This window comes from Spirabiliibacterium pneumoniae (assembly GCF_014884995.1).
In the GTDB taxonomy this organism is placed as follows: Bacteria; Pseudomonadota; Gammaproteobacteria; order Enterobacterales; family Pasteurellaceae; genus Spirabiliibacterium; species Spirabiliibacterium pneumoniae.
Window position 1 is genome coordinate 1 of record NZ_JABMII010000015.1, and the last position, 55,787, is coordinate 55,787.

The window sequence follows — 55,787 nt, forward strand, 5'->3', positions numbered from 1 at the left end:
ATCCCTAGAGATTGATTATCTTATTTATAAGAATTGAGTCTATCGAGCATATCCTCAAACCCAATTTCCTGCACATTTTATATTCAGATTGTTATTTGTCAAATAAAATAACATAAAAAATCACTAAATTTACATTTAACAATAAAAAAGCCCACAAAAACGTGGGCTTTATAACTCATTCGGGGTAATTAACCAATAATTTCAACGTGTTGTTGTAAGAATTGGGTGAGGTCATCTGCAATGGCTCCTGACACGGTAATAGTGCTCTTATATTGATGAGTACCGCCGTTATCAAAGCTTAAAGTATGAGATTGATTATCCCATTCCATATTGTGGTCTTTAACAGCTTGCGCAACAGCTTTGCTATCCTTAACATCAATATCAAAGCCTGAGAGCACAATCTTGTCTTCGCCTGCTTTAAAGTCTGTAATGGTATCTTTTCCGCTATTGCTATTGACTAAGAACACGAATTTATCCGCGCCTTCGCCACCGCTTAGGGTGTCATTGCCAGCACCGCCGAACAAGATGTCATCGCCCGCGCCACCATTTAAGGTGTCATTGCCACCCGTTGCTCGACCATCAAGCAGTTCCTCCCTGTAGAGTTGATAAATTATCTTTCTTGTAAAGCCTGTTTCATTCTCGTGATAGGTTTTATCAAATATTGGAAAACACTTTTCTCCCCTGTTTTGATATCCACTGTCGCAACCATGCCAGGCAACACTGGCAACACTTTACCATTTTTATCAGTCAACGTGCTACCTTTGGTTTCCACCAATACACGATAGAATGAATTGTTTGGGTTAAGCTTAAGTTCATCGGCCTGACGCTTATCTTGCAATGTACCTGGACTAAGCAAAATGACTTTACCCTCCAGTCCACCATAAATAGCATAGTCATACGCGCTGAGTTTCACCACTGCCGACATTCCTGGATGAATATAAGCCACATCTTTCGGATTAATATACGCTTCCACTAATAGGCTTTCTTCAATCGGAACGATTTCCATAATATCTTGCCCAGCTGAGATTACCCCACCGATAGTATTCACCTTGATATTTTTAATGATCCCTTTCAGGGGCGCACGAATCAAAGAACGCTCAACGGGGTCGGCTCGCATGGCTAGATTTTCACGCGCTTGGTCAAGCTCGCCTTGCATCTTAGCCAGCTCTGCGTTTGCATCGGTGATGTATTTATGTTCACGCTCAGAGATTTGCAACTGCATTTCATTTGACGAGCGTTTCATACGCAACAATTCTACCTGTGAAACAGCACCCTTTTTCACCATAGGTGCAGTGATGTTGATTTCAGAATCCAGTAAGCGCTTGCTTTCTCGCAAACTTTTAATCGACTCACGAAGCGCATCTTTTTTAGCTTGATAAACGCCCATTTCACGCTTTTTAATCTCATCAGGGATGTTGTCAGGAAAAGTCAATTTATCCCCTGAAATCTCGGCTTTAAGGCGCAACGTAATTGCCTCAAGGTTATCCACTTTTGCTTGCGTTTCACGCAACACCGCTGAACTCCGCGTGTCGTCCATTTTCAACAACACTTGCCCTTTTTCCACTTGATCCCCTTCTTTGACGAGCATTTCACTTAAAATACCAGGATCTAAGCTTTGAATAATTTGCTCGCGACTGCTTGGAATAATGCTGCCCTGCCCGCGAGTAACTTCTTCCAATTTGCTAAAATACGACCATGTGATAAACACCACCAAAAAAGCTGCTAACAACCACAGCATAGCAAAAATTTTGGTGTGCTTTTCATGCTGCATTGCCGCGTGTAAGTCCGTCAGCAGGTGCAAATCATGACTGTTGATATTCTCTTGTTGTTGCTTTTTCTCTTTCATATTGTTTGCAACCGTGCTTTTATTACGCACGGTTGTCATCCTCTATATCCGTTGGCACTTTTTCACTCACTGCTTTCGCAGTCGGCTTGCTATTTTGTTCATTTAGACGCTGTAACACGGCATCGCGTGGCCCGTCCATCGTCACTTGACCATTTTCCATCACAATCACACGGTCGACAATGCGCAGCACTTGTGGGCGGTGGGTGACCACAATTAACGTTTTATTACGCGCCCATTGGGCTATTGCACCTAGTGCGACAGTTTCATTGTATTGATCTAGTCCTGTAGTCGGCTCATCAAGCAATGCCACTTTCGGATTTTTTAACATCATCCGCGCTAATGCTACCGCCTGACGCTGTCCGCCTGAAAGCCCGAGACCATTTTCACCCAACGGCATATCTAAACCACGCGGATGACTTTGAATTAAATCCAATAATCCAAAACGTTGCAAAGCATATAGCAACGTTTGATCACTGGCAAAGTTATCTGTGCGAGCAATATCGAGGTTTTCACGCAATGTGCCTAAGAACAGACGCGGATTTTGCTCCAATAGCAACACTTGATTGCGTAAAAAGTAAGGATCGATTTGCTGGGTGTTGATATTATCCAGCGTAACAGTACCCTGGCTTGGCTGATATAAGTTCACCGCCAACTTAAGTGCGGTTGACTTACCACTGCCAATTTTCCCTAAAATCGCCACTTTTTCGCCTGCGCGCACATTAAGATTCAAACCACTCAAGGCTGGCGCATCATCTTGTTGATACTGAAAACTGACGTTTTTAAAGCTGATATTCCCTTGCACTTGGCGCAAGCTGATGTATTCACGCTCAGTCGATTTTTCAATCGGGCGTTGAACAATGCCATCTACCCCTTTAAGTGCGGTCCACGCCTGTTGAAAACGAATCGCTAAACTGGCAATTTGTCCCAATGGTGCCAGCGCACGCCCAGAGAGGATCACTGACGCAATCAACGCCCCCATAGTAATACGCGAGGCAGGGTCTTCACTGTGAATGAGATAGGTTCCAACTACCACCAAAATGACGGTATTAAGTTGTTGCAATCCTGTAATAGCATTGATCACTAAGTTACTGATGTCTTTCACTTTAATTGATGAAAATGAGCTCTTAGCCGTAAAATGATCCCAACGTTTTTGTGCCCATAGTGCTGCGTTGTTATTTTTTAAGGTTTCAATGCCTTCGATTGCTTCAACAGCTAAGCCTTGACGTTGTGAAGACTCTCGCATAGATTCGTTGATCGCTTTAGACAGAGGGAACTGCGCAAAAATACCAATACAGATCACAATCGGGATCAAAATTCCCGGCACTAAGGCTAACTTACCACCAATTAAGCCAATGACGGTGATAAACAACACCAAAAACGGCAAATCTACCAACGTGAGTAAACTGGCACTGGTCAAAAACTCGCGCACAGATTCAAAATCACGCAAATTGTTCGCATAAGATCCTGCGGAGACAGGGCGGTCTTGTAAGCGTAAAGACATTACGCGGCGGAAAAGCATCGCGGAGATAATTAAATCCGCCTTTTTGCCAGCAATATCGGTTAAATGCCCACGCAAGGTTTTCGCCAAAAACTCAAAGAAAATCGCTAAAAATACCCCAATGCTCAGAACCCATAAGGTTTCATACGCTTGGTTTGGAATCACGCGGTCATACACATTCATCACATAAAGTGAACTGACCAGCGCAAGAGTATTAATCAAAAACGTGGCAAGAATGACTTGATAGTAGTATTTTTTAAAACGCCAAATAATACGGAAGAACCACGATTTCGGCAACGTGTATTCTGGCAGTTCTGAGCGCAGATCTTGCGCCAATTTCGGCTTAATAAACCAACAGTAGCCGATATATTTTTCCTGCAGTTGGCGCTCACTTACTTCCACTTGCACATCACCTGGCTCGGCAATGCGATAAAGTCGCTCGCCTTCTTCATCGACCCGCACTTGAGTGACAACGGCCGCCTCCTCATTGCGCAAAATCAAAATGACAGGCATCGCCAATGAGGGAATGTCGCTAAGCGCACGCTCAGAAAGGCTGTTGTCGTAGCCTTCACTGCGTAAGAATTCACATAATGATGAAAAATCAAGGCTATTGCCTGTTTTTTTCACCGTATGCGCCGCCAGTGTCGCCACTGATAACGGCGCGCCTAACAGCTGCGTTGCTAACGCAAGGTTTTCAATAATCTGTTTCATAATACCTTTTATTTTTGACTAACACCCGCCCACTGGGTCAACGTGCCTTGAGAGGCTAAATAATCCAAGATCGAGTGGCGTAATTCATATTCCGAGTTCACTTTGCTCAACTGAGCTGACAACAGCTCATTTTCGGCGTTAAGTAGCTCAAGCAAGGTGCGTTTGGCAATGGAGAATTGCATTTTATAAAACTCAATCACCTCTTTTTGCGTGTTCACCTGACGGGTTAAGGTTGAGATGTGTGTTTTATATTGCTCAAGGTTGATCAGCGACAACTCTTTGCGCTCATCAAGATCTTGCACCAGTTGATCCAAACGTGTTTCAACCGCACTTAAGCGACTGGCATTTTCCTGCACCGCATAGCTATTTTGACGATTGTAAAGATCCACCGACACATTCAAATACACCAGTTGATCATCTTTAGTTGCCTGACCAACCAAATCCACTTTTGGAAAACGCGCTGCTTTTTGAGCTTCTAGCTCAGCAAGGGTGGAGTTAATCTCTTCCTTGCTCGCCAAATAGGACGGATGCAACGTTTTGTCTCGCGTGAAACGCGTTTTGAGCACCTGTGCGGTGAGTTTGTTAAATGGATCCGTGATTTTTGCCACGCTTAAATTGTGGCCTGTATAACGTTTGAGTTTACCAATGGCACTTTTTAATTCACGATCGACACTGTTCATCTGTTGTGCGATAGCATATTTACGCGCCTGCGCTTGCACATATTCAGAGCGACGCCCGACATCATTATCGGCGATAACATCAATTTCGTTTAAAGTGCTGTCAATACGTGCTGAACTTTGTTTCAGAACACTTAAAGTTTCCTTTGCTTTGAGTGCTTGCAAATAAATTTCAATCATAGAGAACGCTAGCTGTTCCTGCGCAACATCAAACTTATGCAGCGTAGCCTGCTCATTGGCCTTAGCCTGCTTCACACGTTTTTCAATCGCACCGAAGGAGTACAAATTCACCGAGGCTTCAACACCAGGATTAAACGTCGATGAACTGTTGCTTTCATAGCGATGATGCTGCTGCACGGTTTGGCGGCCAAACACAGATAATTTAGGATAATGCTCTGATACAGCTTGTTCTGTACGATTCTCTGCCGTTTTTACATCCGCTTTGGCCTCAAGAATGCGCGGATCTTTTTGGAGCGCTTTTTGCACAATGGTTTGTAATTCATTCGCATGCGCAAACGACGCCAAACACAACATGCACGTTGCCAATAGTGCACGACGCTTGGTAATAAAATGATTAGCCATGATTGTGATACTCATTTAGAAATGGGGTTAAAATATCATCATAAAAATTCGATCAATTATAGCATGAGATTATTTTTCGCCTACATAAATCGATATGAATTTACAATTTAGTATTAAGCCGACTGAGGATGATGTAAAAAAAGTTGTAATCTGTCACTAGATTTGCATAATGCAGGCAAATATTAAGGAAAAGCTATGACCAACGAGAAAACAACCCACTTTGCCCAAAGCAAACGTAAAGACGTAACCACCCCTGAATTTACCGCTGATGGGCGCTTTAAGCGCAAAATCCGCAGCTTTGTATTGCGCACAGGCCGCTTAAGTCAACATCAACAAAATGCCATGAACACGCACTGGAGCGACTTTGGAGTGGACTATCAAACCACACCGTATGATCTAACCGCACTTTTTGGCAATGGTAACCCTGTGGTGCTGGAAATCGGCTTTGGCATGGGGCATTCGCTAGTGCAGATGGCGAAACAAAATCCCGACATCAATTATCTCGGCATTGAGGTTCACACACCAGGGGTAGGCGCGTGCATTGCTAATGCAGTGGATCAAAAGGTGGACAATTTGCGCGTAATCTGTCACGATGCAGTAGAAGTATTAACCGATTGTATCCCAGATGCGAGCCTGCAGGGTTTGCAACTGTTCTTCCCAGACCCATGGCATAAAGCCAAGCACCACAAGCGTCGTATTGTTCAGCGTGAGTTTGTCGATTTAGTGGTGCAAAAACTCAAGTGCGGTGGCTTTATCCACATGGCAACAGACTGGGAGAATTACGCCGAACAAATGCTTGAGGTGCTCAGTGCCACGCCAGCGCTTGCCAACCGTGCCGCAGGCGGCGGGTATTTTGAACGCCCTGATTTTCGCCCGCTGACGAAATTTGAACAGCGCGGGCAAAAACTCGGGCATGGAGTTTGGGATCTCTATTTTATTAAAACAGACAAAAGGACATAATTATGGCTATCAAACGCAACCGCAGACAACGTAAAAAAATGCACTTAGGCGAGTTTAAAGAACTTGGCTTCGTGGTGCGCTGGCAATTCGCTGAAAACACCCCTGTTGAAGACATTGACGCCACACTTGATCGCTTCATCGCGGAAGTGATTCGCCCTAATGGCCTCGCCTACGAAGGCAGCGGCTATCTCAACTGGGAAGGTTTGGTGTGCTTAGAAAAACTCGGCCAATGTGACGATAGCCAGCGTGAACTGGTCAAAAAATGGCTAGAAGACAACAAACTGCAAAACATTGAAGTGACTGAATTGTTCGATATTTGGTGGGACTATCCAACCGCGTAACTTGAATTTTTGCCATTCACCCTGATATATAAAGTGCGGTTCGACCGCACTTTTTATTCAATGTAAGGAACATTATGAACACGCTCCCTTTTTTGTTACAAACCATAATTGGCCTTTATACCATCGTATTATTGCTGCGAGCATGGTTTCAGTTTTGCCGCGTGGATTTTTACAATCCTCTGTCACAAACCGTCGTAAAACTCACACAACCTGTGCTATCACCACTGCGGAAAGTGATCCCAACCCGACGAAATGTGGATATTGCAGCGATTGTGCTGGCATTTGCCTTGAACGTGGTGCTTTATGCCAGTTTAAATTCATTATCGGACACAACTCTGCCATGGAGTAGCCTGCTGATTATCGCCGCATTTTCATTGCTAAAAACCTTTGGCAAGATCATTTTCTGGGCGATTTTTATCCGCGCTGTGATGAGTTGGTTTTCGCGCGGGCAACACCCGTTGGATTACGTCCTTTATCAAATCAGTGAGCCACTGCTGTCGCCAATCCGCCGCATTTTACCGCGCACGGGCATGATTGATTTCGCCCCGATGGTGCTCGCCTTTGGGTTGATTTTAGCCAACAATTTACTGCTCGATATTTTTGGCGCACTGTGGTTTTATGCCTAATCTATTTACCCTGATCTGAAAAAACAAACCTCACCTTCGTGTGAGGTTTTTTATTGACCGCACTTTAAGAAGCACCAAAGTGCGGTCAAGTCAACCTCTTAAAGTTGAGAATTATTTTTATTTGATTTACATCAAAAATCATATATATTGTGTTTTAAATTAACATTAGCACAATATATAGTAATCCACACACATCCTACATAAGGAAGCGATATGAAAACACTGGCGGTAATCAAACGCGACGGTGCCATTGTTCCGTTCGCACAAGAACGCATTCTTTGCGCTATTGACAAAGCGGCACAGGCCGTAGGGCTTAATGATAATACCTTTGCAATTACGCAAAGTGCGGTGGTGGTTGATCATATCTATGCTCACCACGTTGATCACATCGACATCGCGCAAATTCAAACGCTGGTAGAAACCCAGCTTATGCGCAGCAATCCAGACGTGGCGCGCGCCTATATTGAATACCGCCATGACCGAGACATCGCGCGCGAAAAACGCAGCCAACTCACCCAAGAAATTGAAGGGCTGGTGGCGCAGAATAATCTTGATATTCTCAATGAAAATGCCAATAAAGACGCCAAAGTTATCCCCACCCAGCGCGATTTGCTCGCGGGTATTGTGGCGAAACATTACGCTAAGCACTACTTGCTGCCTGCCGATGTGGTGCAAGCACATGAGCGTGGCGAAATTCACTATCACGACTTAGACTATGCACCGTTTTTCCCAATGTTTAACTGTATGCTCGTTGACCTTAAAGGCATGCTTGAACACGGCTTTAAAATGGGCAATGCCGACATCGACACCCCCAAATCAATTGCCACCGCCACCGCAGTAACCGCACAAATTATTGCCCAAGTTGCCAGTCATATTTATGGCGGTACCACGATTAACCGCATTGACGAAGTGCTTGCACCCTATGTGCAAAAAAGTTATGACAAACATTTGGCGGTTGCCCAAGAATGGCAAATTGCTCGCGCGCAGGAATATGCCCGCGCACGCACCGAAAAAGAGTGCTTCGACGCGTTTCAGTCTTTGGAATATGAGGTCAACACCCTGCACACCGCCAACGGGCAAACGCCATTTGTCACCTTTGGCTTTGGCTTGGGGCTAAGTTGGCAGGCGAAGCTGATCCAACGTGCGATTTTAGAAAACCGTATCGTCGGCTTAGGCAAAAATCACAAAACGGCGGTGTTCCCGAAACTCGTGTTCACCTTGAAAAAAGGTGTCAATCTTGAGCGCAATGACCCCAATTACGACATCAAACAGCTAGCCCTCAAATGCAGCGCTGAGCGGATGTATCCCGATATTTTAAATTATGACAAAGTGGTGGAAGTGACAGGCTCGTTCAAAGCGCCAATGGGCTGTCGCAGCTTTTTAGGCAAATTTGAAGATGAGCACGGCGAGCAACATGACGGGCGCAACAATCTTGGCGTGGTCAGCCTCAACTTGCCGCGCATTGCCATTGAGGCACAAAAAGATGAAGTGCGGTTTTACCAACTGTTAGACGAGCGGCTTACCATCGCCAAAAAAGCGCTGCTCACGCGCATTGCACGGCTGGCCAACACCAAAGCGCGTGTGGCACCAATTTTGTATATGGAAGGTGCCTGTGGCGTACGTTTGGCTGCCGACGATAATGTGGCGGACATTTTCAAGCGCGGACGAGCCTCTATTTCACTGGGTTACATTGGTATTTTTGAAACTATCACCGCACTTTACGGTGGCCATATCTATGACGACACCACATTACGCGCCAAAGGCATTGCGATTGTTACCCATCTGCGCTGTGCAGTGGATGCTTGGAAGGCGGAAACAGGTTATGCCTTTAGTCTCTATTCTACCCCGAGCGAAAACCTCTGCCACCGCTTTTGCCGCCTGGATTCGCAACAATTTGGCACTATTGCAGGCGTCACCGATAAGGGCTACTACACCAATAGTTTCCATCTCGATGTAGAAAAAAAGGTCAATCCGTACGACAAGATCGACTTTGAAATGCCCTACCCTGCGCTAGCTAACGGTGGCTTTATTTGTTACGGCGAATACCCCAATATGCAGCACAACCTCAAAGCGCTGGAAGATGTGTGGGATTACAGCTACAGCCGTGTGCCGTATTACGGTACCAACACACCGATTGATGAGTGCTACAAATGCGGCTTTAAAGGTGAATTTAACTGCACCAGCAAAGGTTTTGTTTGCCCAAGCTGCGGTAATCACGACGCCAACAGCGTGTCGGTCACACGTCGCGTATGCGGCTATCTCGGCAGCCCCGACGCTCGACCATTCAATGCGGGCAAGCAAGAGGAAGTTAAACGTCGGGTGAAACATTTATAACGTGCTGCGATGAATTATTTACAATACTATCCCGTGGATGTGGTTAATGGCGAAGGCACCCGTTGCACTTTGTTTGTGGCAGGCTGCACCCACGCCTGCCGTGGCTGTTACAATCAAGCCAGCTGGCGCTTTGACGCAGGGTTGCCCTTTGATGAGGCGATGGAGCAGCGCATTATCGATGATCTCAATGACACCCGCATTCGCCGCCAAGGGCTGTCGCTCAGTGGTGGCGACCCGCTGCATCCGCGCAACGTGACCGCACTTTTGCCTTTTGTCCGCAAGGTCAAAGCACTTTGCCCTGAGAAAGACATTTGGCTGTGGACGGGCTATCGCTTTGCTGAATTCTCTCCTGAGCAGCGCGCCTTGGTGGATTATGTCGATGTGTTAATCGACGGCAAGTTTGAGCAGGCGCAAGCCGACCGCACTTTGCGCTGGCGCGGCTCCCGCAATCAGGTGATTTATTATTTGAAGGTGTGATTTTTGCTTACGGGTGGTGAATCACAAACCCGCCGAGAGGCGGGTTTGTCACATTAAAACAACACACGGGCTTTAATTGTGCCCTCAATGGTGCGCAACTGCTGCAAAATATCGCGGCTGTTGTCCGTTTCCACGTCAATCACCACATAACCAATTGCAGGATCAGTTTGCAAATATTGTGAGGCAATATTCACATTCGCCTGCGTGAAAATTTGGTTGATTTTGTTCAACACGCCTGGGCGATTGTGGTGAATGTGCATTAACCGTTTTGCTTGGTTGTGCGTTGGCAACGACACTTCAGGGAAATTCACGGCAGAAAGGGTTGAGCCATTATCGGAATATTTCACCAATTTATTGGCCACCTCAGCGCCGATATTCTCTTGTGCCTCCGAGGTGGAGCCACCAATGTGCGGCGTTAAAATTACATTATCAAACGCGCGCAACGACGATTCAAACACCTCATTAATGGAGGCTGGTTCCGTTGGGAATACATCAATTGCCGCGCCAAAAAGCTGCTGGCTTTCCAGCGCTTGGGTTAACGCCTCAATGTCCACTACAGTGCCGCGAGCGGCATTCACCAAAATGGCACCTGATTTCATTTCGCTTAGACGCTGTGCGTCAATCAAATTTTTGGTGCTATCGTTTTCAGGCACATGCAGTGAGATAACGTCACAATGATTTAAAAGTGCGGTCAGGCTGCCCATTTGCTGCGCATTCCCGAGCGGTAATTTATTTTCAATATCATAGAAGAATACTTGCATGCCGACCGATTCTGCCAACACGCTCAACTGCGAACCAATATGCCCATAACCAATGATGCCAAGCTTTTTACCGCGCACTTCATGACAACCTGCGGCAGACTTATTCCATACACCACGGTGAACTTCCGCATTCGCTTTCGGCACATTGCGCATCAGCAGCAAGATTTCACCGAGCACCAGCTCCGCCACCGAGCGAGTATTAGAAAACGGTGCATTGAACACAGGAATGCCACGCGCTTTTGCTGCTTTTAAATCCACTTGGTTGGTGCCAATACAAAAGCAGCCTATCGCAATCAATTTTTTCGCCTGTGCAAGCACCTCAGCAGTTAAATGAGTGCGCGAGCGAATGCCCACAAAATGCGCATCTTTAATCGCTTCTATCAAATCCGCATCATCAAGGGCTTTTTTGTGATATTCAATGTTGGTATAGCCCGCCGCATGCAAGCAGTCAACCGCACTTTGATGTACCCCCTCTAGCAACAAAAACTTAATTTTATCTTTCTCCAGAGAAACTTTCGCGCTCATGATTTTTCCTTAGTCTATAATGACTTTTGCTCCATTTGGGGTGCCAACAATCACTACATCTGCGCCACGCAGCGCAAAAATGCCATTGGTGACCACCCCTGCGAGGTTATTTAATGTTTTTTCCATCTCCATTGGCTGCATAATTTTAAAATTATGCACATCCAAAATCACGTTGCCGTTGTCCGTGACCACGCCTTCACGATATTCTGGTGCGCCTCCCAGTGCCACTAATTGGCGTGCCACATAAGAGCGCGCCATCGGGATGACCTCAACCGGCAGCGGGAAGGTTGAGCCAAGCACATCTACTTGCTTGCTTTGATCCACAATGCAGACAAAACGCTTGGCTAGTGCGGCGACAATTTTTTCACGGGTGAGTGCCGCACCACCGCCTTTAATCATCATTTTTTGCGGATTAATTTCATCCGCGCCGTCAATATACACATCCAAACCTGAAACTTGGTTAGCATCAAAAACCTCAATGCCTAAGGTGCGCAAACGTTCTTCTGACACCTTAGAGGCCGCCACCGCCCCTTGAATTTTGTGTGCGATTTTGCCCAGTTCATCAATAAAACAATTTACCGTCGAGCCACTGCCCACCCCCACAATGCCACCGTTGGGTACAAATTCAATCGCAGCCTTAGCTGCCTGTATTTTCATTTCCTGTTGGTTCATTTTGCGCTCCTTAATGGAATGAGATTATCTTACCTTGTTTGCGGGATTGTTCAATCAAATTAGATTAACATTTAAATGCTAAAATTTTCATCATTCTGGCAAAAACAGTTGCAATACTTCGTTTAAAAACAATGCTCCCTGCGTGCTGAGTTGCCAAGCGTGGGGGGTGATATTCACCCAGCCCTTGTCTGCCGCCTGCGCCAGCACGCCTGCCACTTGCGCGCAATCAAGCCCCGTAAATTGCTCAAATTCGTGTTTCGGGCACGGTTCTAACAGGCGAAAGCGATTCATAAAAAACTCAAACGCGCGCTCGCTTGCCTCGACCGCACTTTGCTGGTAGAGATAGTTGCCCTGTAAGTAGCCTTTCGGGTGCTTGGTTTTGCTGTAACGAATGATGTCGCCTGCGGGAAAGCTCACCTTGCCGTGCGCGCCACAACCAATTCCTAAATAATCACCAAAACGCCAATAATTGAGATTGTGCTGACATTGAAAGTGCGGTTTAGCATAGGCCGAGGTTTCGTATTGCTGATAGCCATACTTGGTGAGCAACTGGTTGCCTTGCTCAAAAATCGCCCATAAGTCGTCGTCATCGGGCAAAATTGGCGGACGAGAAGCAAACTGCGTGTTTGGCTCAATGGTGAGTTGATACCACGACAAGTGCGGTGGCGCAAGGGCGATCGCTTGGCGCAAGTCATCAAGTGCCTGCGCAGGTGTTTGGTTCGGCAAGCCGTGCATTAAATCCAAATTGAAACTGTGTACACCGCTTGCCTTCGCCATGTCAACGGCGGCTTTTGCCTCTTGGCTATTATGAATGCGCCCAAGGTGGCGCAGTTTGTCATCATCAAAACTTTGAATGCCCATCGAAAGGCGAGTAACACCTGCGTGCGCGTAGCCTTTAAAACGCTCTGACTCCGCGGTGCCTGGGTTGGCTTCAAGGGTGATTTCAATGTTCGGTGCAAAGGGGACTTTTTCTCGAATACGCGAAAGCAGCAACGCAATGCTATCAGCGGAAAACAAGCTCGGCGTGCCGCCGCCAATAAAAATAGAGTGCAAAGTGCGGTTTTGCACATAGCGCAAGTCGGCATCAAGATCACGCAACAAATGCGTGATGTATTCTTGCTCAGGGATGACGCCGCGCTGCGCGTGAGAATTAAAATCACAATATGGACATTTTTGCACACACCACGGGATATGCACATACAAACTCAGCGGTGGCAGCTGCACAAACGCCCCCTGTGTAAATGGTCACTCACAGTGTATGCTCCAGCTGCGCTTTTAAACTCGCTAACGCTTGCCCACGGTGCGATATGCGCTGTTTCTCGTCCAGTGATAATTGGGCAAAAGTGCGGTTTTTCGGCGGATAGAAAAACAGCGGATCATAGCCAAAGCCATTTTCACCTTGTGCAAGCTGTGCTATTTCGCCCACGCATTCGCCTTGAGCAATGATCGGGCTTGGGTCGTTGGCGTGGCGCAAAAACACGATCACGCTGACAAATTTAGCTTGCCGCTCAGCGTGAGGAATGGCGTTCATCTCGAGCAACAGTTTGGCGCAGTTGTCAGCATCACTGGCGTTCTCCCCTGCATAGCGCGCGGAATACAACCCTGGCGCGCCATTAAGGGCACGAACCACCAAGCCAGAGTCATCAGCAATAGCAGGCAAGCCACTTTGTGCGGCGGCATGGCGCGCTTTTTTTAAGGCATTCTCCACGAAGGTTAATCCGTCTTCAACCGCACTTTCGATCCCAAGTGCCCTTTGCGAGAGCACCTCAAAGCCCAGTTCCCCAATCACACTGGCCATTTCGCGCACCTTGCCCGCATTGCCTGTTGCGAGCACCACTTTTTGCTTGATCATGCGTTCTCCTTTTGGCTGCCTTGCAAATAGAGCATTTCCAGCGCCAGTGTCGCCCCCGCCAAGGCGGTGATTTGCGATTGATCAAAGGCTGGCGAAACCTCGACAATGTCCATGCCGACGATGTTCACCCCTTGCAATTGACGCAAAATTTTCAGGATTTTATCTGGCGTCATGCCACCAATCACTGGCGTGCCCGTGCCAGGAGCGTAGGCTGGGTCAAGGCAGTCGATATCAAACGTGAGATAAACGGGCATATCGCCCACGGTGTGTTTGATTTTTGCTACAATGTCAGCTGCGCTCATATCATTCGCCGTTGGCGCATCCAGCACGGTGAACGGCAAAGTGCGGTCGTACTCGGTACGAATGCCAATTTGAATCGAGCGTGCAGCATCAATCAACCCTTCTTTCGGTGCGTGGTAAAACATCGTGCCGTGGTCGTAATCACTGCCGTTGTCGTAGGTGTCGGTGTGCGCATCAAAATGCAACAGCGCCAATTTACCGAAATGCTTGGCATGCGCGCGCAGCAGTGGCAAGGTGATGAAATGATCGCCACCAAAGGTTAAGCATTTTTTACCGCACTTTAAGAGTTGGCTAGCGTGTTGTTCGAGCTTTTGCACAAAATCGGCATTATCGCCAAAGGCGTAAACTAAATCGCCGCAGTCTTCGATTTTCAAGCGTTCACGCACATCAAAATCCCACGGAAAACGACAATGTTCCCATGCCAGATTCACCGACGCACGGCGGATGGCCTCCGCACCTGAGCGCGTGCCTGCACGGCCTGATGTGGCTTGGTCAAACGGCACACCCGTGATGACCCAATCAGCATTGCCTTGATAAGGCGTAAAATTTAATGGCAGGCGCAAAAAGCCAAAATTGTTAGACACCAAGGAAATATCTTCAGCGTGGTTTAAGGTATTCATTACTCTTCCTCTAAGTAGGTGTAGCCATTTAAGCCACTTTCTAATTCTTGTAAAAACTTCAAGCCTTCAGCCGCAGATAAATTCGACTGCTCAATTTGCTCTCGGTAATCATTGATCAATTTTTGTGGATTAAGATGCACATACTCAAGCATATCAGCCACTGTATTGCCTTCATCAAACTCCGTGATAATCACCTCACCATTCTCATCAAGCAATACGTCAATCGTGCTGGTATCGCCAAATAAGTTATGCATATTGCCCAAAATTTCTTGATATGCCCCCACCATAAAAAAGCCCAACAACGGTGGCTCATCTTCTTCGTAATACGGCAACGGCATGGTATTAGTAATACCATCACCATCAATGTAGCGTTTTATCATGCCATCACTATCGCAAGTGATGTCCAGCACCAATGCACGCCGTTCGGTTGGCTGATTAAGATTAGTTAATGGACAAACAGGGAACAGTTGGTCAATCCCCCACGCATCTGGCAGGGATTGAAATAATGAAAAATTGACATACAATTTGTCGGCAAAGCGCTCTTGCAGTTCGTCAATCACGCCGCGGTGGAAGCGGTGTTTTTCATCAAACATATTGCCAATTTCATGACAAATATTGAGATAAAGTTGCTCAGCCCAAGCACGCTGTTCAAGATTAAGCACGCCCACATTATATTGGTTATGCACATCGCTTAAATCAAATTGGCTTTCATGCACCCAACTGCGCAAAGAACGTTTCTCACGGGATTCAAAAACATCGCACCACGTTTCCCACATGCTGTGCAGCACGCGCGGTGCATCTTCCGCTGGCGGCGAAAGAATCTGATCTTTAAAACGCTCCACCCCAATCACATTAGAAATTAGCACAGCGTGGTGTGCCGTCACGCCACGACCCGATTCCGTAATAATCGTTGGGTGTGGCAAGCCGTGCTCTTCACACGCCTGACCGATGCCCCAAACGACGGTTTCGGCGTATTCTGACAAGCTATAATTGACGGAATATTCCGATTGTGTGCGGTTGCCTTCATAATCAACCCCTAAGCCGCCACCGACATCAAAGCAATTGATGTTGACACCCAGTTTGTGCAACTCCACATAAAAACGCGCACTCTCATGCACGCCCGTTGCCACATCACGAATATTGCCCAACTGAGAGCCAAGGTGGAAATGTAACAATTGTAGGCTGTCAAGTTGCTCGTGCTGCTTTAAGATTTCAACTAAATGCAGCACCTGCGTGGCGGAAAGCCCGAATTTGGATTTATCACCACCAGAAGATTGCCATTTGCCTTTGCCTTGCGACACCAAGCGCGCGCGCACGCCTAAGCGAGGCTTAACGTTCAGCTTTCTCGCTTCTTCAAGCACCAGTTGAATTTCCGAGATTTTCTCAATCACCAAATAAACTTTATGCCCTAATTTTTCCCCCATTAAGGCATAACGAATGTATTCACGATCTTTGTAACCGTTGCACACAATCACAGTTCGCGTAGCACCCGCGTGCGCCAGCACTGCCATCAATTCAGCTTTCGACCCCGCCTCTAACCCCAAGGTTTGCTTGGAGTTGATAAGCGATTCAATCACGCGGCGATGTTGATTAACCTTGATCGGATACACTAAAAAGTAATCACCTTGATAGCCAAAATTCTCACGCGCACTTTTAAAGGCATCATTAATGGAACGTAAACGGTGTTGTAAAATCTGTGGGAAGCAAAACAGCGTTGGCAAGGTGCTGCCTTTTTCGGCCTGTGCTTTGGCAATCAGCTGCGTGAAAGCCACCCGCTTTTCACTTTGCTGCGGATTTGGACAGACATACATCTCACCGTCGTCGTTCACGCCAAAATAACCAATTCCCCAATAATCAATATTATACACATCCCGTACTAAGTCGTTATTGTGTTCAAAGGTCAGCTTTCTTTCTTCAACTGTTGCCATCTTTAGCATTCTCCCATGCATTCAAGGTTGCTTCTACAGCATAAAAACGTGTTCTAGTATAGCCAAAATGACCGCACTTTTGCATAAAAAAGCGTGTCATTCGCAATAAAAGTTGCTATTATAGCCGTCTAGATGTTTATCTATCTAAATTCAATGTATTCGTGTAGCCCAGCAGTATGAAAAGCGAAAGTGCGGTTACACCCAAAAGGAAACACTATGTCAAACTACTTATTTACTTCTGAATCCGTTTCGGCTGGGCACCCAGACAAAATTGCCGATCAAATCTCTGATGCGGTACTTGATGCCATCATCAAGCAAGATCCAAAAGCGCGCGTCGCCTGTGAAACCTACGTTAAAACTGGCATGGCGCTGGTCGGTGGCGAAATCACCACCTCTGCGTGGGTGGATATTGAACACATCGCCCGCCAAGTGATTTGCGACATTGGGTACACTTCATCCGCTATGGGCTTTGACGGGCATTCATGCGCTGTGCTTAACGGCATTGGTAAACAGTCTTCCGACATCAATCAAGGCGTTGACCGCGCCGATCCACTCGATCAAGGTGCTGGCGACCAAGGCATTATGTTTGGCTATGCCACGAATGAAACCGACGTGCTGATGCCTGCGCCAATCACCTACGCACATCGCTTGATGGAGCAGCAAGAAAAAGTGCGCAAAAATGGGACATTGCCATTCCTGCGCCCTGATGCAAAAAGCCAAATTACATTTTTGTATGAAGACAATAAAATCAAAGGCATCGATGCAGTGGTGCTCTCCACCCAACACGCAGAAGACGTTAGCCAAGCCGATATTTATGAAGGCGTGATGGAAACCATCATCAAACCCATTTTGCCAAGCCAATGGTTGTCGGATAAAACAAAATATTTTATCAACCCAACTGGGCGTTTTGTGATCGGCGGCCCGATGGGAGATTGTGGCTTGACTGGGCGTAAAATCATTGTGGATACCTACGGCGGTGCGGCTCGCCACGGTGGCGGCGCCTTCTCGGGCAAAGACCCATCCAAAGTTGACCGCTCAGCTGCTTATGCCGCACGTTATGTGGCAAAAAATATTGTAGCGGCAGGGCTTGCTGATCGCTGTGAAATCCAGCTGTCTTACGCCATCGGCGTGGCAGAGCCCACCTCAATTATGGTGCAAACCTTCGGCACAGCGAAAGTGAGTGAAGACTTACTCGTGAAATTAGTGCGTGAGTTTTTCGATCTACGCCCATACGGCTTGATTAAAATGTTAGATTTGATTCAACCAATCTACCGCGAAACCGCCACTTACGGGCACTTCGGTCGTGAACAATTCCCATGGGAAAAAACTGATCGCGCTGAGGAATTACGCAACGCAGCAGGCTTATAAAAACAAAAGTGCGGTCCAACCTCTCAATAAAAAAGCCCACCGAAGTGGGCTTTTTCACATAAAGTTGAATTATTCCGCAGCGGCTTCTTCAGCAACTTCTGGGCGGTCAACCAGCTCAATGTAAGCCATTGGCGCATTGTCACCTGCACGGAAACCACATTTTAAGATGCGGGTGTAACCACCTGCACGGTTTGCAAAACGTGGACCTAATTCATTAAATAATTTCGCAACGATTTCGTTGTCACGAGTACGAGCAAAAGCTAAACGGCGATTTGCAACGCTGTCTGCTTTCGCTAAAGTAATTAACGGCTCAACTACACGACGTAATTCTTTAGCTTTAGGTAAAGTTGTCTTGATAATTTCATGACGAACTAATGAACCTGCCATATTACGGAACATCGCTTGGCGATGACTGCTGTTACGGTTTAGTTGACGACCACTCTTACGATGGCGCATACGTTATCCTTCTTTCGAAAAGTCTTAACCAATACCAAAATTAGTCTTCAGCAATACTTGCTGGCGGCCAATTTTCAAGGCGCATACCGAGAGATAGCCCACGTTGTGCTAACACGTCTTTGATCTCTGTAAGAGATTTCTTACCAAGATTAGGTGTTTTTAATAGCTCAACTTCAGTACGTTGGACTAAATCGCCGATATAGTGAATTGTTTCTGCTTTCAAACAGTTAGCAGAACGAACTGTCAACTCTAAATCGTCCACTGGACGTAGAAGAATAGGATCAAACTCTGGTTTTTCTTCTTTAACTTCAGGCTGACGAATATCACGCAAATCAACGAATGCATCAAGTTGCTCTGCAAGAATTGTAGCAGCGCGACGGATAGCCTCTTCTGGATCGATAGTCCCGTTAGTTTCCATCTCGATCACTAACTTATCTAAGTCAGTGCGCTGTTCAACACGAGCAGCTTCAACGTTATAAGCAATACGATCTACTGGGCTGTAGCACGCATCAACTAATAAACGTCCGATTGGACGGTCTTCTTCTTGATTATGTTTGCGCGCAGAAGCTGGCACATAACCGCGCCCACGTTGCACACGAATACGCATATTAATAGACGCATTTGCATCTGTTAAATGACAAATAACATGATCAGGATTTACGATCTCAACATCGCCATCATGGGTGATGTCACCAGCAACAACAGGTCCGATTCCAGATTTGCTCAGTGTCAGAAAAACTTCATCTTTATTCTGCACTTTAACCGCTAGTCCTTTGAGGTTTAGAAGCACTTCAAGGATGTCTTCTTGCACGCCTTCTTTACTGCTGTATTCGTGTAAAACACCATCGATTTCAACTTCAGTTACACCACAACCTGGCATAGATGAAAGTAAAATTCGACGTAGAGCATTACCCAATGTGTGGCCAAAACCACGTTCTAACGGTTCTAAGGTCACTTTAGCATGCGTCGGGCTAATTTGCTCGATGTCAACTAAATGTGGCTTTAAAAAGTCTGTCACAGAACCCTGCATTTTATCCTCTCTTTGCTCTCAAGCTCTATTATTTAGAATAAAGCTCAACGATCAGATGTTCGTTAATGTCTGCTGATAAATCAGTACGTTCTGGAATACGTTTATATACGCCTTCCATTTTAGCAGCATCAACTTCTAACCATGTTGGTTTTTCTCTTTGCTCTGCTAATTCTAATGATGCTTTGATACGTGCTTGTTTTTTCGCTTTTTCACGTACACTAATGACATCTTCAACAGAAACTTGGAATGATGGAATGTTAACCACACGACCATTAACCACGATTGCTTTGTGGCTTACTAGCTGACGTGCTTCAGCACGTGTTGCAGCAAATCCCATACGATAAACAACATTATCTAAACGGCCTTCAAGTAATGTTAAAAGGTTTTCACCAGTATTACCTTTCAGACGGTTTGCTTCTTTGTAGTAATTACGGAATTGACGTTCTAAGATGCCATACATACGGCGAACTTTTTGTTTTTCACGTAATTGCGTACCATAGTCAGACAGACGTCCACGACGGGCGCCGTGTTGACCTGGTGCGGTATCAAGTTTACATTTTGACTCAATCGCGCGGACACCTGATTTAAGGAATAAATCAGTACCTTCACGACGGCTAAGCTTGAGCTTAGGACCCAAATATCTTGCCATTTTCTTTCTCCAACAATCCTTAAACGGCGATTAAACGCGACGTTTTTTCGGTGGACGACAACCGTTATGAGGAATCGGAGTCACGTCAGTGATGTTGGTGATGCGGAAACCCGCAGCATTCAACGCACGAATTGTAGACTCACGACCAGGACCTGGTCCTTTTACCATAACTTCCAAATTTTTCAGACCGAATTCTTTAACCATTTCGGCACAACGTTCTGCAGCAACTTGTGCGGCAAACGGAGTTGATTTACGTGAACCACGGAAACCAGAGCCACCTGCTGTTGCCCAAGCGAGCGCGTTGCCTTGACGATCTGTAATGGTAACGATTGTGTTATTGAAAGATGCGTGAATATGCGCCACGCCATCAACGACTTGTTTTTTTACACGTTTACGTGTACGAATTGGTGTTTTAGCCATTATCATTTACCCCGACTATTTCTTGATCGGCTTACGAGGACCCTTACGGGTACGCGCGTTAGTCTTAGTACGTTGACCATGTACTGGCAAACTACGACGATGACGTAAACCACGATAACATCCTAAGTCTAAAAGACGCTTGATGTTTAAGGTTACTTCACGACGCAAATCACCTTCAACGGTAAATTTACCAACTTCGTCACGCAGTTTATCAATCTGCTCTTCAGACAGTTCCTTGATCTTAACATCTTCAGCAATACTCGCTGCTGCGCAAATCGCTTTAGCACGAGTTTTACCGATGCCGTAAATGGATGTTAATGCAATTACAGCGTGTTTATGATCAGGAATGTTAATGCCTGCAATACGGGCCACTATGCACTCCTATTGTATAAAAGTTAATTGATATGCTGATCTTGAAAAGCCCGTTTCAGGATACTCAAACAGCATATCAGGTCGAAATGAGCTGAGCAGTATAAACGCTCAGCTCTCATTTTGCAAGGAAAATAAAATATTAACCTTGACGTTGTTTGTGTCTTGGTTCACTGCAGATCACACGAACAATACCGTTACGTTTGATAATTTTGCAGTTACGACACAATTTTTTTACGGAAGCACGAACTTTCATTGCTTTTCCCTTATCTCTTAGATGAGCAATTACTGCCCATAACCTTTAAGATTTGCTTTCTTCAGCGCAGATTCATATTGTGTCGACATTAAATGACTTTGAACCTGAGCGATGAAATCCATAATTACAACTACCACGATAAGTAGTGAAGTACCACCGAAATAGAATTGTACATTCCATGCGGAAGTCATGATATAAGGCACTAAACAAACAAAGGTGATATATAACGCACCAATTAAGGTTAGGCGAGTCATAATTTTATCAATATAGCGTGCTGTTTGTTCACCCGGACGAATCCCCGGAATAAATGCACCTGATCTTTTCAGATTGTCCGCAGTATCTCTTGGGTTGTATTGCATTGCAGTGTAGAAAAAGCTAAAGAAAATAATTGCGATAGCATAGAGCACTAAATATAGTGGCTCACCTGGACGCAATAATAATGACAAATTCGACAACCACTCAATATTGGTTCCATGTCCAAACCACTGTGTAAGCGTGGCTGGGAATAGAATAATACTGGAAGCGAAGATCGCAGGGATAACCCCAGCCATATTTACTTTCAGTGGCAGATGCGAACTTTGCGCAGCTAACATGTGACGCCCTTGTTGGCGCTTAGCATAATTAACTACAATTCTTCTTTGTCCACGTTCTACAAAAACAACGAAATAGGTTACTGCAAATACAACAACCGCAATCAACAACAACACCAGTACATTCATCTGACCTTGACGTGCTTGCTCAATGGTATGTCCAATAGCAGCAGGCAAGCCCGCAACGATACCTGCAAAAATTATCAAAGAGATACCATTTCCAATACCACGCTCGGTGATTTGCTCACCTAGCCACATTAAGAACATGGTTCCTGTTACAAGGCTCACTACTGCAGTAACATAGAATCCAATCCCTAAGTTCGGTACAAGACCTGGGATCATATTAGGCAGGCCTGTTGAAATACCGATCGCTTGAATCGTCGCTAATACCAACGTTGAATAACGAGTGTATTTGCTGATTTTCCGACGGCCAGACTCGCCTTCTTTTTTAAGTTCTGCTAACGCTGGATGAACAGCTGTAAGCAACTGGATAATGATTGATGCCGAAATGTACGGCATAATACCGAGCGCAAATACTGATGCTCGGCTCAAAGCACCACCAGAGAACATGTTGAACATATCAATGATGGTACCTTGTTGTTGATTGATCAATTGAGCTAATACGGCTGCATCAATACCAGGAACCGGAATAAATGAACCAATGCGAAATACGATCAAAGCCCCGAGAAGGAACCATAATCTTCTTTTGAGTTCACCTGTACCACCTTGGGTACTTCTTGCTTGATAACCTGGTTGCTTTGCCATTGACTACTTATTCCTCAACTGAACCGCCAGCGGCTTCAATCGCAGCTTTTGCACCTTTAGTAGCACGCAGACCACGAACAACAACCGCACTTTTCACTTCACCAGCTAAAATCACTTTAACAGATTCGATGTGGTTAGAAATAATATTAGCCGCTTTAAGCGATTCTAATGTTACTTCACCGTCGACTTTCGCAAGATCGTCTAAACGAATTTCTGTAGTCACTTGTGCTTTACGTGAGATAAAACCGAATTTCGGTAAACGACGGTATAAAGGCATTTGACCACCTTCGAAGCCACGACGAACACCACCACCGTTGTTACGAGATTTTTGTCCTTTGTGACCACGACCAGAGGTTTTACCTAAACCAGAACCGATACCACGGCCCACACGTTTAGCACTTTGCTTTGATCCTTCAGCCGGAGATAGAGTATTTAAACGCATTCTCTTACTCCTCTACTTTAACCATGTATGAAACTTGGTTGATCATGCCACGAACTGCAGGAGTATCAATCAACTCCACAGTGTGGTTGATACGGCGAAGACCAAGGCCACGAAGCGTAGCTTTATGTTTCGGCAAACGGCCGATTGAGCTACGGGTTTGTGTTACTTTAATAGTTTTTGCCATGATCAATTACCCCAAGATTTCATCAACGGTTTTACCGCGTTTCGCAGCAACCATTTCTGGTGATTTCATATTTGCCAATGCATCAATTGTTGCACGGACAACGTTAATTGGGTTGGTTGAACCGTAAGCTTTAGACAATACGTTACGTACACCTGCAACTTCGAGCACCGCACGCATCGCACCACCTGCGATGATACCAGTACCTTCACTAGCTGGTTGCATAAACACACGAGAACCTGTGTGCACACCTTTAACTGGGTGTTGTAATGTACCATCTGTAATCGCTACATTTACCATATTGCGACGGGCTTTTTCCATCGCTTTTTGGATCGCTGCTGGAACTTCACGGGCTTTACCATAACCAAAACCTACGCGACCATTTCCATCGCCTACTACGGTTAACGCAGCAAAACTAAAGATACGACCACCTTTAACAGTTTTTGATACACGGTTTACCGCGATAAGCTTCTCTTGCAGTTCACCAGCTTGTTTTTCGATGTTTGCCATCTAAAATTACCTCTATTAGAACTGTAGACCAGCTTCACGAGCAGCGTCAGCCAATGCCTGAACACGGCCATGATATTTAAAACCAGAACGGTCAAAAGACACTTTTTCGATGCCTTTGGCTTTTGCGCGCTCAGCAATTGCTTTACCCACAGCAGCAGCAGCATCTTTATTTCCGGTATATTTCACTTGCTCACTAATTACTTTCTCAACAGTTGAAGCAGCGGCAAGCACTTCTGAACCGTTAGGTGCAATAACCTGCGCATAAATATGGCGAGGGGTACGGTGAACCACTAAACGAGTTGCACCTTGCTCTCTCAACATATGACGCGCGCGGGTTGCACGACGGATACGAGCCAATTTCTTATCCATAGTGTTACCTTATTATTTTTTCTTAGCCTCTTTGGTACGCACAACTTCATCGTCATAACGTACCCCTTTGCCTTTGTAAGGCTCAGGACGGCGATAAGCACGAATGTCTGCTGCCACTTGACCGATAAGCTGTTTGTCAGCACCACTCAATACAATTTCAGTTTGAGATGGGCACTCAGCTTTGATACCTGCTGGCAATGCGTGCTCAACCGGGTGTGAAAAACCTAAGTTCAAAGCAAGCGCGTTGCCTTTTACTTGGGCTCTGTAACCAACACCCACCAATTTCAACTTCTTAGTGAAGCCTTCAGTAACACCGATAACCATTGCGTTAACAAGAGCTCGTGCTGTACCAGATTGTGCGTTAGCGACTTTACCGTTGTTACGCGGCGCAAAAGTCAGCGCACCATCTTCTTGTTTAACTTCAACTTCATTGTGAATTTCGCGAGATAGCTCGCCATTCTTTCCTTTTACCGTTAATAGCTGACCATTGAGTTTTACCTCAACGCCGGCAGGAATATTAACGGGTGCTTTTGCAACTCGAGACATCTTCCTACCTCTCTATTACGCTACGTAGCAGATGATCTCACCGCCTAGGCCCGCTTTGCGTGCCGCGCGATCAGTCATCACACCTTGTGATGTAGAAACAACAGCAATACCTAAACCACCCATTACACTTGGTAATTCGTCTTTGCGTTTATAAATGCGCAGACCAGGGCGACTGATGCGTTGAATACGTTCTACAACAGGTTTGCCTTCAAAATATTTCAATGTAATTTCCAACTCAGGTTTCACCCCGTCAGAAACTTTAACGCTTTCAATATAGCCTTCTTCTGCAAGCACATTGGCGATTGCCACTTTTAGCTTGGATGAAGGCATGTTGACCGCGATTTTATTCGCAGCTTGACCGTTACGAATACGAGTCAACATATCTGCGATTGGATCTTGCATGCTCATGTGTCTTTACTCCCATGATTCCAATTTAAAGTGGTTATTACCAGCTTGCTTTCTTAAGGCCCGGGATTTCACCGCGCATAGCGGCTTCACGGACTTTAATACGGCTTAAACCGAACTTACGCAATACACCATGCGGACGTCCAGTAATACGGCAACGGTTACGCTGACGAGATGGGCTAGAATCGCGTGGTAAAGCTTGTAGCTTCAACACCGCATCCCAACGTTCTTCGTCAGAAGCATTCACATCAGAGATGATTTTTTTCAACTCTTGACGTTTTGCATAGAATTTTTCAGCTAATTTAGCGCGTTTAAGATCACGCTGTTTCATTGATACTTTTGCCATTGTAACCTGCCTTATTTACGGAATGGGAAGTTAAAGGCAGCCAAGAGTGCTTGACCTTCTTCATCTGTTTTCGCGCTGGTTGTGATAGTAATATCCAAACCACGTACACGATCCACTTTATCATAATCGATTTCAGGGAAGATGATTTGCTCGCGCACACCCATGCTGTAGTTTCCACGACCGTCGAATGATTTCGGGCTTAAGCCACGGAAGTCACGCACACGTGGAACAGCAATATGAATCAATCGCTCTAAGAATTCCCACATACGCTCACCGCGTAGGGTCACTTTACAGCCGATTGGATATCCCTGACGAATCTTAAAGCCTGCAACAGATTTGCGTGCTTTAGTGATTAGAGGTTTTTGACCGCTGATTGCTGCTAGATCTGCTACCGCATTATCTAACAATTTTTTGTCGGTCAACGCTTCACCCACACCCATGTTCAGGGTAATCTTTTCGACTCGTGGGACTTGCATGACAGATTTGTAGCCGAATTTATCTTTCAATTCGTTAACTACTTGATCTCTGTAATAATCATGCAGTTTCGCCATCGCTATACTCCATATTATTTAATTGTTTCACCAGTAGATTTGAAAAACCGCACTTTTTTGCCATCTTCAAATCGGAAACCTACACGGTCAGCTTTGTTAGTTGACGGGTTATAGATTGCAATGTTAGAAACGTCAATTGCCGCTTCTTTTTTCACAATACCACCAGCTTTACCTAAAGCTGGAACCGGTTTCTCATGTTTAGAAACCATGTTTAAACCTTCAACAATCACTTTACCGTTAGGCAATACTTTCGATACTTTACCACGTTTACCTTTGCCCTTTTCAGCGCTTCCGGTAATCATAATTACTTCATCGTTTTGACGGATTTTTGCAGCCATTGTCTTCTCCTTACACTACTTCTGGAGCCAAAGAAATGATCTTCATAAACTTCTCAGAACGAAGTTCACGAGTCACAGGTCCGAAGATACGTGTTCCGATTGGTTGCTCAGTGTTGTTGTTTAACACCACGCAAGCATTACCATCGAAGCGAATGACTGATCCATCTGGGCGACGAACACCCTTCTTGGTGCGCACCACAACTGCTTTTAAAACATCACCTTTTTTCACTTTACCGCGAGGAATTGCTTCTTTCACAGTAATTTTGATGATATCGCCAATAGCAGCGTAACGACGGTGCGATCCACCTAGAACCTTGATACACATTACGCTACGAGCCCCTGAATTATCAGCAACATCCAGCATAGTCTGTTCTTGGATCATATTAGTGCTCCGTTAAAATAAAAAAACACCCTTTCGGGACGAACCTACCCTTATATACAGTAGGGGCTGGAGTTTACCACAAAACCCGCCCGCCTGGCAAGGGCTTTGTGCGTTTAAAATGAAAAGTGCGGTCGAGCAAGCTAACCGCACTTTAGAAGATATAAAAAAGATGCAAAAGAACTACACTGTTAGTGAGATATTTCTTTCGATAAAAGAACGTTTGACATCTTCGTACCAAGTTTTAATGACTTGGGTCGTTTCAGCCTCAGCGTCAGAACACACAACCAGTGTGCCTCTTGTTGCTGGGATTGTTTTCGGCTCAATCGCCCAATCCAGAACCCTAATCGGACGACGATAAACTATCCAATCACAATCTGATTTATCATCTTCAACTTTATACATGCCACCAACGATTTGCACCAACGCAATTAAATTAGCACCGTTACGTATTGCTACTACATCATTAACTTGCATTCTCTCAGAAAAATTAGCAATCTGACTAATACCTTCAGCCCAATCACCAATGCCAATAAAACCATTATTCTCTAGAATAAAGGGAATTTTTTTAACAAACTCATGATCCTGCACAGGATGCATTTGCATATGCCAATATGTGGTATTTTTTGACATTAACCCTCCAGTATTTGATCAATAAGCGCACTAATTTTTCTATCACAAACTTTTTTAATTTCTCTTAAATCTTTATTGGATAAATAATCTTCATTATCTTTCGCTTGGTAACAGCTAGGAATAAAAAGACTGAGTTGCCTATTTATCAATCCAGCCCGTTTTTCCTTTGAAAGTAAATGATAAAATTTCATTTGGTGATAGGCGTAATCAGGTAATGCAAGAAACTCACTATATAATTTCATATTCTTATAATCACTTAATGTGTACTTACCTGTTGCTGCGTTCATTTTTTCCAGTTCTGGCTTAATCACTTCATCAATAAGTGTTGCAAGTTTAGTCGAACAAGTTTGCTCTTCCAAACCCGATTTAGTCCCCCAATGTACTAGAGCAGGGGAAATCCATCTATCATCCACATTTTCTTCTTCCCCGCATAACATGCTTCCTCTACTAATATTATTGGGCAGACTATTCTCATCCGCAAGTTTATCCAAATAGTCAAGCAAGCCATCTTTATTTATATCTAAATCACGATAGGTATAATCACGTAAATCATCAAGGTGAGTAATTTCTGCGCTCATTACATCAAATGCTACTGCTAGCATAGTCATGCCAAAAAGGGCCTTAATTGCTTGTTTTTTCATCGCCATTCCTTAAATTTTTTACCAGAGAGAGTTGTTTACTCTGTAAAGAGTAAACAACAAGGAGTATACTCCTTGAAAATTTTTTGAAATATCAATTATATTAATAGGATAGCGATATTATTAAAGTATTAATAGGATTCAAAAAGCTTGCCGTAACCGCACTTTTGCCAAGGGGAAGTTGAAGGTAAAAGTGCGGTCAAGGGCATAAAAAAACCGCACTTTAAAAGTGCGGTTTTGTGTTACTTGCGTAGAAAAGGATTAGATAATCGCTTTTTCTACGACACGAACTAAAGTCCAAGATTTGGTTTTAGAAATTGGACGACATTCGCGAATTTCTACCCAATCGCCTGCTTTAGCTTCGTTGTTTTCATCGTGAACGTGTAGTTTGGTTGTGCGACGGATAAACTTTCCATAAAGTGGATGTTTAACCATGCGCTCAATTGCGATAGTGAAAGATTTGTCCATCTTGTCACTGATTACACGACCTTGTACTGAACGAATTTTATCAGTCATTACTCACCCGCCTTTTGTGTTAAGACAGTTTTGATTCGTGCGATATTACGGCGCACTTGTTTCAACTGATGGGTTTGTTGAAGCTGACCGGTGGCTGCTTGCATACGCAACTTGAATTGCTCACCTAACAAGTTAACCAATTCAGCATTCAGCTCTTCAACACTTTTAGTTTGTAGTTCTTGAGCTTTCATTACATCACCGTCTTAGTTACGAAGGTTGTCTTGATTGGCAGTTTAGCCGCCGCTAATGCGAACGCTTCACGTGCAATCTCTTCAGACACACCATCCATTTCATATAGTACTTTACCCGGTTGGATCAAGGCTACCCAGTACTCAACGTTACCTTTACCTTTACCCATACGGACTTCCAATGGTTTTTCAGTAATTGGTTTATCTGGGAAAATACGAATCCAGATTTTACCTTGACGTTTAACAGCACGTGTCATGGCACGACGAGCGGCCTCAATTTGACGCGCAGTTAAACGGCCGCGGCCAACTGCTTTTAAACCATAAGTACCGAAACTCACTTCAGTACCTGCCGCTAATCCACGGTTACGACCTTTGTGAACTTTACGGAATTTTGTACGTTTTGGTTGCAACATTTATTCAATCTCCTTATTTACGGCCTTTACGCGCTTTTTTAGGTTGCGCTTCAGGCTGTTCAGATTGCATAACTGCAGCCATTCCACCAAGAATTTCACCTTTGAAGATCCACACTTTCACGCCGATAACGCCGTAAGTTGTGTTTGCTTCAGCTGTGTTATAATCGATGTCTGCACGTAATGTATGCAAAGGTACGCGACCTTCACGATACCATTCAGAACGTGCAATTTCTGCACCACCTAAACGACCGCTTACTTCTACTTTGATGCCTTGAGCACCTAAACGCATTGCGCTTTGTACCGCACGTTTCATAGCGCGACGGAACATGACACGGCGTTCTAATTGTGAAGCAATGCTTTCTGCAACTAATTTTGCATCAAGTTCAGGTTTTTTCACTTCTGTGATGTTGATTTGCGCAGGAACACCAGTGATTTCTGCTAACTTGTTACGAAGTTTTTCAACATCTTCGCCTTTTTTACCGATAACGATACCCGGACGAGCTGTGTGAATAGTTACACGAATACTCTTAGCCGGACGCTCGATGTCAATGCGAGAAACAGAGGCATTCGCTAATTCTTTGTTCAAGAATTTACGTACTTTGAAATCGCTTTCAAGGTTGTCGGCGAAATCTTGTGTATTCGCAAACCAGGTTGATGTCCAAGGTTTAACAATACCGAGGCGAATACCATTAGGATGTACTTTCTGACCCATTGCTATTCTCCTACTTATCAGACACAACCACAGTGATGTGGCTTGTACGTTTTAAAATACGATCTGCGCGACCTTTGGCACGTGGCATTACACGTTTCATGCTAGGACCTTCATCAACGAAGATTTTAGCAACTTTAAGATCATCGATATCTGCACCGTCATTATGCTCGGCGTTGGCAATAGCTGATTCTAAAACTTTTTTCACCAAAGCTGCTGCTTTTTTGTTGGTGTAAGTTAAAATTTCAAGCGCTTGCGCAACATTTTTACCGCGAATAAGATCCGCAACTAAGCGAGCTTTCTGAGCTGAAGTGCGAGCGAAACGATGTTTTGCAATAGTTTCCATCTTTTACTTCCTTACTTAGCTTTCTTATCTGCGGCATGGCCGCGGTATGTACGAGTCGGGGCAAATTCACCCAATTTGTGGCCAATCATTTCATCGGACACAAAAACAGGAACGTGCTGACGACCATTATGGACGGCGATGGTCAATCCGATCATTGATGGAATGATCATTGAACGACGGGACCAAGTTTTAATTGGTTTTTTATCCCCGCTTTCCACCGCTTTCTCTACCTTCTTCAGCAAGTGTAGGTCAATAAAAGGACCCTTCTTGAGAGAACGTGGCATGGTTTATCCTCTTAATTTAAATAATTATTTACCACGGCGACGTACGATATATTTATCAGTACGTTTGTTGTGGCGTGTTTTCTTACCTTTGGTTTGAACGCCCCAAGGTGTTACTGGGTGTTTACCAAAGTTGCGACCTTCACCACCACCGTGCGGGTGATCTACCGGGTTCATTGCAGTACCACGAACTGTAGGGCGAACGCCTCTCCAGCGGTTAGCACCAGCTTTACCTAACACACGAAGCATATGCTCGGAGTTACCAACTTCACCGATAGTTGCATGACATTCAGATAACACTTTACGCATTTCGCCTGAACGAAGACGCAATGTGACATAGTTACCTTCACGTGCAATGATTTGTACATAAGCACCCGCAGAACGAGCGATTTGACCACCTTTACCAGGTTTTAATTCAACATTATGTACAGTGGTACCAACAGGAATATTGCGCATTGGTAATGAGTTACCAACTTTGATAGGCGCATGTGAGCCTGCTTGTACTTGATCGCCTGCGCTAAGACCTTTTGGCGCTAAGATATAACGGCGTTCACCGTCTTTATAAAGTACCAATGCGATGTTTGCACTGCGATTTGGATCATATTCAAGACGCTCAACAGTTCCTGGCACATCTAATTTATTGCGTTTGAAGTCAATAATACGATAGTGTTGTTTGTGACCACCACCGATGTGACGGGTTGTAATACGTCCAAAATTGTTACGACCACCTGTTTTAGATTTAGTATCCAACAGTGGTGCATAAGGTTTACCCTTATGAAGCTCAGGGTTAACCACTTTAACTACGTGACGACGACCAGCGGAGGTCGGCTTACATTTAACGATAGCCATTATTTTCTACTCCTCTGATTACTCTGCGGCACCGTCAAGAAAATCTAATTCTTGACCTTCTTGTAAAGTGACATATGCTTTTTTCCAGTCACTACGACGACCCATACGAGCACCATGGCGTTTAGTTTTACCTTTAACCACAACGGTACGTACAGAGTCCACTTTCACTTCAAACAGTTTTTCAACTGCAGCGGCGATTTCTGCTTTGTTCGCATCTTTCGCTACTTTGAAAACGATAGTGTTTGACTGTTCAGCATTGTTAGTAGCCTTTTCAGAGACATGTGGTGCTTTAAGCACTTTTAGCAAACGTTCTTCCAGAATCATGCCAACATCTCCTCAATTTGCTTCACAGCATCAACAGTGATAACGACTTTTTCAAAAGCAATCAAGCTCACTGGATCAATGGTTTGCGCATCACGAACATCTACTTTATAAAGGTTACGTGCTGCTAAGAATAGATTTTCGTCTAATTCTGCTGTGATGATAAGCACATCTTCTAGTGCCATCTCTTTTAATTTTTGAACTAAAACTTTCGTTTTTGGCGCATCAACTTCAAATTTTTCCACCACAACCAAACGGTCTTGACGAACTAATTCAGACAAAATGCTTTTGATCGCACCACGATACATTTTTTTGTTCACTTTTTGGCTGTGATCTTGTGGCTTAGCCGCAAAAGTCACACCACCAGAACGCCAGATAGGGCTTTTCACGTTACCAGAACGTGCACGACCTGTACCTTTTTGACGCCATGGTTTTTTACCTGAACCTGCTACTTCAGCACGAGTTTTTTGTGCACGAGTACCTTGGCGAGCACCTGCTGCATAAGCAACAACAACTTGGTGAACCAACGCTTCGTTAAACTCACGTCCGAAGGTAGTTTCAGAAACAGTCAATGCACTTTGTGCATCTTTAGTCACTAATTCCATTCCTATCTCCTAGACTTATGCTTTTGCTTTAACAGCGGGTTTAACAATTAAATCACCACCAGTAGCACCTGGAACAGCACCTTTTACTAATAGCAATTTACGTTCGGTATCGACACGAACCACTTCCAGTGATTGAACAGTTACACGCTCATCACCTAAGTGACCGGCCATCTTTTTGCCTTTAAATACACGGCCTGGTGTTTGGTTTTGACCAATTGAACCAGGAGCACGGTGAGACAAAGAGTTACCATGTGTTGCGTCTTGAGTACGGAAGTTCCAACGTTTTACAGCACCTGCAAAACCCTTACCTTTAGACGTACCTGTAACATCAACTTTTTTAACGTCTGCGAAGACATCAACATTAATTTCTTGACCAAGAGTGAATTCTTCATCACCGTTGGTACGGAATTCCCATAAACCGCGGCCAGCTTCAACACCTGCTTTAACGAAATGACCTGCTTCAGGTTTAGTCACACGCGATGCTTTTTTAGCACCAGTTGTAACTTGGACTGCGCAGTAGCCATCTGTTTCAAGGGTTTTCACTTGAGTCACACGGTTGGCTTCGATTTCGATTACGGTAACTGGAATAGACACGCCTGCTTCAGTGAAGATGCGGGTCATACCAACTTTACGACCGATTAAACCAATCATTGTAATAACCTCTTATTAACCTAGGCTGATCTGCACGTCAACACCGGCAGCCAGATCCAAACGCATAAGCGCATCAACTGTTTTCTCGGTTGGTTCAACAATGTCAACCAAACGTTTATGCGTACGAATTTCGTATTGATCACGTGCGTCTTTATTAACGTGTGGTGAAATCAATACAGTGAAACGCTCTTTGCGGGTCGGCAATGGAATTGGACCACGCACTTGAGCACCTGTGCGCTTTGCTGTTTCTACGATTTCCGCAGTGGATTGATCGATCAGACGATGATCAAACGCTTTCAAACGGATACGGATTCTTTGGTTCTGCATGAGACCAGAGCTCCACTTTAAAAATAAGATAATAAAAAAACCGACACCTCAGTTTCGCCTCTTAAAATGCAAAATGAAGTGCGATTAAGCCATATTTAGTTCCACAATCGGGAACATTGTTGATAAAGCTAACGCTTTACCCATTTGGTAAATGATTACACCAAACGACTCTTTTTTACAGAGTTTGCTCATTCTAGCTGAAATTGATGTCCAATGCAACCCCTTTGTTAGGTTTAATGTCCGACCAGCATTTGGCTGACCGCACTTTATGATTGGCGTCAAGAAACGTGCATAAAAAACCGCACCTTAAAATGCAAAGTGCGATCAGCCGTGAGAATTATTTACCCAGCTTCACCTCGTTGGTCCAGCGTTTGATCAAATGCTTGCTCACCGCTGGGTCACCATATTTTTCAAAGTCAAATTCAATCAAATTCAATTTGTCTAACTTCAACGCTGTTGGCGCTTGCTGTGCAATGCGGTTGGTGATGATCTGATTAAACTCCCCCTCTTTCCACATCAGCTCTTGGCTCTCTTTTGACAGTGCCCAGTCCACGAATAACTTAGCGTTGTCAAAATTGCGCGCGCCTTTTAAGATACTCACCGCACCAAGCGTATAACCCGTTCCTTCACATGGAATAATCAAATCCACTGGCGCACCTTTTTCTTTTTCTTGAGTATAGCCATGTAAAAAGCCTACGCCGACTGCGCTATCACCACGCCCGACATTGCGTGCGGCAATAGGCCCCGATTTATTATATTGCCCGATGTTGCCGTTGAGCTTTTTCAAAAAGTCGAATGCCTTATCTTCCCCCATGATTTGCACGAAGGTGGCCAACAAGGAGTACGCGGTACCTGAGCTTTGCGGGTCTGGCATTTGAATTTCATCTTTAAATACCCTGTTTTGCAGATCAGTCCAACATTGTGGTGCTGTCGCGTTAATGCGAGCAAGGCGTTCATTATTCACCCCAAAGCCGAGCACGAGCATATAAATCGGTGAGAGGTAGTGCTCGTGCATTTTTTGTGTGCGGATAAAACGGGGGTCAATCTCAGCTAAATTGGGGGAGGCGTAAGGTTGTGTCAAGCCTGTATTGGCAGCGAGTAAGTGCGGTTCCAGCGTACCACCGTACCACACATCCGCCTGTGGGTTATTTTTTTCCGCTTCAATTTTGGCCAGCGCGCTGCCTGTGCTATAACGCGCAATAGAAACTTTGACATCGTATTTATTGCCAAAGGCTTTGGCCTCACTCTCACACATCGCGTTAGTGGCACTACAATAAACCACCAAGCGGCCTTGTGCCTGCGCATTGGCGTGAACAAAAAGGCCAAGAGAAAGCGCACCGAGCGTTGAAACGAGTTTTTTCATGATATTACCTGCATAGATGTTGTGTTTATATGAATAATTTTGCTGAAAAATTATACCGCCATTGATGGATTACTCAAGCAAAAAACACTTACTCTGCGTGCAAAAAAAAGTGCGGTTTGTCAACCTAACCGCACTTTTTGCAAATTCAGTTCAGCTTATTTTTAGTTTTTTGCTTTAGCAGCCGCTTTCACAATCGCCGCAAAAGCAGGCGCTTTCAATGACGCACCACCCACCAACGCGCCATCAATGTCTGGCTGAGTAAACAGTTCTGCGGCATTGCTATCATTCACTGAACCACCGTATTGCAAAATCACTTGCTCAGCCACAGCTTTGTCTTGTTTAGCAATGTGCCCACGAATGAAAGCGTGTACCGCTTGCGCTTGTGCTGGGGTAGCGGATTTGCCTGTGCCGATCGCCCAAATAGGTTCATAGGCGATCACCGCACCGTTGAAGGCCTCTGCGCCTAGGGTGTTGAGCACCGCATCAATTTGGCGAGCACACACGGCTTGTGTTTCACCCGCTTCGTTTTGTGCTTCTGTCTCCCCGATGCACAGCACAGGTACTAAACCAGCAGCTTTCAATGCCGCGAATTTTTTCGCAATAAATTCGTCACTTTCGTGGTGGTATGTGCGGCGCTCTGAATGCCCGATGATGATGTATTTTGCCCCGAAATCTTTGAGCATATCGGTGGAAATATCACCCGTGTAAGCGCCTGAGACATTCACATCCACATTTTGTGAGCCAAGTGCAATTTGGCTGCCTTGCAGCGCAGCCTCAGCTTCGGCAAGATACATCACTGGTGGTGCAATCGCAACATCACACCCTTCAACGCCAGCAAGTTCTTTTTTCAATCCTTCCACTAAATCGCGAGTCATTGCTTTGCTGCCATTTAATTTCCAGTTTCCCATTACCAATGGACGACGTGCCATAGTTAAACTCCTTAAGTTGATTTAAAATTCGACGCGAAATACTATAACAAACTTCGCTGAAAAAAACTGTGTTGTGACAAATTTTTTTGATCTTGATAGGTTTTTTCAGGATTTGCCGTACCAAAAAGGTGATTATTTCCACTAAACAGGCTACAATTTACACACCCTTATTACTAAAGAGATGGAATATGCGTATTTTTAAAGCTGAAGTGTGGAATTTAGATCTTCTTTTACCGCTGTTTGAGCAATACCGCAACCATCTCGGCAGCCCTGCAAATCCTGAGCGAGCAAGGATATTCTTAAGCAACCGCATTCGTTTTAGTGAAAGTATTATTTTCTTAGTCTTAGATGAGCAAGAACGTGCAATAGGCTTTGCCCAGCTGTATCCTCACTGGTCATCAGTGCAATTGAGCCGTTATTGGCAGCTGAGTGATATTTTTGTTGCGCCTGATGTCAGCGAGGCCGACACATTGACACTGTTGCTGTCAAAATGTCGGGAGTTTGTGAAGTTTACACAAAGTCAGCGCTTAGCTCTCAATGCCATGAGCACACAACGCACATTTTGGGAAAGTTTAGGCTTTAAGCTAGACAGTACACGCCAGCGCTTTGAGCTGCGAGTGTAACCGCACTTTGGTCTGGTGCGGTTCAAGACCCAGGAGGCGTTAATCCAACCCCAGCACTTTGCGCCCGTTGACACTGGCAATGTTGATCATCGCTTCAATGTCCGGGAAGCGGCAACCGGCGGCGAGCAGGCTTAATTCTTGCCACATATCACCTTCACACAGCGGCACCATGTAGTCACAAATGTTATCAGTGCCAAGTGCCACGACAATGCCTTCAGGGATCATTTCATCCGCGGGTGTCAGCGCGTTGTGAAACGGCATTAAGTCTTCTTTGCGGTTAGAGTCAATCCATGCCATCGGGCAGGCGATCATCATCAGCTGGGCTTGGCGCATTTTCTCATACAATTGATAGCGATATTCTTTCGGGTGTGAGCCAATGGAAATGCCGTGAATGCCGACAACGCGCCCTTGCATCCCATGTTCAATGGTTTTATCACACAGCATTTCGGTTTCTTTCTCTTTCGGGGTGTTGAACTGATCCACATGCACGTGGCACATAATTCCGCGGGATTTGGCCGCCTCCATCAAAATGTCAAATGCCTCTGAGCCTTTGCCATAATTGAGTTCATCACGATAAGGCAAGCCACCGATCATATCCACCATATCCGCACCAATATCAAACCATTTGCGCGCAGTTGGCTCAATCACCCCTTTGAGGGTTTGGTTAGCAAATTTCAGTACAATGTCGTTTTTATACACTTCACGGGCACGATGGGCGGCGATGATAGCGCGATCTTCACACACGGGATCGATGTCCACAAAGGTGCCAAAAGCTGTTACCCCTTGCTGAATCATCATCTCAATCGCTTGGCAAAAGCGGGCATAGTAGTCTTCAATGCTCGATTGACGCTTGATTTCATCCACTAAATCCCATTTTTGTTGTAAATTACAGCGGCGATAAATGTCGATTTTATCTGGCGTCATAGTAAACGCGCGGTCAGCATGGGCATGGGCATTGACCCAACCACCTTGTTTAATGATTTCGTCGCGGATATAGGTGTTAAAAGTACGAACGTGTTGCATCGTTTACTCCGAGATTGTTGGCGTGGAAAGGGCAAATTTTGGGCAAAAAAAATCCTCAATAACTGAGGATCTTTGCCAATGGAAATAGTCAACAACACTATGACATAGTGGATGCGAAGAGTTCAAATGACGATATATTGCTTGCATAAACTAGTTCCTGATTGGCACTAGGGCGGTAGTATAAATTTTTTGCGCTAAGAAATAAAGCCTTTTGTGTTTATTTTAACCGCACTTTATGCAAAGTGCGGTCGCCTTATGCTAAGTGGCGCTTGACGTATGCCAACAGCGGGAAACACGGTAAAATCGCCAGCGCCATTGCCGAAAATGCCCACGCAGGGTTAATTTTGTATAGTCCGCCTGCGAGCAACATCAACAATGCCACGCTCAAGCAGCTACACACGCCTGAATACAGTGCTTGTAATTTAGGAATAATGCGGCTTGATTGCGCGGAAATGTAACGCACGGTGGCAAAATGGCAAATCGCAAAGGTGAACGCATGCAAGCATTGCAACAGCAAAAAGCCCAAGAAACTATCGACATACGCCATGCCTGCCCAGCGAATCACGGAAAACAGCGCTGAAATCGTTAAAAGTGCGGTCAGGGAGGTGGCTTTAAACAAGCGGCTAGCAAAGAAAAATAACATCACCTCCGCCGCCACGCTAATGCCCCACAACCAGCCAGTCAGCTCAACACTAATGCCTTGTTGCGCCCAATAAAGCACGCCGTAGGCATAATAAGCACCGTGCGCGCCTTGAATCAGCGCTAACACGGCCAACAACGCCACCAGTGGGCGGTTTTGAAAAATCCGTTTGTAGCTGGCTTCCTCGGCGACATTGCTGTCTTCAACTGGATTGCATGGCGCAATCGTTGGCGTAGCGTGCTGTGCGATGATATAAATCAGCAGCAGCGCACTCATCAACCACAACGTGTTCTCATCGCCCCACAACGCCAACACATAACCTGCCAGCAAATTGGCCGCGATAAATGACAGTGACCCCGTCAACCGCGCCTTGCCGTAATCCAGTGGCACGTGCTGCTGCCATGTGCCCGCCAGCGAGTCGGTCAACGGCACGCCCGCCCCGTAGACCATATTAAACAGTGCGATAAAAATAAACAGCAGCCATGCGCTTTGGGCACTGAAAATCATGCCCACCGTCAGCAACAAACTCAAATAGCCAATCGCGCGCAAGGTGGGTATCAAATGCGACGGCAATTTTACCCATTGGGAAAACAGCATGCTGCCGATAAAGCGAAATAAAAAGGCACTCGCCGCAATTAACCCTATCATCTCATCGCTATACTGTTGCGATTGCAGCCACACGGGCAAAAACGGCAAAAAGACGCCATAAGCAGCAAAATAGCCGATAAAACTAGCAATCAACCACGCAAAAGGGGAAAGTCTGATCACAGCTGTTGCTCCATCTCGCGCGCACGCGCACTCGCCTGCTGCATGCCTTGTGCAATAATCTCTGCCAAACCGCACTTTTCAAATTGCGCAATGGCCGCCGCCGTAGTACCCCCTTTAGAGGTCACCTGCGCACACAGCTCACCTAAGCTCAGTTGCGGATTTTCAATCACCATTTTCGCCGCACCAGCCATCGCCTGCTCAATCAGGGTGCGCGCGTGCGATTCATCCAACCCCATTTGCAAAAGTGCGGTTTGCATCGCCTCAAGCACATAGAAAAAATAAGCAGGGCTGGAGCCTGCTCCTGCAGTTACCACATTGATGTCATCTTCCTTATCTAGCCAACAAACACGCCCTACGGCGTCGAATATCGCCTGCGCAAGTGCTTTTTGCGCCGCACTGCAAGCGTCATTGGCAAACAAGCCTGTCATGCCCGCTTGCAACAACGCGGGCGTGTTAGGCATCGCGCGCACCACTGCGTTGGCACTGGGCAACAGCTGTTTAAGCCGTGCAATCGGCATGCCTGCGGCAATCGAAATCACCAGTTTTTGGGAAAAATCCAGCGGGCTTAGCACTTGGCAGGCCTGCGCCATCATCTGTGGCTTAACCGCCAGCACCACCACCTCGCCAAAACGCGCCGCGACGGCGTTGTCTTGTGTGGTGTGAATACCTAACGGTGAAAGTGCGGTCAATTTCGGCAAGCTAGGGTTGCTCGCCATCATGTGCGAACTCGCTACGCCTGCGCGCAACAGCCCTAACATTAAGGCGTTGCTCATATTTCCTGCGCCAATAAAGGCTATTTGGGTGTTTTCCATCGCTATCTTGAGAAAGAATCAGTACAATAGCGCTATTCTATCATTGACCGATAACGGAAAGATACAATGCAATGGTTTAAAAATGTGATGATTTATCGCTTAAGCAAAGAAATTGACTTAAGCGCACAAACCGTAGGCAAGGCGCTGCTTAGCCAAGCGTTTCATCCTTGTGGCAAGCATGATGTGAGCCATTTCGGCTGGCTTGCGCCGCTTACAGGCAGTGACGAGTTGCTTTTCGCTCATGTGGGGCGGCTTTTTTTGCTCGCCCAAAAAGAGGAAAAAATCCTGCCCACTGCGGTGGTGAAAAAGGCCTTTGAAGAGCGCCTATTCGTGCGCGAAGACCAAGAGCAGCGCAAGCTCAGCAAGGTGGAAAAACAAGCCTTGAAAGATGATGTAGTGCACGAGCTGCTGCCGCAAGCGTTTAGTAAACATCAACAAACCGCACTTTTTATTGACCCCGCCAGTGGCTTGATTTTTATTAATGCCGCCAGTGCCACCCGTGCAGAAGCCACTTTGGCGCTGCTGCGTAAATCGCTCGGCTCGCTGCCTGTGGTGCCGCTGACGTTTGTGGCAGACTTAAGTGCGGTGATGACCGATTGGATCGCCCATGACACCTTGCCTGAGTGGCTCAATACACTTGGCGAGGCGGAACTTGTCTCCAGCCGTGATGAATCGGTCATCCGCTGCAAGCAACAAGCACTTGATAGCGACGAAATGCACGCTCATTTTGATGCGGGCAAGCAGGTGAGTAAATTAGCGCTGGAATGGGAAGAAAGGTTAAGTGCGGTGCTCGCCAGTGACACCAGCCTCAAACGGGTAAAATTCAGCGACAGCCTGCGTGAGCAAAACGATGACATCGTCAAAGAAGACGTGCAGCAGCGTTTTGAAGCCGACTTTTTGTTAATGAGCGACACGTTGCTCTCATTCGTGCAAAAACTCGCCAACGATTTCGGCGGCATTCCAGAAAGCTAAGTTAGGCAATCTCGAGTCTGATCCCCAAGGCGTGCAGCAGCGCGCCTTCTTCTTTGAGTTCTTTTTCGGTCAGCGGGTTGCGCGCGAGGTAATTTGGCTCAAATTCTAGCCGCCATAAACCGCACTTTTCCGTTATTGTGAAGGAAAAACGCTCCGCTGGCTCCGTGGCTTGGCGCGAACGGTTGATGATGATCGCCAAGCGCAGCATCACCAACAGTGATACCACATCACGCTTGGCATAGCGCGCAGGAATGTTTAGCTCATTGAGGTTGACTGGTCCAATGTGAAAGCGCACTAATTGCGTGAGCAGGTGCTGTTGATGATAATCAAAGCCAGGCAAATCACTGTGCTCGATGATATAAGCCGAGTGCTTTTGCACCCCTTTGTGGTTGATACACAGCCCAATTTCGTGGATAAACGCGGCGCAAAATAAAATATTCAAAAGCTCTTCGGCTTGCTGTTCATTTGCCCAACAGGCGTATTTTTGCCCCAGCAGCATGGCGGTGTCGGTCACGCGCAGCGCTTGCGCTTGATCGACGGTGAAGTGCTCCATCAGGCTGTCAATGGTGCGCTCGCGAATGTTGTCCACCACAAAGGCCTTTTCCAGCCCATACATCACCCCTTCACGCAGCGCACCGTCGGAGTAGCGCATCTGTTCAATGCCATAATTTTCAAACAGCGCACTTAAAATCGCCAAGCCTGGCACAAACACGCTGGCGCGTTCAGCATTAAGCCCTTTGAGATTAATTTTTGAAAAATGATCCACCGCCAGCACCCGCTCAATCACAGTGGTCAAAATCTCGGCGGTGATGAGCCCACTGGGGTCAAAATTGGCCTGCACAATTTGGCTGACCGTTTTCACCGTGCCCGATGAGCCGAGTACCGTGTCCCACCCGATCGCACGATAAGGCGCGCTTAAATCCGCCATGCGTGAAAGTGCGGTTTGGCGGGCGCGCTCAAATTGCGCGCGGCTGATGGTACCATTGGGGAAAAATACCACTTCAAAACTCACGCAGCCCATGTTGCGACTATTGGCCAGCACTGGCTTAAAGCCATCACCGACAATCATTTCCGTCGAGCCACCACCGATATCGACCACCAATTTGCGCCCCGATTCTGGCTGGGTGTGGCACACGCCAGAGTAAATCAGCTTGGCTTCGTCCTCGCCTGAAATAATGTTGATAGGGTAAGGAAACACGGCTTTGGCAGCGGTTAGAAAATCCGCCTTATTCACCGCTTGCCTCAAGGTGTAGGTGCCGACCGTGCGGATATTCTCCGCAGGCAAACCTTGCAAGCGTTCAGCAAACAGCGCCAAGCACGCCACCCCGCGATCGATTGCCGCTTGGCTAAGGTGATTATTGTCGTCCAGCCCTTGCGCCAGCTGCACGCGCTGTTTCAGGCGAGAGAGCACTTGAATAGAACCATTGACAATGCGGGCAATAATCATATGAAAACTGTTTGAGCCAAGGTCAATGGCGGCAAATTCGCGCATGGGCGTGGCTGTCTCGCGGGTATTGTTCATGAGCACTCTTTAACAAAATTGACGTATCTTGCTAACATAATCGTTTTTGCTCACTAATTCAATGCTTTCAGCCGTAAATTTCTGTGAGACACTTCACAGAGGCGGCGATCAGAGGATGCCCTCCGCACTTTCACGTTTTTTTGTGTTAACATTTCCTCCATAGTTAACAAAATGGAGACAATATGGCGTGGGTATATTTGGTTATCGCGATTTTAAGCGAAGTGCTGGCAACATCATTTTTAAAATCGACACACGAGTTCACACGCTCTGTACCAACAGTGCTGGTACTAATGGGCTATGGCTTGTCGTTTTATTTTTTAACCCTAAGCCTGCGCTCGCTGCCTGTGGGCATTGCCTATGCCATTTGGGCAAGCCTTGGCATTGTGCTGGTCACCCTATTTGGCTGGCTGTTTTATCAGCAAAAATTAGACATCCCTGCAATGATTGGTATTGGATTGATAATCTCTGGCGTGCTGGTGATAAATTTGTTATCCAAAAGTGCGGTGCATTAAGCCGCATGAAAAAACCGCACTTTTAAGTGCGGTTTTTATTTTTTAACTTAATAAACATTATTCCAACGAATACCAGAACCTCCCCCCATATTTTGTAGGGAATTATTGATATTATTCAAAGAGCGGTTCATCTGTTGCATTTGATTATATTGATTCATTTGATTGTACATATTCATATTATTCTGATTTGTACGCTGAATTGTATTGTTTAATTCCGCCATGCTGTTATTGAGTGCTTGCATCTCAGCATATCTACGCTGTGCCTCCAATTCAGCATTACGCTGTGCAATGGCTCTTTGTTGCATTGCTTGCTGCTGCGCCAGCATTCGTTGCTGGGCTAAATAAGCTTGCCCTTGTGGAGTGGAATAAAATGCTTGACGTGCTTTTTCTTCTTTTTCCGCTTGGCGTTTTTGAGCGAGCTCTTTATTTTTTCTTTCTTTTATAGAAGTAGCAGCAAGCTTATTGAGTTCATTCCATCTCTTTTTAGCATCTGGACAGTTCTTATAATCTTTTAAAAGAAGTTTATCACCCGCTATCATAAAAAACCTATCCCGTAAATAATTAAATGAATTAGGGTCATTAATTATAATATTCGTTTTATAAGTTCCTATGGTATTGGTACTTGTTATAAAGAACATTCCAAATATAGCGGTGGCTTCCTTCTCACCTGTCTTCATATTAGAAATTAATTCCTGAGCCTGATTATAGGTTTTATTTTTAATTTTTGGATAAATGCACGCTAATCCATTATAATAAGCACCAAGTATAAAAAATGCTTCATTATCAGTTACCTTATACTTTGGCGCTGAAGAGTAATTCATAAAATTCGAGCCACAGCCAGTTAATAGCAGCGTAGTTAAACCTAATGTGATTGCCTTTTTCATCGTTTTGTCCTCGCATTAATTAAAGTGAAACGTTTGCTTTTCAGTATCCAATACAGCCTCTTTACCTACTTGTATAAGTGGAGATTTATTTCTAGGCAGCCTCAAATCAGGATCCCATAATATAGGATCATCTTGTTCCCGCATTTTCGTTATACAAATATCAACTTCTGCTTGTTGCTGTGGGTTGATTGCTCTAACATTGTCAAAGCAATACTCATTTAAGATTTTGCCATTAACTGCATTAAATATATTTTGATAAACATCCACTGTAACCTTTATCATAGCCATAGCGCACTCCAATAAAGAATTGATTGTTTTCCAAGGTTTGTTTGTTTTATCTGTAAAGATAAAACAACAAGGAGTATACTCCTTCGATTTAATAAATTTATTTATATATTAATGAGATAAAAGACATTAAAGCGAATATATGAGATATATTTGAAGAATTTAACGATACTTTTGTCAAGAGCGCAGAGATTGAAACGAGAAGATAATAAAAAAGTGCGGTCAATGACCGCACTTTATATTTTAAGCTTAACACCTACACATCATAAGTGGTTGATGCGGTGTCGCCGCCTTTGCCTGTCCAGTTGGTGTGGAAGAACTCACCGCGTGGTTGGTCAACGCGCTCGTAGGTGTGGGCGCCGAAGTAGTCACGTTGGGCTTGCAGCAAATTGGCTGGCAGTTGTGCGCTGGTGTAGCCGTCTAAGAAGGTGATAGCAGAGGCCATGCACGGCATTGGCAAACCGATTTCCACCGCTTTGGCGACTACTTTACGCCATGCACTCATTGAATTCTCAAGGATATTTTTGAAATAATCATCTGCGCCGAGGAATTGCAAGTCTGGGTTTTTGGCGTAAGCATCACGGATATTGCCCAAAAATGCGCTGCGGATAATGCAGCCTTCGCGCCATAAAAGTGCGGTTTGGCCGTAGTCTAAATCCCACTCAAATTGCTCTGAGGCCTCACGAATCAGCATAAAGCCTTGTGCATAAGAGATGATTTTAGACGCCAGCAACGCTTGGCGCACCGCGTCAATCCATTGCGCTTTGTCGCCGTCCACTTTGCCGAGTTGTTTGTTGAACAATTTTTGGTTTTCAACGCGCTGTTGTTTGAATGAAGACACGCAGCGGGCGAATACGGCTTCGGTGATCAGCGTCAATGGGATACCTAAATCTAAAGCATTAATGCCTGTCCATTTACCTGTACCTTTTTGGCCGGCAGTGTCGAGGATTTTTTCCACCAATGGCTCGCCATTGTCATCACGGTAGCCGAGAATGTCAGTGGTAATGTCGATAAGGTAGCTATCTAGCTCGGTAGATTTCCAGCTGCCAAAGACTTCGTGGAGCTCATCATAGCTCAAGCCTAAACCTTCGTGCAGGAATTGGTAGGCTTCGCAAATTAGTTGCATGTCGCCGTATTCAATGCCGTTGTGTACCATTTTGACAAAGTGTCCTGCACCGTTTTTGCCCACCCAGTCACAGCATGGCTCGCCTTCCTTGGTTTTAGCAGAGATAGCTTGCAAAATCGGTTTAACGTAAGGCCATGCCTCTGGGTTGCCGCCTGGCATGATAGAAGGCCCGAAACGCGCGCCCTCTTCACCGCCTGACACACCTGCACCGATAAAGCGAATGCCTTTTTCAGCGAGATCTTTAGTGCGGCGTGTGGTGTCTGGGTAGTTGGAGTTGCCACCGTCAATGATGATGTCGCCTTCGTCTAAATACGGCAGAAGGCTTTCAATAAATTTATCCACCACTTCACCGGCGCGTACCATTAACATCACTTTGCGTGGTTTTTCTAACTTGTCGGCGAGATCTTGCAGTGAATACGCGCCGATAATGTTGGTGCCTTTGGCAGCACCATTTAAAAAATCATCCACTTTACTGGTGGTGCGGTTGTAGGCGACGACCTTAAAGCCGTGGTCGTTCATGTTTAAAATCAGGTTTTGCCCCATCACGGCAAGGCCAATTACACCAATATCACCTTTCATACTATTATCCTTTTGTGTCATTAAATTAATTGAGTTGGAACGCCGCATCAGCGTCTAAATACCATTCCGTTGTGCCATTTTTCGCTTTAATACGCGCCGCTGGGTATGGCAGCTCGCTGCCTTCGCTTTGTTGAATTTCATGCAGCAAATCCGCTTTGCTTGCGCCGGTGACTAAGTATGTAATGCGTTTGGCGTTTTCAATCAATGGCGCGGATTTTGACACACGCCATTGCTGGCTTTGTGGCTGTTTGGCAACGATCGCAAGATCCTTTGTGTCAAAGTCAACTTGCAGTGGGAAGAGAGAGGCGGTGTGCCCGTCAGTGCCCATGCCGAGAATAATCCAGTCAAATTGTGGCATGCCGTTAGCACTTGGCACTTTCTCTTGCATTTCCTGCGCAAAGCGTTGTGCTTCAAGCTCTGGATCGTCTTCACCGTGGATACGATGGATATTGCTCGCAGGAATAATAATTTTATCAAGCAATAAGCGTTTCACTTCGCCGTAGTTGCTCTCTTCATCGTCAGGCGTCACGCAGCGCTCATCACCCCACCAAAAGTGCAAGTTAGCCCAATTGATGCTGTCGCGATAATCACTGGCTAAAGTTTTAAACAGTAATTTAGGGGTGCTGCCACCTGAGAGTGAAATGTTCACCACTCGCCCTTCTTGGCTATAGGCTTGCAGCTCTTGTGCGATTTTTTCAACCGCACTTTGTGCATTTTCAAATTTAATGTATTTCATATTACAACTCACAATATTCTGTATCGGTTAAGTTTTTGCATGGAAAACGCCAGCTTCTGCCTTTGATTTCCATCATTTCATCGGCCTCTTTCGGCCCCCAAGTGCCACAGGCATAGCCATACAGTTTCGGGTTGCCTGCTTTGTAATCTAAAATCGGCTGCACAAACTTCCAGCATGAGCGCACGGCATCACTGCGTGAGAACAAGGTGGCATCACCTTGCAGAGAATCAAGCAACAAGCGTTCATAAGGCCCGATAATATCAGCATCGGCCAAATCTTCATAATGGAAATCCATCGACACCTGTTTGGCGTGAAATCCTGCGCCAGGCTCTTTAAGCCCAAATTTCATTACAATACCTTCGTTTGGCTGAATGCGGATAATCAGCTTATTCTCTGGCGCAGATTGACGAAATACAGGATGCGGTGTTGATTTAAAGTGAATTACAATCTCCGTCACCCGTGTTGGCAAGCGTTTGCCTGTGCGCACATAAAACGGCACACCACTCCAACGCCAGTTGTCGATTTTGAGTTTCAATGCCATATAGGTTTCAGTGCGAGAGTCTTCTGCCACACCCTTTTCTTCACGATACCCTTTTTGGTATTCTCCACGCACTTTCGCGCCAGTGTACTGCCCAAGCACAAGATTTTTCTCTAAATCATCTTCGCTGATAGGGTGCAGGCTTTGCAGCACTTTTTGCACTTCATTACGCATTGATTCAGCATCAATGATCGCTGGGCTTTCCATCGCGATCAGCGCGAGCACTTGCAACAAGTGGTTTTGGAACATATCACGCATTGCGCCTGCACCATCATAATAACCACCGCGCTCTTCCACGCCGATGGACTCCGCGCCTGTGATTTCAACATAATCAATGTAGTTGCGGTTCCACAATGGCTCAAATAGGCCGTTAGAGAAGCGCAACACCAAAATATTTTGCACCGTTTCTTTGCCTAAATAGTGATCGATACGATAAATTTGCGACTCGTCAAAGTTTTTATGCAAACTTTCGTCAAGTTCAATAGCAGATTTAAGATCATAGCCGAATGGCTTTTCCACCACTAAACGTTTCCAGCCATGATCTTGCGAATTCAGACCATGTTTAGCCAAGCATTGCGGAATAACAGGGTATAAACTCGGCGGCGTGGAGAGATAAAACAGTGTGTTGCCACCTGTGTTATGCGCTTTTTCCAGCTCCGCTAACCGCACTTTGACTTTTTCGTATTCTTCTACTTTTGCGGTATCAATCGGCTCGTAATAAACGTGGGCAAAATAGGCATCAGCCTCTTGCTCGCTGCACTGCTTGCGCTCAATTAATAAGGCCTTTAATTTATCGCGAAATGCTTGATCGCTATATTCCGTACGGCTGACGCCCAAAATGGCGAAATCGTCGGATAAGCGACCACTTTTATAAAGATCATAAAGCGCAGGGATCAGTTTACGGTGAGTCAAATCACCAGAAGCACCAAAAATCACAATGGTGCTGTTTTCAGGTTTTTTCATTGTTTTAAATCCTTAAAAATATCAAAGTGCAGTTAGCGCTTAATTATTGTACTTTTTGCAAACGAATACTTACTCTGCAGTCTAAAAAATAACGGTGTAAAGTGTCAATCCCCCCTCGCCTATTGCTTTAATCGGCCGCAAAGCGTAACACCGCACGCCAATCGCTGTTTGCCGAACAACGCATCACAAAATCGGGGTTGATCAAACTCTCGCGCTGATTATAAGTTAACGCCTGACCGCGCAGATCGCAAATATCGCCGCCCATCTCGCGCAAAATGCACTCCAACGCCGCCGTATCCCACTCGCCAGTTTTACCTACGCGCAGGTAGCATTCACTTTCACCCGTGGCGACCATCACGCCTTTAATGCCACTGGAGCCACAGCGTTGAATGTCAACCTTCGCCTGTGGCTGCAAATACGGCTGTAAACGCGAAACGGCGCTGGTGTTGCCAATCACCAACCGCACTTTTTGCTCCGCTTGCAATGGACGAGGTGAAAGTGCGGTCAACACATCGCCACACAGGCGATAAGCGCCTGCACCGCGCATGGCATACACCAGTTGATCGCCCATTGGCGAATAAACCACACCCAAGCACGGCTGGTGATGTTGCACGAGGGCAATCAACACCGAAAATTGCCCCGTTTTGTCCAAAAATTGTTGCGTGCCATCAAGAGGGTCAACCAACCAATATTCAGCCCAATTTCGTCGCTCGGCAAAGGGAATGTCACAATTTTCTTCAGACAACACCGGCACACTGGGTGTTAAACGGGAAAGTGCGGTGCATAAAAATTCACTCACCGCCAAATCGGCAGCGGTCACGGGCGTGTTATCCGCTTTGATCTGCTCGGGCAAATCCTGCTGATAAAACGAACGCAGCATGCCGCCAGCTTGTTTGGCGATGGACATCACGCTGGCCAGCAATTGATCATTTAAACTGACCATTGCGCCTCCTTAAGAAAATCACGCAAAAGGTAAAGTGCGGTCAGATTGCGCGCCTCATTAAATTCCTCACGCGCAAGTAATTCATCAATTTGCGCCAGCGGCACGCGCACCAGCTCCAACGGCTGCGGCTCGTCGCCTACAAGCGTGGAAGGCGTTAAATCCCACGCCAAAAAAAGGTGCATGGGGCTGTTCATGTAGCCTGGGTTGGTGCTGAGTGTGCGCAAAAACCGCACTTTGGCAGGCTTAAATCCGATTTCTTCTTGAAGCTCACGCACCGCACTTTGCTCAGGCGTTTCGCCCTCGTCAATCCGCCCTTTCACAAAGCCCAACTCATAGCGCTCAGTACCCACAGAATATTCATTCACTAAAAGCAGATCCGAGCCGTCAATGGCCAACACGGTGACTGCGCCACGCAGGCTGGGGCGCAGGCGCTCGTAGGTGGCACACGCGCCATTGGCAAAGCGCAAATCCACCGCTTGCACGCAAAACAGCCGCGTTTTTGCTAATTCTCGAACCTCAAGAATCGCTGGGTTTGGGTACTTCTTGGCCATAATGCCCCCTTATTTTACAAAGTGCTAGCATAACGATACCATAGCAGGCAATAAAAACAATAAAAGAGACGCATTCCTATGTTGAAAAATTGTGACTGGGCGGCCATCGACACCGTGATTTTTGACCTTGATGGCACGTTGATTGATCTGGCGCTGGATTATACCTTTTGGAAATCCGTTGTGCCCCAAGCCTACAGCGCCACTCACGCCGTGCCCGATGCCGCCAGCCAGCAGCTGCTCAAAGCGCACTATGACCGCATTGAACACGCCATGCAGTGGTATGATGTGGATTATTGGGCCGACACGCTGCAATTGCCCATTCGCGAGATGCTGCACCAACATGTGCAAAAACTTAAAGTGCGGTCAAATACAGAAAAACTACTCTCCACACTCAAACGCATGGGTAAGCAACTGATTTTACTAACCGATTCTCACCCCTATAGCCTACAAGAAAAACTTGCCCAGTGTAATCTTGAGCCTTATTTTGAGCTCATTTTATCATCCCATGAATTTCAGCACCCAAAAATGACCGATGCGCTTTGGCAGGCGCTTTTTTCCGCCTATGCCATCACACCTGACCGCACTTTATTGATTGATGATATGCAGCAAGTGCTCGATTGCGCCCGCGCCAATGGCATTGGGCATACGTTAGCGGTGCGCACGCCGAACTCTCTGACAGAAGAAAAGCATTTCATCGGCCATGACAGCATCGCCGATTTTGCGCAATTGTTGAACTAATGCCCCGTTTTTGAGATAGCACCGATGAGATTATCATGACTATCTCAGAGGGCATTTCCCACGCCACCTCGACATTCAAGCCTAGTCATAAAAGAACAAAGTGCGCTATCATAATGCTTTCAAGGAGGCATTATGCACACAACCGAGCAAACCAGCAGTGTACGGCTAGACAAATGGCTATGGGCGGCGCGCTTTTACAAAACCCGCAGCCTCGCCCGCGAGATGATTGACGGCGGCAAGGTGCATTATAACGGCCAGCGCAGCAAGCCGAGCAAAATCGTAGAAGTGGGAGCAATCATCAAATTACGCCAAGGTCTCGATGAAAAAGAAGTGATTGTGCTTGCCTTGAGCGGCAAACGCAGCGGCGCGAGTGTGGCGCAAACGCTTTATCAAGAAACCGTACAAAGCCTTGAAAAGCGCGAAGCCCTCGCTATTGCGCGCAAGAATAATGCCCTTGCCATGCCACACCCAGAGCGTCGCCCGAATAAAAAAGAGCGGCGTGATTTGCTGAAATTTAAATATCAAAACTGACCTTGCAATCGCGCAATTTGACGCCATATAAGCACAAAGGCAAAACAAAAGGCAAACTATGACAACCATTGATACACAAGATAACGACAGCTTATATCGATTTTTATTTCAAGACCGTGCCGTGCGCGGTGAATGGGTGCGGCTCAACCGCACTTTTAGTGACACACTCAATACGCACAACTACCCCACCGCCGTGCGCAATTTGCTCGGCGAAATGATGGTGGCGACCGCACTTTTAACCGCCACCTTAAAATTTGAAGGCGAGATCACCGTGCAAATTCGTGGCGACGGGGCGCTGAAATTGGCGCTGATTAACGGCGATGATCAATTGCAACTGCGCGCACTCGCCCGCTGTGAGGACGACATTCCCGACAATGCCACCCTCAAAGAGATGGTGGGCAATGCCGTGTTGCTGATTGCCATTAATCCAACCCAAGGCGAGCGCTATCAAGGCATTGTAGAGCTAGGCAAGCCAACCGTAAGTGAGTGCTTACAAGATTATTTTGAGCGCTCCGAGCAGCTGCAAACCGCACTTTGCATTAAAACGGGGGAAGTTAACGGCCAAGCCGTTGCTGCGGGCATGTTATTGCAAGTGATGCCCGATGGCATCGGAGAGCAAGACGATTTACAACACCTGCAAGTGCTGATGGAAACCGCCAAGGCCGAGGAGCTTTTCGGCCTTAGCGCGGCAGAGATGCTCTATCGCCTCTATCACGAAGAAGAGGTGGAGTTGTTCCCGAAAAGTGCGGTGCGCTTTCACTGCGGCTGCTCGCAAGAGCGTTCAGGTGGCGCATTGCTGTTGCTCAGTGATGCGGAAATTGATGACATTTTGGCAGAACATAACGGCAGCATTGATATGCGCTGTGAATGTTGCGGCACGCATTACTATTTTAATAAAGACACCATTACTCAAATGAAACAGCAGCACTAGCAAAAACCCCGCACAATGCGGGGTTTTATTTTTTATAAAAAATTCGCAACCAAGTTCTCATACTTTGATCTAGCTAACAGTTTTACAAAAAATTTTGCCGTAGAATGTCACTATTATTTGGTATTTAATCTTCAACTAACGAGGTAATTATGAGCAGTGTAGAACAAGTCGTTAAAGACTTAGCAAAATTGGGTATTCACGACGTTAAAGAAGTGGTGTACAACCCAAGTTATGACCAACTTTTTGCCGAAGAAACCAAAGACGGTTTAGAAGGCTTTGAAAAAGGCCAAGTGACCGAACTTGGCGCAGTGAATGTCAAAACTGGCGTTTATACTGGCCGTTCACCAAAAGATAAATTCTTCGTCAAAGACGAAACCACTGAAAACACCATTTGGTGGACATCAGACGAATACAAAAACGACAACAAACCCGTCAGTAAAGAGACTTGGAAAGAAGTGAAAAAACTCGCCACTGAAGAGTTGAGCAATAAACGTTTGTTCGTGGTGGATGCGTTTTGTGGTGCGAACGAAAGCACTCGCTTGAAACTGCGTTTCGTGATGGAAGTGGCATGGCAAGCCCACTTTGTGACCAATATGTTCATTCGCCCAACCAAAGAAGAATTGGCGAACTTTGGCGAGCCAGATTTCGTGATCATGAACGCTTCAAAAGCGAAAGTGACCAACTATAAAGAATTGGGCTTGAACTCTGAAACTGCCGTGGTGTTTAACTTGACTGAAAAAGTGCAAGTAATCTTAAACACTTGGTATGGCGGGGAAATGAAAAAAGGTATGTTCTCTTACATGAACTACCTGCTACCACTCAACGGCATGGCATCAATGCACTGCTCGGCTAACACCAGCAAAGATGGCAAAGAAACTGCTATCTTCTTCGGCCTTTCAGGCACAGGTAAAACCACCCTTTCAACCGACCCTAAACGTTTGTTAATTGGTGACGATGAACATGGCTGGGATGATGACGGTATCTTTAACTTCGAAGGTGGTTGCTATGCGAAAGTCATCAATCTATCAAAAGAAAACGAGCCAGACATCTACAACGCCATCAAACGCGATGCCTTGCTTGAAAACGTGACTGTGGATGAAAACGGCAAAATTGACTTCACCGACAAGAGCGTGACTGAAAACACCCGTGTGTCTTACCCAATCTATCACATTGAAAACATTGTGAAACCTGTGTCTAAAGCAGGGCACGCAAATAAAGTGATCTTCTTGTCTGCTGATGCCTTTGGTGTGTTGCCACCTGTATCAATCTTGACACCTGAGCAAACTAAATACTACTTCCTCTCTGGCTTCACCGCCAAATTGGCTGGCACAGAACGTGGCGTAACCGAGCCAACCCCAACCTTCTCAGCGTGTTTCGGCGCGGCTTTCTTGAGCTTGCACCCAACTAAATATGCTGAAGAATTGGTGAAAAAAATGGAAGCTACTGGTGCGAAAGCATATCTTGTTAACACTGGCTGGAACGGCAGCGGCAAACGTATCTCCATTAAAGATACCCGCGGCATCATCGATGCAATTTTAGATGGCTCAATCGACAAGGCCGAAACCAAAAATATCCCAATTTTTGATTTCAAAGTGCCAACCGCATTGCCAGGTGTTGACCCAGCAATCCTTGACCCTCGCGACACTTATGCCGACAAAGCAGAGTGGACTAAACGCGCTGAAGACTTGGCAGACCGTTTCGTGAAAAACTTCTCGAAATACACTGGCAACGAAGCAGGCAAAGCGTTGGTCAGCGCAGGCCCTAAAAAATAATCACACATAGCTGTTCTCCAACCGCACTTTGCATAAAGTGCGGTTTTTTTTGCGCGTCGAAAAATGAACGTGTACAATCCTAGCATCAATAATTCTTATTTTTATTCGAGGTTTTTATGACCGCACTTTGCTCTCGCAATCAACTCAGTGGTCAGCATACGCTGCTCACCTGTCCTTTAAACCAATTTCAACTGATTGATATTAAAGGTGACGATGCGCAAAAATTCCTGCAAGGACAGCTGACATGTGATGTCAACAAGCTTGCCCCAGGCGAAAACACCCTGTGCGCTCACTGTGACCCCAAAGGCAAAGTATGGGCGGTCTATTGGCTGGTGAAATTCAACGAGCAGCATTTTGCACTGATAGTGAGAAAGGCCTTACAACCAAAGGCATTACAAGAGTTAAAAAAATACGCCGTGTTCTCCAAAGTGACCTTCAATGAACGTGAAGCAGCACTTTTTGGGCTGGCTGGTAGTGATGCCGCGCAGGCACTGAGCGCCTACCTGGACGCCCCCAATAGTGAGATACCGATGACTCAACACGGCGAGCTGGTATGCTGTTTTCTCGCCTGCCCGCAACCGCGCTTTTTGCTGATTGCACCACTTGGAAGCGTGGATATTGCCTTTACCCATGATGAAACGCTGTGGGACGTGCTTGATCAGCAAGATGGCATACCCGTGCTCTCAAGTGTGAGCCAAAATGAATTTATCCCACAAGCATTAAATTTACAGCATTTAGGCCGCGCAATTTCATTCCAAAAAGGCTGCTATATAGGGCAAGAAACGGTAGCGCGCGCCAAATACCGTGGTGCGAATAAACGCGCACTCTTCACGCTCACGACGCAAAGCCCATTACAGGTGGAGCTTGGTGGTAGCGTTGAGCTTGCACTTGAGCAAAACTGGCGCAAAACAGGTCACATTATCAGCCACGTCACGTACGATAGTACAAGCTATATGCAAGTCGTACTCGCAAAAGACACTCAACCCACTTCTAAAATGCGCTTAGGCGATGTACCACTAAGCTTGCTAGCACTGCCTTTTGAACTCAACGACGAATAAGAAAAAGGCCTCAACTTAATCTGTACCCCAAGAGTTGGACTAAGCAACCAACTAATTGAGGTGCAGATTTTTTATGACCAAATACATAAAATTCGCGCTTTGGCTTGTCAGCATTTTCAAGTGGCTAGAACAACATTAGATTAGACTACATTTTCAAATGTATATTTTTGTGTCATGAGATTCTATAAAAGCGGAATATTCTTTTATATTAAATAGCTATAAAAACTTTCTATTTCCCTATACTATAGGATATAATTTTATTGATTAATTTCTATATTTATTCCATTTTTTACAAATATTACCAAATCTATAACAGTATTTATAACTAGCATTAAACCTATATCCTTTTTGATATAGACAAGCGCCATCAAGATCATCCGATTTAGCTTGTTCTTCAGGATCAATAGGTATTTCTAATCCACCTATATTTTTTGTTTTAAATGGTGCTAGTGATTGAGCATAGCAATACTGAACAATTTCTGCAGTAGGAACAGTGTTGTTATCTTTATGAACCCATATATCTTCTCTCCAAAAAGAAGAATACGGCGGATGCCAGACCCATAAACAGCCACTCATACAGAATACTAAATATATAAAAGTAATTTTTTTAATCATTTATCTTCCTCAATAACATTAAAACTTCTTATTCCATTCTGGTGAATTTTATTAAGAATATCTAAAGTATTTCTCCATTCACCAGCAGAATCTTTATTATTTTTATCATAAATGAAATTCAAATTATTAATATTTTGGTTAGCCTCAGAATGAGCTTCTAAAATAGATATTTGTGCTTTATTAGGTACTGCATTAGGATTATTTCCTATCATTCCTATCCCTAACGTTCTTAAGAAAGGCATGCCCGAGTAAACCGCATCACCTTCTACGCCAATATATTTTGTTCTAACACGCTTAAATAATGCTTTAGATTGTTCATGGATTTCATTTGAAGGGTATGAACCACTCAGAGGCATTCACCATTTTGTATCAAAATCTAGCCTCATATAATTTTTATAAGCGCTATGTTCCTCACTATTATGATAACAGTATACAATAAAGTGCCTAACTGTTAATGATCATGCAAAGCATGTCAAGAAAAGGAAATTGTCTGGATAGTGACGCAATGGAAAGTTTCTTTGGGAGATTGAAAACGGAGTGTTACTTCAGCAAACGTTTTGAGACGCATTTGAACAACTTGAAAAACTATTCATGAGTACATTTATTACCACAATAATGAACGTATTCAGATTAAACGAAAAGGACTAAGTCCTGTTCAATACAGAACTCAGCCCTTGAATTAAGTCAGTCTAACTTTTTAGGGTCAAATCAACTAGGTTTTTTTTATTGAGGCTAAATTTACGCCTTAACCGCACTTTTGATAAACGTCAGCAGTTCATCTTTGGCAATCATTAATTTTTCACCGCTACGGCGGTGTTTGTATTCAATCTCGCCATTGTTGAGGTTTTTCTCGCCAATCACAATCATATGCGGAATACCGATCAACTCCATGTCGGCAAACATCACGCCTGGGCGCTCTTTGCGGTCATCAAACAGCACTTCAATGCCCTGGGCTACTAAAGTGCGGTAGAGTTCTTCCGCATACGCCTGCACGGCTGGAGATTTGTGCATATTCATTGGCACAATCGCCACCTGGAACGGCGCTAACGCATCTGTCCAAATAATGCCGCGCTCATCGTGGTTTTGCTCGATCGCAGCCGCCACCACACGGCTCACGCCAATGCCATAGCAGCCCATAACCATCGTTTGTGGACGGCCATCTTCCCCTTGCACGGTGGCGTTCATCGCTTTGGAATATTTTTCACCGAGCTGGAAG

At 45.6% G+C, this 55,787-nt stretch carries 70 protein-coding genes and 1 pseudogene (1 of these 71 running past the window's edge); 15 read left to right on the forward strand and 56 right to left on the reverse strand.

What is annotated here, in order from left to right; genetic code table 11:
- Positions 1-188 precede the first annotated feature (188 nt).
- Genes HPC38_RS09060 through HPC38_RS09075 form a run of 4 tightly spaced genes read right to left on the reverse strand, consistent with a single transcriptional unit; the run spans position 189 to position 5,314 of the window.
- On the reverse strand, positions 189-662 hold the full coding sequence (locus HPC38_RS09060; protein ID WP_328805260.1) for a M10 family metallopeptidase C-terminal domain-containing protein: 474 nt from the start codon (positions 660-662) through the stop codon (positions 189-191).
- Positions 611-1,846: an HlyD family efflux transporter periplasmic adaptor subunit gene (locus tag HPC38_RS09065; protein WP_208121034.1), complete on the reverse strand. Its 1,236-nt coding sequence runs from the start codon at positions 1,844-1,846 to the stop codon at positions 611-613. Before HPC38_RS09065 ends, HPC38_RS09060 begins: the two co-directional genes overlap by 52 nt.
- 22 nt (positions 1,847-1,868) lie before the next feature.
- Entirely contained in the window at positions 1,869-4,055 is a 2,187-nt protein-coding gene (locus HPC38_RS09070; protein WP_208120973.1) for a type I secretion system permease/ATPase, read from the reverse strand.
- 8 nt (positions 4,056-4,063) lie between these two features.
- A complete protein-coding gene (locus tag HPC38_RS09075) occupies positions 4,064-5,314 on the reverse strand; it encodes a TolC family protein (protein ID WP_208120974.1) in 1,251 nt (416 codons plus the stop codon).
- A gap of 195 nt (positions 5,315-5,509) precedes the next feature.
- Here HPC38_RS09075 and trmB point away from each other — a divergent pair, with 195 nt between their 5' ends.
- The 5 genes from trmB (at position 5,510) to nrdG (ending at position 10,052) form a co-directional block, all read left to right on the forward strand.
- Complete coding sequence (gene trmB / locus HPC38_RS09080; protein ID WP_208120975.1) at positions 5,510-6,274, forward strand: tRNA (guanosine(46)-N7)-methyltransferase TrmB; 765 nt, start codon at positions 5,510-5,512, stop codon at positions 6,272-6,274.
- Positions 6,275-6,276: 2 nt separating this feature from the next.
- Positions 6,277-6,615 (forward strand): YggL family protein, encoded by a 339-nt coding sequence (locus HPC38_RS09085; protein ID WP_208120976.1) that lies wholly within the window; start codon positions 6,277-6,279, stop codon positions 6,613-6,615.
- A 74-nt stretch (positions 6,616-6,689) separates the two neighbouring features.
- Positions 6,690-7,241, forward strand: coding sequence for a YggT family protein (locus tag HPC38_RS09090; protein ID WP_208120977.1), 552 nt, complete (start codon positions 6,690-6,692; stop codon positions 7,239-7,241).
- Positions 7,242-7,454: 213 nt separating this feature from the next.
- Positions 7,455-9,575: an anaerobic ribonucleoside-triphosphate reductase gene (gene nrdD / locus HPC38_RS09095; protein ID WP_208120978.1), complete on the forward strand. Its 2,121-nt coding sequence runs from the start codon at positions 7,455-7,457 to the stop codon at positions 9,573-9,575.
- A gap of 9 nt (positions 9,576-9,584) precedes the next feature.
- Positions 9,585-10,052, forward strand: coding sequence for an anaerobic ribonucleoside-triphosphate reductase-activating protein (gene nrdG, locus HPC38_RS09100; RefSeq protein ID WP_208120979.1), 468 nt, complete (start codon positions 9,585-9,587; stop codon positions 10,050-10,052).
- A 53-nt stretch (positions 10,053-10,105) separates the two neighbouring features.
- Here nrdG and serA read toward each other — a convergent pair whose 3' ends face one another.
- The 6 genes from serA to speA form a co-directional block, all read right to left on the reverse strand.
- Positions 10,106-11,338 (reverse strand): phosphoglycerate dehydrogenase, encoded by a 1,233-nt coding sequence (serA, locus tag HPC38_RS09105; RefSeq protein ID WP_208120980.1) that lies wholly within the window; start codon positions 11,336-11,338, stop codon positions 10,106-10,108.
- Between the two features lie 9 nt (positions 11,339-11,347).
- Positions 11,348-12,010, reverse strand: a complete 663-nt coding sequence (rpiA, locus tag HPC38_RS09110; protein WP_208120981.1) for a ribose-5-phosphate isomerase RpiA — start codon at positions 12,008-12,010, stop codon at positions 11,348-11,350.
- A gap of 90 nt (positions 12,011-12,100) precedes the next feature.
- The gene (hemW, locus tag HPC38_RS09115; protein WP_208120982.1) at positions 12,101-13,234 is read right to left on the reverse strand and encodes a radical SAM family heme chaperone HemW; all 1,134 of its coding nucleotides are present in this window, start codon (positions 13,232-13,234) and stop codon (positions 12,101-12,103) included.
- Positions 13,235-13,259: 25 nt separating this feature from the next.
- Positions 13,260-13,859, reverse strand: a complete 600-nt coding sequence (locus tag HPC38_RS09120; protein ID WP_208121035.1) for an XTP/dITP diphosphatase — start codon at positions 13,857-13,859, stop codon at positions 13,260-13,262.
- Positions 13,859-14,782, reverse strand: coding sequence for an agmatinase (speB, locus tag HPC38_RS09125; RefSeq protein ID WP_208120983.1), 924 nt, complete (start codon positions 14,780-14,782; stop codon positions 13,859-13,861). The genes HPC38_RS09120 and speB overlap by 1 nt, the downstream gene beginning before the upstream one ends.
- Entirely contained in the window at positions 14,782-16,710 is a 1,929-nt protein-coding gene (speA, locus tag HPC38_RS09130) for a biosynthetic arginine decarboxylase (RefSeq protein WP_235977716.1), read from the reverse strand. Before speA ends, speB begins: the two co-directional genes overlap by 1 nt.
- Before the next feature lie 216 nt (positions 16,711-16,926).
- Here speA and metK point away from each other — a divergent pair, with 216 nt between their 5' ends.
- Positions 16,927-18,078 (forward strand): methionine adenosyltransferase, encoded by a 1,152-nt coding sequence (gene metK, locus HPC38_RS09135; protein ID WP_208120985.1) that lies wholly within the window; start codon positions 16,927-16,929, stop codon positions 18,076-18,078.
- A gap of 69 nt (positions 18,079-18,147) precedes the next feature.
- On the opposite strand, the gene rplQ is transcribed toward metK, so the two are convergent.
- From rplQ to tpiA, 32 genes are all read right to left on the reverse strand, one after another.
- A complete protein-coding gene (gene rplQ / locus HPC38_RS09140; protein ID WP_208120986.1) occupies positions 18,148-18,534 on the reverse strand; it encodes a 50S ribosomal protein L17 in 387 nt (128 codons plus the stop codon).
- A 40-nt stretch (positions 18,535-18,574) separates the two neighbouring features.
- Complete coding sequence (locus HPC38_RS09145) at positions 18,575-19,564, reverse strand: DNA-directed RNA polymerase subunit alpha (RefSeq protein WP_208120987.1); 990 nt, start codon at positions 19,562-19,564, stop codon at positions 18,575-18,577.
- A 28-nt stretch (positions 19,565-19,592) separates the two neighbouring features.
- A complete protein-coding gene (rpsD, locus tag HPC38_RS09150) occupies positions 19,593-20,213 on the reverse strand; it encodes a 30S ribosomal protein S4 (RefSeq protein ID WP_208118486.1) in 621 nt (206 codons plus the stop codon).
- Between the two features lie 30 nt (positions 20,214-20,243).
- Positions 20,244-20,633, reverse strand: coding sequence for a 30S ribosomal protein S11 (rpsK, locus tag HPC38_RS09155; protein WP_208118487.1), 390 nt, complete (start codon positions 20,631-20,633; stop codon positions 20,244-20,246).
- A 15-nt stretch (positions 20,634-20,648) separates the two neighbouring features.
- Positions 20,649-21,005, reverse strand: a complete 357-nt coding sequence (rpsM, locus tag HPC38_RS09160) for a 30S ribosomal protein S13 (protein ID WP_208118488.1) — start codon at positions 21,003-21,005, stop codon at positions 20,649-20,651.
- 139 nt (positions 21,006-21,144) lie between these two features.
- On the reverse strand, positions 21,145-21,258 hold the full coding sequence (rpmJ, locus tag HPC38_RS09165) for a 50S ribosomal protein L36 (protein WP_208120988.1): 114 nt from the start codon (positions 21,256-21,258) through the stop codon (positions 21,145-21,147).
- Positions 21,259-21,287: 29 nt separating this feature from the next.
- Positions 21,288-22,613: a preprotein translocase subunit SecY gene (gene secY, locus HPC38_RS09170; RefSeq protein WP_208120989.1), complete on the reverse strand. Its 1,326-nt coding sequence runs from the start codon at positions 22,611-22,613 to the stop codon at positions 21,288-21,290.
- Between the two features lie 7 nt (positions 22,614-22,620).
- Positions 22,621-23,055, reverse strand: a complete 435-nt coding sequence (rplO, locus tag HPC38_RS09175; protein ID WP_208120990.1) for a 50S ribosomal protein L15 — start codon at positions 23,053-23,055, stop codon at positions 22,621-22,623.
- 4 nt (positions 23,056-23,059) lie between these two features.
- Positions 23,060-23,239, reverse strand: coding sequence for a 50S ribosomal protein L30 (rpmD, locus tag HPC38_RS09180; protein WP_084257858.1), 180 nt, complete (start codon positions 23,237-23,239; stop codon positions 23,060-23,062).
- A gap of 6 nt (positions 23,240-23,245) precedes the next feature.
- Positions 23,246-23,746 carry a 30S ribosomal protein S5 gene (gene rpsE / locus HPC38_RS09185; RefSeq protein ID WP_208118492.1) on the reverse strand — a complete coding sequence of 167 codons (501 nt, stop codon included), beginning with the start codon at positions 23,744-23,746 and terminating at the stop codon, positions 23,246-23,248.
- 15 nt (positions 23,747-23,761) lie between these two features.
- Entirely contained in the window at positions 23,762-24,115 is a 354-nt protein-coding gene (gene rplR, locus HPC38_RS09190) for a 50S ribosomal protein L18 (RefSeq protein WP_208120991.1), read from the reverse strand.
- Between the two features lie 12 nt (positions 24,116-24,127).
- Positions 24,128-24,661, reverse strand: a complete 534-nt coding sequence (gene rplF, locus HPC38_RS09195) for a 50S ribosomal protein L6 (RefSeq protein WP_208120992.1) — start codon at positions 24,659-24,661, stop codon at positions 24,128-24,130.
- 15 nt (positions 24,662-24,676) lie between these two features.
- Positions 24,677-25,069, reverse strand: a complete 393-nt coding sequence (rpsH, locus tag HPC38_RS09200) for a 30S ribosomal protein S8 (protein WP_208118495.1) — start codon at positions 25,067-25,069, stop codon at positions 24,677-24,679.
- A gap of 37 nt (positions 25,070-25,106) precedes the next feature.
- Positions 25,107-25,412: a 30S ribosomal protein S14 gene (gene rpsN, locus HPC38_RS09205; protein ID WP_208120993.1), complete on the reverse strand. Its 306-nt coding sequence runs from the start codon at positions 25,410-25,412 to the stop codon at positions 25,107-25,109.
- 11 nt (positions 25,413-25,423) lie between these two features.
- A complete protein-coding gene (rplE, locus tag HPC38_RS09210; protein ID WP_208118497.1) occupies positions 25,424-25,963 on the reverse strand; it encodes a 50S ribosomal protein L5 in 540 nt (179 codons plus the stop codon).
- 14 nt (positions 25,964-25,977) lie between these two features.
- Complete coding sequence (gene rplX / locus HPC38_RS09215; RefSeq protein WP_208120994.1) at positions 25,978-26,301, reverse strand: 50S ribosomal protein L24; 324 nt, start codon at positions 26,299-26,301, stop codon at positions 25,978-25,980.
- Positions 26,302-26,311: 10 nt separating this feature from the next.
- On the reverse strand, positions 26,312-26,683 hold the full coding sequence (gene rplN / locus HPC38_RS09220; protein ID WP_208118499.1) for a 50S ribosomal protein L14: 372 nt from the start codon (positions 26,681-26,683) through the stop codon (positions 26,312-26,314).
- A 180-nt stretch (positions 26,684-26,863) separates the two neighbouring features.
- Positions 26,864-27,313 carry a pyruvate kinase gene (locus tag HPC38_RS09225; protein WP_208120995.1) on the reverse strand — a complete coding sequence of 150 codons (450 nt, stop codon included), beginning with the start codon at positions 27,311-27,313 and terminating at the stop codon, positions 26,864-26,866.
- Positions 27,313-27,954 (reverse strand): hypothetical protein, encoded by a 642-nt coding sequence (locus HPC38_RS09230; RefSeq protein WP_208120996.1) that lies wholly within the window; start codon positions 27,952-27,954, stop codon positions 27,313-27,315. Before HPC38_RS09230 ends, HPC38_RS09225 begins: the two co-directional genes overlap by 1 nt.
- 258 nt (positions 27,955-28,212) lie before the next feature.
- The gene (gene rpsQ, locus HPC38_RS09235; protein WP_208118501.1) at positions 28,213-28,467 is read right to left on the reverse strand and encodes a 30S ribosomal protein S17; all 255 of its coding nucleotides are present in this window, start codon (positions 28,465-28,467) and stop codon (positions 28,213-28,215) included.
- Positions 28,467-28,658: a 50S ribosomal protein L29 gene (gene rpmC / locus HPC38_RS09240; RefSeq protein ID WP_208118502.1), complete on the reverse strand. Its 192-nt coding sequence runs from the start codon at positions 28,656-28,658 to the stop codon at positions 28,467-28,469. The genes rpsQ and rpmC overlap by 1 nt, the downstream gene beginning before the upstream one ends.
- Positions 28,658-29,068 (reverse strand): 50S ribosomal protein L16, encoded by a 411-nt coding sequence (gene rplP, locus HPC38_RS09245; protein ID WP_208118503.1) that lies wholly within the window; start codon positions 29,066-29,068, stop codon positions 28,658-28,660. Before rplP ends, rpmC begins: the two co-directional genes overlap by 1 nt.
- A gap of 13 nt (positions 29,069-29,081) precedes the next feature.
- On the reverse strand, positions 29,082-29,780 hold the full coding sequence (rpsC, locus tag HPC38_RS09250) for a 30S ribosomal protein S3 (RefSeq protein WP_208120997.1): 699 nt from the start codon (positions 29,778-29,780) through the stop codon (positions 29,082-29,084).
- Positions 29,781-29,790: 10 nt separating this feature from the next.
- Positions 29,791-30,123, reverse strand: a complete 333-nt coding sequence (rplV, locus tag HPC38_RS09255) for a 50S ribosomal protein L22 (protein ID WP_084257848.1) — start codon at positions 30,121-30,123, stop codon at positions 29,791-29,793.
- Positions 30,124-30,134: 11 nt separating this feature from the next.
- Positions 30,135-30,407 carry a 30S ribosomal protein S19 gene (gene rpsS, locus HPC38_RS09260; protein WP_034615154.1) on the reverse strand — a complete coding sequence of 91 codons (273 nt, stop codon included), beginning with the start codon at positions 30,405-30,407 and terminating at the stop codon, positions 30,135-30,137.
- Positions 30,408-30,431: 24 nt separating this feature from the next.
- Positions 30,432-31,253: a 50S ribosomal protein L2 gene (gene rplB / locus HPC38_RS09265; RefSeq protein WP_208120998.1), complete on the reverse strand. Its 822-nt coding sequence runs from the start codon at positions 31,251-31,253 to the stop codon at positions 30,432-30,434.
- An 18-nt stretch (positions 31,254-31,271) separates the two neighbouring features.
- Positions 31,272-31,577, reverse strand: coding sequence for a 50S ribosomal protein L23 (gene rplW, locus HPC38_RS09270; protein ID WP_208120999.1), 306 nt, complete (start codon positions 31,575-31,577; stop codon positions 31,272-31,274).
- On the reverse strand, positions 31,574-32,179 hold the full coding sequence (rplD, locus tag HPC38_RS09275; protein WP_208121000.1) for a 50S ribosomal protein L4: 606 nt from the start codon (positions 32,177-32,179) through the stop codon (positions 31,574-31,576). The genes rplW and rplD overlap by 4 nt, the downstream gene beginning before the upstream one ends.
- Before the next feature lie 15 nt (positions 32,180-32,194).
- Positions 32,195-32,830, reverse strand: coding sequence for a 50S ribosomal protein L3 (gene rplC, locus HPC38_RS09280; RefSeq protein WP_208121001.1), 636 nt, complete (start codon positions 32,828-32,830; stop codon positions 32,195-32,197).
- 15 nt (positions 32,831-32,845) lie between these two features.
- Positions 32,846-33,157 (reverse strand): 30S ribosomal protein S10, encoded by a 312-nt coding sequence (rpsJ, locus tag HPC38_RS09285; RefSeq protein ID WP_001181005.1) that lies wholly within the window; start codon positions 33,155-33,157, stop codon positions 32,846-32,848.
- A gap of 337 nt (positions 33,158-33,494) precedes the next feature.
- Positions 33,495-34,520, reverse strand: coding sequence for an ABC transporter substrate-binding protein (locus tag HPC38_RS09290; protein WP_208121002.1), 1,026 nt, complete (start codon positions 34,518-34,520; stop codon positions 33,495-33,497).
- A 161-nt stretch (positions 34,521-34,681) separates the two neighbouring features.
- Positions 34,682-35,449, reverse strand: a complete 768-nt coding sequence (tpiA, locus tag HPC38_RS09295; protein WP_208121003.1) for a triose-phosphate isomerase — start codon at positions 35,447-35,449, stop codon at positions 34,682-34,684.
- A gap of 188 nt (positions 35,450-35,637) precedes the next feature.
- On the opposite strand from tpiA, the gene HPC38_RS09300 reads away from it, so the two are divergent.
- A complete protein-coding gene (locus HPC38_RS09300; protein ID WP_208121004.1) occupies positions 35,638-36,072 on the forward strand; it encodes a GNAT family N-acetyltransferase in 435 nt (144 codons plus the stop codon).
- 39 nt (positions 36,073-36,111) lie between these two features.
- On the opposite strand, the gene HPC38_RS09305 is transcribed toward HPC38_RS09300, so the two are convergent.
- The 3 genes from HPC38_RS09305 to proC all read right to left on the reverse strand — a co-directional run bounded on the left by HPC38_RS09305 (position 36,112) and on the right by proC (position 39,315).
- Complete coding sequence (locus HPC38_RS09305) at positions 36,112-37,095, reverse strand: amidohydrolase family protein (RefSeq protein WP_208121005.1); 984 nt, start codon at positions 37,093-37,095, stop codon at positions 36,112-36,114.
- A gap of 253 nt (positions 37,096-37,348) precedes the next feature.
- Positions 37,349-38,503, reverse strand: coding sequence for a 3-phenylpropionate MFS transporter (locus HPC38_RS09310; RefSeq protein ID WP_208121006.1), 1,155 nt, complete (start codon positions 38,501-38,503; stop codon positions 37,349-37,351).
- Complete coding sequence (gene proC / locus HPC38_RS09315) at positions 38,500-39,315, reverse strand: pyrroline-5-carboxylate reductase (RefSeq protein ID WP_208121007.1); 816 nt, start codon at positions 39,313-39,315, stop codon at positions 38,500-38,502. Before proC ends, HPC38_RS09310 begins: the two co-directional genes overlap by 4 nt.
- 66 nt (positions 39,316-39,381) lie before the next feature.
- Here proC and rdgC point away from each other — a divergent pair, with 66 nt between their 5' ends.
- The gene (gene rdgC / locus HPC38_RS09320; protein ID WP_208121008.1) at positions 39,382-40,287 is read left to right on the forward strand and encodes a recombination-associated protein RdgC; all 906 of its coding nucleotides are present in this window, start codon (positions 39,382-39,384) and stop codon (positions 40,285-40,287) included.
- A 1-nt stretch (position 40,288) separates the two neighbouring features.
- Here the strand turns inward: rdgC and ppx are convergent, their stop codons facing one another.
- Entirely contained in the window at positions 40,289-41,809 is a 1,521-nt protein-coding gene (gene ppx, locus HPC38_RS09325; RefSeq protein WP_208121009.1) for an exopolyphosphatase, read from the reverse strand.
- A 182-nt stretch (positions 41,810-41,991) separates the two neighbouring features.
- Between ppx and HPC38_RS09330 the strand changes: the two genes are divergently transcribed.
- Positions 41,992-42,321 (forward strand): DMT family transporter, encoded by a 330-nt coding sequence (locus HPC38_RS09330; protein ID WP_208121010.1) that lies wholly within the window; start codon positions 41,992-41,994, stop codon positions 42,319-42,321.
- 47 nt (positions 42,322-42,368) lie between these two features.
- Here HPC38_RS09330 and HPC38_RS09335 read toward each other — a convergent pair whose 3' ends face one another.
- From HPC38_RS09335 to nudE, 7 genes are all read right to left on the reverse strand, one after another.
- On the reverse strand, positions 42,369-43,205 hold the full coding sequence (locus HPC38_RS09335) for a hypothetical protein (protein ID WP_208121011.1): 837 nt from the start codon (positions 43,203-43,205) through the stop codon (positions 42,369-42,371).
- A gap of 15 nt (positions 43,206-43,220) precedes the next feature.
- The gene (locus HPC38_RS09340) at positions 43,221-43,493 is read right to left on the reverse strand and encodes a hypothetical protein (RefSeq protein WP_208121012.1); all 273 of its coding nucleotides are present in this window, start codon (positions 43,491-43,493) and stop codon (positions 43,221-43,223) included.
- A 253-nt stretch (positions 43,494-43,746) separates the two neighbouring features.
- Entirely contained in the window at positions 43,747-45,216 is a 1,470-nt protein-coding gene (gene gnd / locus HPC38_RS09345; RefSeq protein WP_208121013.1) for a decarboxylating NADP(+)-dependent phosphogluconate dehydrogenase, read from the reverse strand.
- A 4-nt stretch (positions 45,217-45,220) separates the two neighbouring features.
- Positions 45,221-45,931 (reverse strand): 6-phosphogluconolactonase, encoded by a 711-nt coding sequence (pgl, locus tag HPC38_RS09350; protein WP_208121014.1) that lies wholly within the window; start codon positions 45,929-45,931, stop codon positions 45,221-45,223.
- Between the two features lies 1 nt (position 45,932).
- Positions 45,933-47,432: a glucose-6-phosphate dehydrogenase gene (gene zwf, locus HPC38_RS09355; protein WP_208121015.1), complete on the reverse strand. Its 1,500-nt coding sequence runs from the start codon at positions 47,430-47,432 to the stop codon at positions 45,933-45,935.
- A gap of 127 nt (positions 47,433-47,559) precedes the next feature.
- Positions 47,560-48,375 carry a 3'(2'),5'-bisphosphate nucleotidase CysQ gene (gene cysQ, locus HPC38_RS09360; protein WP_208121016.1) on the reverse strand — a complete coding sequence of 272 codons (816 nt, stop codon included), beginning with the start codon at positions 48,373-48,375 and terminating at the stop codon, positions 47,560-47,562.
- Positions 48,363-48,926, reverse strand: coding sequence for an ADP compounds hydrolase NudE (nudE, locus tag HPC38_RS09365; RefSeq protein WP_208121017.1), 564 nt, complete (start codon positions 48,924-48,926; stop codon positions 48,363-48,365). Before nudE ends, cysQ begins: the two co-directional genes overlap by 13 nt.
- A gap of 78 nt (positions 48,927-49,004) precedes the next feature.
- On the opposite strand from nudE, the gene yrfG reads away from it, so the two are divergent.
- The 5 genes from yrfG (at position 49,005) to ygfZ (ending at position 53,956) form a co-directional block, all read left to right on the forward strand.
- Positions 49,005-49,664, forward strand: a complete 660-nt coding sequence (gene yrfG / locus HPC38_RS09370) for a GMP/IMP nucleotidase (RefSeq protein WP_208121018.1) — start codon at positions 49,005-49,007, stop codon at positions 49,662-49,664.
- A gap of 132 nt (positions 49,665-49,796) precedes the next feature.
- On the forward strand, positions 49,797-50,195 hold the full coding sequence (gene hslR / locus HPC38_RS09375) for a ribosome-associated heat shock protein Hsp15 (protein ID WP_208121019.1): 399 nt from the start codon (positions 49,797-49,799) through the stop codon (positions 50,193-50,195).
- 58 nt (positions 50,196-50,253) lie between these two features.
- Complete coding sequence (hslO, locus tag HPC38_RS09380; protein WP_208121020.1) at positions 50,254-51,126, forward strand: Hsp33 family molecular chaperone HslO; 873 nt, start codon at positions 50,254-50,256, stop codon at positions 51,124-51,126.
- Between the two features lie 149 nt (positions 51,127-51,275).
- Complete coding sequence (gene pckA / locus HPC38_RS09385) at positions 51,276-52,898, forward strand: phosphoenolpyruvate carboxykinase (ATP) (protein WP_208121021.1); 1,623 nt, start codon at positions 51,276-51,278, stop codon at positions 52,896-52,898.
- A 116-nt stretch (positions 52,899-53,014) separates the two neighbouring features.
- Entirely contained in the window at positions 53,015-53,956 is a 942-nt protein-coding gene (gene ygfZ / locus HPC38_RS09390; RefSeq protein WP_208121022.1) for a tRNA-modifying protein YgfZ, read from the forward strand.
- 264 nt (positions 53,957-54,220) lie between these two features.
- On the opposite strand, the gene HPC38_RS09395 is transcribed toward ygfZ, so the two are convergent.
- The gene (locus tag HPC38_RS09395) at positions 54,221-54,571 is read right to left on the reverse strand and encodes a hypothetical protein (protein WP_208121023.1); all 351 of its coding nucleotides are present in this window, start codon (positions 54,569-54,571) and stop codon (positions 54,221-54,223) included.
- Positions 54,568-54,927 carry a hypothetical protein gene (locus tag HPC38_RS09400; protein ID WP_208121024.1) on the reverse strand — a complete coding sequence of 120 codons (360 nt, stop codon included), beginning with the start codon at positions 54,925-54,927 and terminating at the stop codon, positions 54,568-54,570. The genes HPC38_RS09395 and HPC38_RS09400 overlap by 4 nt, the downstream gene beginning before the upstream one ends.
- 101 nt (positions 54,928-55,028) lie before the next feature.
- Here HPC38_RS09400 and HPC38_RS09405 point away from each other — a divergent pair.
- Positions 55,029-55,254, forward strand: a pseudogene (locus HPC38_RS09405) (IS3 family transposase); the annotation flags it as partial.
- 55 nt (positions 55,255-55,309) lie between these two features.
- Here the strand turns inward: HPC38_RS09405 and proS are convergent.
- Positions 55,310-55,787: the 3' end of a proline--tRNA ligase gene (gene proS / locus HPC38_RS09410; protein WP_208121025.1), read on the reverse strand. It continues 1,244 nt past the right edge of the window; only the last 478 of its 1,722 coding nucleotides appear in the window; the start codon falls outside the window, past its right edge; the stop codon is at positions 55,310-55,312.

Coding starts and splice junctions, on each gene's coding strand:
- pgl (WP_208121014.1), bottom strand. CDS start 45,931: ATGAAATACATTAAATTTGAAAATGCACAAAGTGCGGTTGAAAAAATC.
- HPC38_RS09305 (WP_208121005.1), bottom strand. CDS start 37,095: ATGCAACACGTTCGTACTTTTAACACCTATATCCGCGACGAAATCATT.
- hslR (WP_208121019.1), top strand. CDS start 49,797: ATGCACACAACCGAGCAAACCAGCAGTGTACGGCTAGACAAATGGCTA.
- nrdD (WP_208120978.1), top strand. CDS start 7,455: ATGAAAACACTGGCGGTAATCAAACGCGACGGTGCCATTGTTCCGTTC.
- rpmD (WP_084257858.1), bottom strand. CDS start 23,239: ATGGCAAAAACTATTAAAGTAACACAAACCCGTAGCTCAATCGGCCGT.
- HPC38_RS09075 (WP_208120974.1), bottom strand. CDS start 5,314: ATGGCTAATCATTTTATTACCAAGCGTCGTGCACTATTGGCAACGTGC.
- rpsH (WP_208118495.1), bottom strand. CDS start 25,069: ATGAGCATGCAAGATCCAATCGCAGATATGTTGACTCGTATTCGTAAC.
- tpiA (WP_208121003.1), bottom strand. CDS start 35,449: ATGGCACGTCGTCCATTGGTAATGGGAAACTGGAAATTAAATGGCAGC.
- pckA (WP_208121021.1), top strand. CDS start 51,276: ATGAGCAGTGTAGAACAAGTCGTTAAAGACTTAGCAAAATTGGGTATT.
- rpsN (WP_208120993.1), bottom strand. CDS start 25,412: ATGGCAAAAGTATCAATGAAACAGCGTGATCTTAAACGCGCTAAATTA.
- rplD (WP_208121000.1), bottom strand. CDS start 32,179: ATGGAATTAGTGACTAAAGATGCACAAAGTGCATTGACTGTTTCTGAA.
- zwf (WP_208121015.1), bottom strand. CDS start 47,432: ATGAAAAAACCTGAAAACAGCACCATTGTGATTTTTGGTGCTTCTGGT.
- rpsD (WP_208118486.1), bottom strand. CDS start 20,213: ATGGCAAGATATTTGGGTCCTAAGCTCAAGCTTAGCCGTCGTGAAGGT.
- HPC38_RS09400 (WP_208121024.1), bottom strand. CDS start 54,927: ATGCCTCTGAGTGGTTCATACCCTTCAAATGAAATCCATGAACAATCT.
- HPC38_RS09335 (WP_208121011.1), bottom strand. CDS start 43,205: ATGAAAAAGGCAATCACATTAGGTTTAACTACGCTGCTATTAACTGGC.
- rpsQ (WP_208118501.1), bottom strand. CDS start 28,467: ATGACTGATAAAATTCGTTCAGTACAAGGTCGTGTAATCAGTGACAAG.
- rpsK (WP_208118487.1), bottom strand. CDS start 20,633: ATGGCTAAAACACCAATTCGTACACGTAAACGTGTAAAAAAACAAGTC.
- serA (WP_208120980.1), bottom strand. CDS start 11,338: ATGAGCGCGAAAGTTTCTCTGGAGAAAGATAAAATTAAGTTTTTGTTG.
- nrdG (WP_208120979.1), top strand. CDS start 9,585: ATGAATTATTTACAATACTATCCCGTGGATGTGGTTAATGGCGAAGGC.
- rplO (WP_208120990.1), bottom strand. CDS start 23,055: ATGCGTTTAAATACTCTATCTCCGGCTGAAGGATCAAAGCAAAGTGCT.
- trmB (WP_208120975.1), top strand. CDS start 5,510: ATGACCAACGAGAAAACAACCCACTTTGCCCAAAGCAAACGTAAAGAC.
- speB (WP_208120983.1), bottom strand. CDS start 14,782: ATGAATACCTTAAACCACGCTGAAGATATTTCCTTGGTGTCTAACAAT.
- gnd (WP_208121013.1), bottom strand. CDS start 45,216: ATGACACAAAAGGATAATAGTATGAAAGGTGATATTGGTGTAATTGGC.
- HPC38_RS09065 (WP_208121034.1), bottom strand. CDS start 1,846: ATGAAAGAGAAAAAGCAACAACAAGAGAATATCAACAGTCATGATTTG.
- HPC38_RS09225 (WP_208120995.1), bottom strand. CDS start 27,313: ATGTCAAAAAATACCACATATTGGCATATGCAAATGCATCCTGTGCAG.
- metK (WP_208120985.1), top strand. CDS start 16,927: ATGTCAAACTACTTATTTACTTCTGAATCCGTTTCGGCTGGGCACCCA.
- rpsE (WP_208118492.1), bottom strand. CDS start 23,746: ATGGCAAACATCGAAAAACAAGCTGGTGAACTGCAAGAGAAGCTTATC.
- secY (WP_208120989.1), bottom strand. CDS start 22,613: ATGGCAAAGCAACCAGGTTATCAAGCAAGAAGTACCCAAGGTGGTACA.
- HPC38_RS09230 (WP_208120996.1), bottom strand. CDS start 27,954: ATGAAAAAACAAGCAATTAAGGCCCTTTTTGGCATGACTATGCTAGCA.
- rplP (WP_208118503.1), bottom strand. CDS start 29,068: ATGTTGCAACCAAAACGTACAAAATTCCGTAAAGTTCACAAAGGTCGT.
- HPC38_RS09330 (WP_208121010.1), top strand. CDS start 41,992: ATGGCGTGGGTATATTTGGTTATCGCGATTTTAAGCGAAGTGCTGGCA.
- yrfG (WP_208121018.1), top strand. CDS start 49,005: ATGTTGAAAAATTGTGACTGGGCGGCCATCGACACCGTGATTTTTGAC.
- speA (WP_235977716.1), bottom strand. CDS start 16,710: ATGGCAACAGTTGAAGAAAGAAAGCTGACCTTTGAACACAATAACGAC.
- HPC38_RS09300 (WP_208121004.1), top strand. CDS start 35,638: ATGCGTATTTTTAAAGCTGAAGTGTGGAATTTAGATCTTCTTTTACCG.
- HPC38_RS09085 (WP_208120976.1), top strand. CDS start 6,277: ATGGCTATCAAACGCAACCGCAGACAACGTAAAAAAATGCACTTAGGC.
- rplR (WP_208120991.1), bottom strand. CDS start 24,115: ATGGATAAGAAATTGGCTCGTATCCGTCGTGCAACCCGCGCGCGTCAT.
- rplC (WP_208121001.1), bottom strand. CDS start 32,830: ATGATTGGTTTAATCGGTCGTAAAGTTGGTATGACCCGCATCTTCACT.
- rpsJ (WP_001181005.1), bottom strand. CDS start 33,157: ATGCAGAACCAAAGAATCCGTATCCGTTTGAAAGCGTTTGATCATCGT.
- hslO (WP_208121020.1), top strand. CDS start 50,254: ATGACAACCATTGATACACAAGATAACGACAGCTTATATCGATTTTTA.
- rplW (WP_208120999.1), bottom strand. CDS start 31,577: ATGATTCTGGAAGAACGTTTGCTAAAAGTGCTTAAAGCACCACATGTC.
- rpiA (WP_208120981.1), bottom strand. CDS start 12,010: ATGAACCAACAGGAAATGAAAATACAGGCAGCTAAGGCTGCGATTGAA.
- cysQ (WP_208121016.1), bottom strand. CDS start 48,375: ATGGTCAGTTTAAATGATCAATTGCTGGCCAGCGTGATGTCCATCGCC.
- rplB (WP_208120998.1), bottom strand. CDS start 31,253: ATGGCTATCGTTAAATGTAAGCCGACCTCCGCTGGTCGTCGTCACGTA.
- rplN (WP_208118499.1), bottom strand. CDS start 26,683: ATGATCCAAGAACAGACTATGCTGGATGTTGCTGATAATTCAGGGGCT.
- rplV (WP_084257848.1), bottom strand. CDS start 30,123: ATGGAAACTATTGCAAAACATCGTTTCGCTCGCACTTCAGCTCAGAAA.
- HPC38_RS09290 (WP_208121002.1), bottom strand. CDS start 34,520: ATGAAAAAACTCGTTTCAACGCTCGGTGCGCTTTCTCTTGGCCTTTTT.
- HPC38_RS09090 (WP_208120977.1), top strand. CDS start 6,690: ATGAACACGCTCCCTTTTTTGTTACAAACCATAATTGGCCTTTATACC.
- ygfZ (WP_208121022.1), top strand. CDS start 53,015: ATGACCGCACTTTGCTCTCGCAATCAACTCAGTGGTCAGCATACGCTG.
- HPC38_RS09395 (WP_208121023.1), bottom strand. CDS start 54,571: ATGATTAAAAAAATTACTTTTATATATTTAGTATTCTGTATGAGTGGC.
- rplF (WP_208120992.1), bottom strand. CDS start 24,661: ATGTCTCGAGTTGCAAAAGCACCCGTTAATATTCCTGCCGGCGTTGAG.
- rplX (WP_208120994.1), bottom strand. CDS start 26,301: ATGGCTGCAAAAATCCGTCAAAACGATGAAGTAATTATGATTACCGGA.
- HPC38_RS09340 (WP_208121012.1), bottom strand. CDS start 43,493: ATGGCTATGATAAAGGTTACAGTGGATGTTTATCAAAATATATTTAAT.
- rpmC (WP_208118502.1), bottom strand. CDS start 28,658: ATGAAAGCTCAAGAACTACAAACTAAAAGTGTTGAAGAGCTGAATGCT.
- HPC38_RS09070 (WP_208120973.1), bottom strand. CDS start 4,055: ATGAAACAGATTATTGAAAACCTTGCGTTAGCAACGCAGCTGTTAGGC.
- rpsS (WP_034615154.1), bottom strand. CDS start 30,407: ATGCCACGTTCTCTCAAGAAGGGTCCTTTTATTGACCTACACTTGCTG.
- rplE (WP_208118497.1), bottom strand. CDS start 25,963: ATGGCGAAACTGCATGATTATTACAGAGATCAAGTAGTTAACGAATTG.
- proC (WP_208121007.1), bottom strand. CDS start 39,315: ATGGAAAACACCCAAATAGCCTTTATTGGCGCAGGAAATATGAGCAAC.
- rpmJ (WP_208120988.1), bottom strand. CDS start 21,258: ATGAAAGTTCGTGCTTCCGTAAAAAAATTGTGTCGTAACTGCAAAATT.
- rplQ (WP_208120986.1), bottom strand. CDS start 18,534: ATGCGCCATCGTAAGAGTGGTCGTCAACTAAACCGTAACAGCAGTCAT.
- nudE (WP_208121017.1), bottom strand. CDS start 48,926: ATGGCCAAGAAGTACCCAAACCCAGCGATTCTTGAGGTTCGAGAATTA.
- ppx (WP_208121009.1), bottom strand. CDS start 41,809: ATGAACAATACCCGCGAGACAGCCACGCCCATGCGCGAATTTGCCGCC.
- HPC38_RS09145 (WP_208120987.1), bottom strand. CDS start 19,564: ATGCAGGGTTCTGTGACAGACTTTTTAAAGCCACATTTAGTTGACATC.
- rpsC (WP_208120997.1), bottom strand. CDS start 29,780: ATGGGTCAGAAAGTACATCCTAATGGTATTCGCCTCGGTATTGTTAAA.
- rdgC (WP_208121008.1), top strand. CDS start 39,382: ATGCAATGGTTTAAAAATGTGATGATTTATCGCTTAAGCAAAGAAATT.